General features: G+C 68.3%; 48 protein-coding genes and 1 pseudogene (2 of these 49 running past the window's edge). 13 read left to right on the forward strand and 36 right to left on the reverse strand.

What is annotated here, in order from left to right; translation table 11 throughout:
• The 4 genes from AC1DE0_RS10860 to AC1DE0_RS10875 all read right to left on the reverse strand — a co-directional run.
• A protein-coding gene (locus AC1DE0_RS10860) for a lipopolysaccharide biosynthesis protein (RefSeq protein ID WP_478100247.1) crosses the window boundary here: on the reverse strand, nucleotides 1-176 show its 5' portion. Its footprint begins 1,396 nt before the window's first position; 176 of the gene's 1,572 nt are visible here — the first part of the coding sequence; its start codon is at nucleotides 174-176; its stop codon lies beyond the left edge, outside the window.
• Nucleotides 163-1,116: a core-2/I-branching beta-1,6-N-acetylglucosaminyltransferase family protein gene (locus tag AC1DE0_RS10865; protein ID WP_478100251.1), complete on the reverse strand. Its 954-nt coding sequence runs from the start codon at nucleotides 1,114-1,116 to the stop codon at nucleotides 163-165. Before AC1DE0_RS10865 ends, AC1DE0_RS10860 begins: the two co-directional genes overlap by 14 nt.
• A 2-nt stretch (nucleotides 1,117-1,118) precedes the next feature.
• Nucleotides 1,119-2,093 (reverse strand): glycosyltransferase family 2 protein, encoded by a 975-nt coding sequence (locus AC1DE0_RS10870; protein ID WP_478100253.1) that lies wholly within the window; start codon nucleotides 2,091-2,093, stop codon nucleotides 1,119-1,121.
• 63 nt (nucleotides 2,094-2,156) lie between these two features.
• Nucleotides 2,157-3,257 carry a glycosyltransferase family 4 protein gene (locus AC1DE0_RS10875; protein WP_478100255.1) on the reverse strand — a complete coding sequence of 367 codons (1,101 nt, stop codon included), beginning with the start codon at nucleotides 3,255-3,257 and terminating at the stop codon, nucleotides 2,157-2,159.
• 40 nt (nucleotides 3,258-3,297) lie between these two features.
• Here AC1DE0_RS10875 and AC1DE0_RS10880 point away from each other — a divergent pair, with 40 nt between their 5' ends.
• Together AC1DE0_RS10880 and AC1DE0_RS10885 are read left to right on the forward strand one after the other, a co-directional pair.
• The gene (locus AC1DE0_RS10880; RefSeq protein WP_478100257.1) at nucleotides 3,298-4,407 is read left to right on the forward strand and encodes a glycosyltransferase; all 1,110 of its coding nucleotides are present in this window, start codon (nucleotides 3,298-3,300) and stop codon (nucleotides 4,405-4,407) included.
• Nucleotides 4,408-4,471: 64 nt separating this feature from the next.
• Nucleotides 4,472-5,677: an acyltransferase family protein gene (locus tag AC1DE0_RS10885; RefSeq protein ID WP_478100260.1), complete on the forward strand. Its 1,206-nt coding sequence runs from the start codon at nucleotides 4,472-4,474 to the stop codon at nucleotides 5,675-5,677.
• On the opposite strand, the gene AC1DE0_RS10890 is transcribed toward AC1DE0_RS10885, so the two are convergent.
• Nucleotides 5,661-6,248, reverse strand: coding sequence for a hypothetical protein (locus AC1DE0_RS10890; RefSeq protein ID WP_478100262.1), 588 nt, complete (start codon nucleotides 6,246-6,248; stop codon nucleotides 5,661-5,663). The genes AC1DE0_RS10885 and AC1DE0_RS10890 overlap by 17 nt on opposite strands.
• A gap of 54 nt (nucleotides 6,249-6,302) precedes the next feature.
• Between AC1DE0_RS10890 and AC1DE0_RS10895 the strand changes: the two genes are divergently transcribed.
• The gene (locus tag AC1DE0_RS10895) at nucleotides 6,303-7,409 is read left to right on the forward strand and encodes an LCP family protein (RefSeq protein WP_478100264.1); all 1,107 of its coding nucleotides are present in this window, start codon (nucleotides 6,303-6,305) and stop codon (nucleotides 7,407-7,409) included.
• 46 nt (nucleotides 7,410-7,455) lie between these two features.
• On the opposite strand, the gene AC1DE0_RS10900 is transcribed toward AC1DE0_RS10895, so the two are convergent.
• From AC1DE0_RS10900 to AC1DE0_RS10915, 4 genes are read right to left on the reverse strand one after another with little or no spacing between them, the layout of a single operon-like run.
• On the reverse strand, nucleotides 7,456-8,034 hold the full coding sequence (locus tag AC1DE0_RS10900; RefSeq protein WP_478100266.1) for an arsenate reductase/protein-tyrosine-phosphatase family protein: 579 nt from the start codon (nucleotides 8,032-8,034) through the stop codon (nucleotides 7,456-7,458).
• Nucleotides 8,031-8,639 (reverse strand): dTDP-4-dehydrorhamnose 3,5-epimerase family protein, encoded by a 609-nt coding sequence (locus AC1DE0_RS10905; protein ID WP_478100268.1) that lies wholly within the window; start codon nucleotides 8,637-8,639, stop codon nucleotides 8,031-8,033. Before AC1DE0_RS10905 ends, AC1DE0_RS10900 begins: the two co-directional genes overlap by 4 nt.
• Entirely contained in the window at nucleotides 8,639-9,517 is an 879-nt protein-coding gene (rfbA, locus tag AC1DE0_RS10910) for a glucose-1-phosphate thymidylyltransferase RfbA (RefSeq protein ID WP_478100270.1), read from the reverse strand. The genes AC1DE0_RS10905 and rfbA overlap by 1 nt, the downstream gene beginning before the upstream one ends.
• 50 nt (nucleotides 9,518-9,567) lie before the next feature.
• Complete coding sequence (locus AC1DE0_RS10915) at nucleotides 9,568-10,506, reverse strand: hypothetical protein (protein ID WP_478100272.1); 939 nt, start codon at nucleotides 10,504-10,506, stop codon at nucleotides 9,568-9,570.
• A 139-nt stretch (nucleotides 10,507-10,645) separates the two neighbouring features.
• Here AC1DE0_RS10915 and AC1DE0_RS10920 point away from each other — a divergent pair, with 139 nt between their 5' ends.
• Nucleotides 10,646-12,265 carry a tyrosine-protein kinase domain-containing protein gene (locus tag AC1DE0_RS10920; RefSeq protein WP_478100274.1) on the forward strand — a complete coding sequence of 540 codons (1,620 nt, stop codon included), beginning with the start codon at nucleotides 10,646-10,648 and terminating at the stop codon, nucleotides 12,263-12,265.
• A 91-nt stretch (nucleotides 12,266-12,356) separates the two neighbouring features.
• Here AC1DE0_RS10920 and AC1DE0_RS10925 read toward each other — a convergent pair whose 3' ends face one another.
• Complete coding sequence (locus tag AC1DE0_RS10925) at nucleotides 12,357-12,962, reverse strand: arsenate reductase/protein-tyrosine-phosphatase family protein (protein ID WP_478100276.1); 606 nt, start codon at nucleotides 12,960-12,962, stop codon at nucleotides 12,357-12,359.
• A gap of 167 nt (nucleotides 12,963-13,129) precedes the next feature.
• Complete coding sequence (locus AC1DE0_RS10930; RefSeq protein ID WP_478100279.1) at nucleotides 13,130-14,473, reverse strand: UDP-glucose dehydrogenase family protein; 1,344 nt, start codon at nucleotides 14,471-14,473, stop codon at nucleotides 13,130-13,132.
• Nucleotides 14,474-14,544: 71 nt separating this feature from the next.
• Between AC1DE0_RS10930 and rfbB the strand changes: the two genes are divergently transcribed.
• Complete coding sequence (rfbB, locus tag AC1DE0_RS10935; RefSeq protein ID WP_478100281.1) at nucleotides 14,545-15,558, forward strand: dTDP-glucose 4,6-dehydratase; 1,014 nt, start codon at nucleotides 14,545-14,547, stop codon at nucleotides 15,556-15,558.
• Nucleotides 15,555-16,418, forward strand: coding sequence for a dTDP-4-dehydrorhamnose reductase (gene rfbD / locus AC1DE0_RS10940; protein WP_478100283.1), 864 nt, complete (start codon nucleotides 15,555-15,557; stop codon nucleotides 16,416-16,418). Before rfbB ends, rfbD begins: the two co-directional genes overlap by 4 nt.
• A gap of 64 nt (nucleotides 16,419-16,482) precedes the next feature.
• Here the strand turns inward: rfbD and AC1DE0_RS10945 are convergent, their stop codons facing one another.
• The 14 genes and pseudogenes from AC1DE0_RS10945 to AC1DE0_RS11010 all read right to left on the reverse strand — a co-directional run bounded on the left by AC1DE0_RS10945 (nucleotide 16,483) and on the right by AC1DE0_RS11010 (nucleotide 30,386).
• A complete protein-coding gene (locus AC1DE0_RS10945; protein ID WP_478100285.1) occupies nucleotides 16,483-16,707 on the reverse strand; it encodes a transposase in 225 nt (74 codons plus the stop codon).
• Complete coding sequence (locus AC1DE0_RS10950; RefSeq protein ID WP_478100287.1) at nucleotides 16,704-17,186, reverse strand: ISL3 family transposase; 483 nt, start codon at nucleotides 17,184-17,186, stop codon at nucleotides 16,704-16,706. The genes AC1DE0_RS10945 and AC1DE0_RS10950 overlap by 4 nt, the downstream gene beginning before the upstream one ends.
• Before the next feature lie 62 nt (nucleotides 17,187-17,248).
• Complete coding sequence (locus AC1DE0_RS10955; protein WP_478100289.1) at nucleotides 17,249-17,389, reverse strand: hypothetical protein; 141 nt, start codon at nucleotides 17,387-17,389, stop codon at nucleotides 17,249-17,251.
• Nucleotides 17,390-18,001: 612 nt separating this feature from the next.
• Nucleotides 18,002-18,616: a CatB-related O-acetyltransferase gene (locus AC1DE0_RS10960; RefSeq protein ID WP_478100291.1), complete on the reverse strand. Its 615-nt coding sequence runs from the start codon at nucleotides 18,614-18,616 to the stop codon at nucleotides 18,002-18,004.
• Nucleotides 18,616-19,902, reverse strand: coding sequence for an O-antigen ligase family protein (locus tag AC1DE0_RS10965; protein WP_478100294.1), 1,287 nt, complete (start codon nucleotides 19,900-19,902; stop codon nucleotides 18,616-18,618). The genes AC1DE0_RS10960 and AC1DE0_RS10965 overlap by 1 nt, the downstream gene beginning before the upstream one ends.
• Before the next feature lie 10 nt (nucleotides 19,903-19,912).
• Nucleotides 19,913-21,262, reverse strand: a complete 1,350-nt coding sequence (locus AC1DE0_RS10970; protein WP_478100298.1) for an oligosaccharide flippase family protein — start codon at nucleotides 21,260-21,262, stop codon at nucleotides 19,913-19,915.
• Nucleotides 21,207-22,220, reverse strand: a complete 1,014-nt coding sequence (locus AC1DE0_RS10975) for a glycosyltransferase (RefSeq protein WP_478100300.1) — start codon at nucleotides 22,218-22,220, stop codon at nucleotides 21,207-21,209. Before AC1DE0_RS10975 ends, AC1DE0_RS10970 begins: the two co-directional genes overlap by 56 nt.
• Nucleotides 22,207-23,298: a hypothetical protein gene (locus AC1DE0_RS10980; RefSeq protein WP_478100302.1), complete on the reverse strand. Its 1,092-nt coding sequence runs from the start codon at nucleotides 23,296-23,298 to the stop codon at nucleotides 22,207-22,209. The genes AC1DE0_RS10975 and AC1DE0_RS10980 overlap by 14 nt, the downstream gene beginning before the upstream one ends.
• A 5-nt stretch (nucleotides 23,299-23,303) precedes the next feature.
• Nucleotides 23,304-24,803, reverse strand: a complete 1,500-nt coding sequence (locus AC1DE0_RS10985; RefSeq protein WP_478100304.1) for a glycosyltransferase — start codon at nucleotides 24,801-24,803, stop codon at nucleotides 23,304-23,306.
• Between the two features lie 383 nt (nucleotides 24,804-25,186).
• Nucleotides 25,187-26,173 (reverse strand): glycosyltransferase family 4 protein, encoded by a 987-nt coding sequence (locus tag AC1DE0_RS10990; RefSeq protein ID WP_478100306.1) that lies wholly within the window; start codon nucleotides 26,171-26,173, stop codon nucleotides 25,187-25,189.
• Nucleotides 26,173-27,120 (reverse strand): HAD family hydrolase, encoded by a 948-nt coding sequence (locus tag AC1DE0_RS10995; RefSeq protein WP_478100308.1) that lies wholly within the window; start codon nucleotides 27,118-27,120, stop codon nucleotides 26,173-26,175. The genes AC1DE0_RS10990 and AC1DE0_RS10995 overlap by 1 nt, the downstream gene beginning before the upstream one ends.
• Nucleotides 27,087-27,695, reverse strand: a complete 609-nt coding sequence (locus tag AC1DE0_RS11000; RefSeq protein WP_478100310.1) for a phosphoribosyltransferase family protein — start codon at nucleotides 27,693-27,695, stop codon at nucleotides 27,087-27,089. Before AC1DE0_RS11000 ends, AC1DE0_RS10995 begins: the two co-directional genes overlap by 34 nt.
• Nucleotides 27,696-27,793: 98 nt before the next feature.
• The gene (locus AC1DE0_RS11005) at nucleotides 27,794-29,245 is read right to left on the reverse strand and encodes a sugar transferase (RefSeq protein WP_478100312.1); all 1,452 of its coding nucleotides are present in this window, start codon (nucleotides 29,243-29,245) and stop codon (nucleotides 27,794-27,796) included.
• Nucleotides 29,246-29,518: 273 nt separating this feature from the next.
• Nucleotides 29,519-30,386 (reverse strand): annotated as a pseudogene (locus AC1DE0_RS11010) (integrase core domain-containing protein).
• A 175-nt stretch (nucleotides 30,387-30,561) separates the two neighbouring features.
• On the opposite strand from AC1DE0_RS11010, the gene aqpZ reads away from it, so the two are divergent.
• Nucleotides 30,562-31,374 carry an aquaporin Z gene (gene aqpZ / locus AC1DE0_RS11015; RefSeq protein WP_478100315.1) on the forward strand — a complete coding sequence of 271 codons (813 nt, stop codon included), beginning with the start codon at nucleotides 30,562-30,564 and terminating at the stop codon, nucleotides 31,372-31,374.
• An 8-nt stretch (nucleotides 31,375-31,382) separates the two neighbouring features.
• Here the strand turns inward: aqpZ and AC1DE0_RS11020 are convergent, their stop codons facing one another.
• The gene (locus AC1DE0_RS11020; RefSeq protein ID WP_478100317.1) at nucleotides 31,383-32,711 is read right to left on the reverse strand and encodes a DUF1501 domain-containing protein; all 1,329 of its coding nucleotides are present in this window, start codon (nucleotides 32,709-32,711) and stop codon (nucleotides 31,383-31,385) included.
• A gap of 8 nt (nucleotides 32,712-32,719) precedes the next feature.
• On the reverse strand, nucleotides 32,720-34,291 hold the full coding sequence (locus tag AC1DE0_RS11025) for a DUF1800 domain-containing protein (protein WP_478100319.1): 1,572 nt from the start codon (nucleotides 34,289-34,291) through the stop codon (nucleotides 32,720-32,722).
• A 117-nt stretch (nucleotides 34,292-34,408) separates the two neighbouring features.
• On the opposite strand from AC1DE0_RS11025, the gene AC1DE0_RS11030 reads away from it, so the two are divergent.
• The 4 genes from AC1DE0_RS11030 (at nucleotide 34,409) to AC1DE0_RS11045 (ending at nucleotide 41,860) form a co-directional block, all read left to right on the forward strand.
• Complete coding sequence (locus AC1DE0_RS11030) at nucleotides 34,409-35,059, forward strand: SatD family protein (RefSeq protein ID WP_478100321.1); 651 nt, start codon at nucleotides 34,409-34,411, stop codon at nucleotides 35,057-35,059.
• On the forward strand, nucleotides 35,056-35,904 hold the full coding sequence (locus AC1DE0_RS11035; protein WP_478100323.1) for a hypothetical protein: 849 nt from the start codon (nucleotides 35,056-35,058) through the stop codon (nucleotides 35,902-35,904). Before AC1DE0_RS11030 ends, AC1DE0_RS11035 begins: the two co-directional genes overlap by 4 nt.
• A 213-nt stretch (nucleotides 35,905-36,117) precedes the next feature.
• Nucleotides 36,118-40,668 carry a beta strand repeat-containing protein gene (locus AC1DE0_RS11040; protein ID WP_478100325.1) on the forward strand — a complete coding sequence of 1,517 codons (4,551 nt, stop codon included), beginning with the start codon at nucleotides 36,118-36,120 and terminating at the stop codon, nucleotides 40,666-40,668.
• A 202-nt stretch (nucleotides 40,669-40,870) separates the two neighbouring features.
• Nucleotides 40,871-41,860, forward strand: coding sequence for a malate dehydrogenase (locus AC1DE0_RS11045; protein ID WP_478100327.1), 990 nt, complete (start codon nucleotides 40,871-40,873; stop codon nucleotides 41,858-41,860).
• A gap of 133 nt (nucleotides 41,861-41,993) precedes the next feature.
• Here the strand turns inward: AC1DE0_RS11045 and AC1DE0_RS11050 are convergent, their stop codons facing one another.
• The 7 genes from AC1DE0_RS11050 to AC1DE0_RS11080 form a co-directional block, all read right to left on the reverse strand.
• Entirely contained in the window at nucleotides 41,994-42,314 is a 321-nt protein-coding gene (locus tag AC1DE0_RS11050; RefSeq protein WP_478100329.1) for a DUF3017 domain-containing protein, read from the reverse strand.
• Between the two features lie 14 nt (nucleotides 42,315-42,328).
• Nucleotides 42,329-43,183 carry a bifunctional methylenetetrahydrofolate dehydrogenase/methenyltetrahydrofolate cyclohydrolase gene (locus AC1DE0_RS11055; RefSeq protein WP_478100331.1) on the reverse strand — a complete coding sequence of 285 codons (855 nt, stop codon included), beginning with the start codon at nucleotides 43,181-43,183 and terminating at the stop codon, nucleotides 42,329-42,331.
• 79 nt (nucleotides 43,184-43,262) lie between these two features.
• Nucleotides 43,263-44,474, reverse strand: coding sequence for a glycosyltransferase family 4 protein (locus tag AC1DE0_RS11060; RefSeq protein WP_478100333.1), 1,212 nt, complete (start codon nucleotides 44,472-44,474; stop codon nucleotides 43,263-43,265).
• Between the two features lie 176 nt (nucleotides 44,475-44,650).
• Nucleotides 44,651-45,922 (reverse strand): NAD(P)/FAD-dependent oxidoreductase, encoded by a 1,272-nt coding sequence (locus AC1DE0_RS11065; protein WP_478100335.1) that lies wholly within the window; start codon nucleotides 45,920-45,922, stop codon nucleotides 44,651-44,653.
• A 257-nt stretch (nucleotides 45,923-46,179) separates the two neighbouring features.
• The gene (locus AC1DE0_RS11070) at nucleotides 46,180-48,243 is read right to left on the reverse strand and encodes an ABC transporter ATP-binding protein (protein ID WP_478100337.1); all 2,064 of its coding nucleotides are present in this window, start codon (nucleotides 48,241-48,243) and stop codon (nucleotides 46,180-46,182) included.
• Complete coding sequence (locus AC1DE0_RS11075) at nucleotides 48,240-50,135, reverse strand: ABC transporter ATP-binding protein (protein ID WP_478100340.1); 1,896 nt, start codon at nucleotides 50,133-50,135, stop codon at nucleotides 48,240-48,242. The genes AC1DE0_RS11070 and AC1DE0_RS11075 overlap by 4 nt, the downstream gene beginning before the upstream one ends.
• Before the next feature lie 94 nt (nucleotides 50,136-50,229).
• A complete protein-coding gene (locus AC1DE0_RS11080) occupies nucleotides 50,230-51,975 on the reverse strand; it encodes a sialidase family protein (protein ID WP_478100342.1) in 1,746 nt (581 codons plus the stop codon).
• A gap of 374 nt (nucleotides 51,976-52,349) precedes the next feature.
• Between AC1DE0_RS11080 and AC1DE0_RS11085 the strand changes: the two genes are divergently transcribed.
• Nucleotides 52,350-53,372 (forward strand): hypothetical protein, encoded by a 1,023-nt coding sequence (locus AC1DE0_RS11085; protein ID WP_478100344.1) that lies wholly within the window; start codon nucleotides 52,350-52,352, stop codon nucleotides 53,370-53,372.
• A 263-nt stretch (nucleotides 53,373-53,635) separates the two neighbouring features.
• Here AC1DE0_RS11085 and AC1DE0_RS11090 read toward each other — a convergent pair whose 3' ends face one another.
• Nucleotides 53,636-56,659: a bifunctional FdrA/YlbE family protein gene (locus AC1DE0_RS11090; RefSeq protein WP_478100346.1), complete on the reverse strand. Its 3,024-nt coding sequence runs from the start codon at nucleotides 56,657-56,659 to the stop codon at nucleotides 53,636-53,638.
• Nucleotides 56,652-57,572, reverse strand: a complete 921-nt coding sequence (locus AC1DE0_RS11095) for an oxamate carbamoyltransferase subunit AllH family protein (RefSeq protein WP_478100348.1) — start codon at nucleotides 57,570-57,572, stop codon at nucleotides 56,652-56,654. The genes AC1DE0_RS11090 and AC1DE0_RS11095 overlap by 8 nt, the downstream gene beginning before the upstream one ends.
• Before the next feature lie 18 nt (nucleotides 57,573-57,590).
• On the opposite strand from AC1DE0_RS11095, the gene AC1DE0_RS11100 reads away from it, so the two are divergent.
• A protein-coding gene (locus tag AC1DE0_RS11100) for a helix-turn-helix domain-containing protein (protein WP_478100350.1) crosses the window boundary here: on the forward strand, nucleotides 57,591-57,671 show its 5' end (the start). It continues 1,725 nt past the right edge of the window; the window shows 81 of its 1,806 coding nt (coding positions 1-81); it begins with the start codon at nucleotides 57,591-57,593; the stop codon falls past the right edge of the window.

A 57,671-nucleotide genomic window follows, 5' to 3' on the forward strand; every position in this document is an offset into this window, starting at 1 on the left:
AACGCGAGCCGGCCGTAGTCGGCGGCACCCAGCACGCGCGCCATGAGGAGGTTGACGAGGAACGCCACGGGGATGGCGATGAAGGTGTGCACGACGGTCCAGACCGCCCCGCGCACCGCACTGTCCTGCAGGCCCCCGCGGCTCAGCGCCCCGGTCGGCTGCTCACTCCCCTTCACGACACACCCCGTTCCCCCGGTCGAGCGCGTCCATCAAGGTCGCGCTGCGCTCCGAGTGGACCTTACGACAGAACGGCGAGCCGGATGCCCGGATCTCGTCGAGGTCGTCCAGCGTGAAGGTGCGCGTCGAGTCCGCCGCGGGCTCCCACACGGAGTACGACACGGGGATCGGGGCCACCGGCGACCCGGCGCCCGCCAGGACGGTCTGCAGAGCCGACTCGTCGGGGATGACGGACCGCTCGTAGACCTGTCGCAGTGCCGTGCCGGGGGCCAGGGCACGGAGCACGAGATCCAGGTGGTCCCTGTCGACGGCCAGCCACTGGGACCCGAGCTGGAAGCGCACGGCTGGTGCCGGCATACGCCGCCTGACTCCCACGTGGACGCCGCGCCCCCGGTCGACGAGGCGTAGTGCCAGGAGCGGTTCCGCCCGGTGCGCGAGCGCCCTCGCAGCTCGGGCTGACGCACCGCCGCGACGCAGGGACCGGGTCAGCCACCGGCTCGCGAACCAGCGGTAGGTGTAGCGCGTGAGCTCGTCGTCGCCGGCACCGTGCCGGCTGCCCCAGGCCGGGGCATAGTGCAACGGTCTGGCCGTGCCCTGCCAGCCCCCGCCGCGGGCCAGCAGGTCGCGCTCCCACGCCCCGAGAGGACTCACCGGGTAGCACTGACCCGACACCAGCACGACGAGATCTGGGTCGACCGTGTCGCGAGCGGTGCGCATCGCCTCGAGGGTCACCTCGACGAGCTCCCACGAACCCCAGTCGGTGGCCCGTCCGTGGGTGCGGACGCGGACCCGCTCGTCGTCGATGACGGGAGCCGGGTGGTGCCGGTCGTCGTGCGTGACGAACACCGATGCCTCGGGACTGGAGGTGAGGATGGCTCGGGCGAGGCGGGCGACCTGGTCGGGCTGCGTGTGGCTGAGGACGACGTACGCGGCTGGCACGGTCAGGGCCGTTTGGGTCGCCGGTCGCCGAGGCGGGTGCGGATGGCCGCAGTGGTGCCCACGGCGAGCCCACCGAACGCGGCCGACGCGTGGAGCGCCCTGCCGCCGACGGTTCTCACCCGCTGTCGCGGGGTGCGGCCGCCGGCGACGACCGCCTTCGCGCCGTCGACGAGGATGTCGCCCACCTGCCGCAGCGCCGTCCCGTAGTAGCGGCGCAGGATCGGCGCGTCCATGCCGAAGGCGTGGGACAGGAGCACGATGTGGTTGCGGTTGCCGTAGAAGGTGTAGCGCACGTCGAAGCGGCGCCCCCGGGTGTAGGGCGCCGCCACGTGCTCGACGAGGGCCGTCGGCGTGTAGACGACGCGATGACCGGCCCGGCCGAGCCGGAGCATGATGTCGCTCTCCTCGCGCAGGCAGGTGCCGGGGAAGAGGTCGACGATGCCACCGATCCCCTCGAGGGCCGACCGGCGCACCGACATGTTCGCGCCGAGCACGTGGTCGACGTCGAGGTCGCGGCCGGTGTCGGCGGCGAAGTTGCCGGTCAGCGTGCCGTCGGGCAGCAGCCGGCCGACGGCGTCGTGCCCCTCGTGCTCCTCGCCCGGCCGCCCGTTGCTGGCCCGGCCGCCGACGGCGCCGACCGACGGGTCGGCGTAGCGGGCCAGAATGTTCTCGAGCCAGTCGGGCTCGGCGTACGCGTCGTCGTCGATGAACGCCACGATGTCGGACCGCGTCTCGGCCACGCCGATGGCACGTGAGGTCGCGAGAGTGCCGGGGCCGGCGTCGTTGCGGATGTAGCGCACGCCCGGGAAGTCGGCGACGACGTCGGCCGTCAGGCGGTGAGGTGACGAGTCGACGACGACGATCTCGTCGGGTGTGTGCGACTGGCGAGCAAGGTGCTGCAAGCAGATTCGCACGTTGTCCGGGCGGTTGAAGGTCGCGACGACGACGTCGACCGACAGGGACGGGGCCTCAGGCATGGGCCGAGTATCGCAACCGGATCGGCCTCGCGGGGCGGGACCGGAGAATCCCGTTCGTCCCGGTCAGAGCTCCCAGCCCGCCTCGGCGAGCCCCTGCTCGAGCAGGTCGGCCGACCCGTCCCACGTGTAGCGCGCGGCGTTGCGCCGCCCGGCCTCGACGAGCGCAGAGCGACGAGCCGCGTCCGAGGCGATCTCGCGCACCGCCTCGACGACCTGCAGCGGCTCGGAGGCGTCGCACAGCACAGCGCCCTCGCCCGCCACCTCGGCCATCGGCCCGGCACGCAGCGCGACCACCGGGCACCCGAGCCGCTGCGCCTCGACGACCGGGATGCCGAAACCCTCGTAGAGGGAAGGGAACACGAGCACGGTCGCCGTGCCGTAGAGCCATGCCAGCTCGTCGTCGGACAGCCGACCGGCGAAGGTCGCATGGCTCCAGCGCGCCGGCCCAGCGTCCGCGAAGACCCGGTTGCCGCCCCTCGCGCCCACGACGACCGAGCGGATCCCGGCCTCGTCCAGAGCATCGAGCGCCGGCACGAGGTTCTTGTGGCGGGCAAACGTCCCGACGCACAGCACCCACGGAGTCCCGTCGGCGAGCTGGTCCTCGACGCCACCGAGGTCGGGCGACGACGCCGTGAAGCGGTCGACGTGGTCGCTGCCGTTCGGCACCACGCTGACGCGCTCCGGCGCCAGACCGAGAACGGCCTGCAGCTCACCGGCACTGAACGACGACACGGTCAGCACCCGCACGGCCCGCCGGGCCAGCACGCGGTACATCGTCCGGTACCAGGTGCGGAAGCCGCGGCTGTAGGTCTCGGGGTGTCGGAAGACCGAGACGTCGTGCAGCGTCGCGACCTGGCGCCGAGCGAGCACCGGGGCCGGTCCGCCGAGGCTGAGCAGCAGGTCGCGGCGCGCGAGCCAGGGCAGCACGACCTGCTCGAAGACCTGCCCGGTCGCGCGCGACTCGCGCACCCGGGCGGCACCCGCGATCGCGTCGGGCACGTGAGTTCCCTTGGGCACGTGGACGACCACGCGGTCGCCGTGCCGGGCGGCGAGACGCGTCACCAGCTCGAGGGCGTAGCGCTGGGTGCCGGTCGTGGCCTGGGACAGGAATCTGCCGTTCACCGCCAGCACGGCGCCACTCTGGCTCAGACTGAGGCTCGGCACCTGCCCGAATGTAGCGTCCGTCCTCACCGGATCGGAGACCATGACCGATCGACCGCGCGTCGCGATCGCGCACGACTACCTCACCCAGCGCGGCGGCGCCGAGCGGGTGGTCCTCGCGCTGCACCGCGCATTCCCCGACGCGCCGATCCACACGACGCTCTACGACCCCGACGGCACCTACCCCGAGTTCCGCGACGCCCACGTCGTGGTCTCCCCCATCGACCGGCTGCTTCCCCTGCGCCGCAGGCACCGCGCCGCGCTGCCCCTGCTGCCGTATGCCGTCTCGCGCCTTCCCGTCGACGCCGACGTCGTCGTCGCGTCGAGCTCCGGCTGGGCGCACGGCGTCCCGGCGACCGGCCGCAAGCTCGTCTACTGCCACGCGCCCGCGCGGTGGCTCTACCAGGCCGAGGCCTACCTCGGGGGGCCCGCGAACCGGTCGCTCCAGGGGCACGGCCTCACGCTGCTCAGTGGCTGGCTGCGCCGGTGGGACCGGCGGGCGGCCGCGTCGGCGGACCGCTACCTCGCGAACTCGACGGTGGTCGGCGAACGCATCACGGCGGCATACGGGATCGACGCGGAGGTCGTGCCGCCGCCCTACGGCATCGACGCCCACGACCCGCAGGCGCCGGTGGACCCACTCGCCGACTGGGCGGACGACGGCTTCCTGCTCGTCGTCTCGCGCCTGCTCCCCTACAAGAACGTCGATGTCGCGATCGATGCGGTGCGTGGCCTCGACGAGCGCCTCGTCGTGGTCGGCTCGGGGCCGCTCGCGGCACAGCTGCGGGCAGCAGCCCCCGACAACGTGCGGATCCTCAGCGACCTGACCGACGCTGAGCTGCGGTGGACCTACGCCCACGCGCGCACCCTGCTCGCCCCGAGCCTCGAGGACTTCGGCCTGACGCCGCTCGAGGCAGCGGCCTTCGGGGTGCCGACCCTGGCCCTGCACGGTGGTGGCTACCTCGACACGATCGACGAGGGCGTCAACGGCACCTTCTTCGAGGAGCCGACGGTGGCGTGCGTCGCGGCCGCGGTCGTCGCGAACCGCGAACGACGATGGGACGCCGCCGCCATCCGGGAGCACGCGGCCCACTTCTCGGAGGCGCGTTTTCACGAACGCATGCGCCGGGAGGTCGATCTGCTCCTACGATGACGCGAGCTGGACGCTGGGCCGGGACGCGGGGGCGTGGTCCACCCAGCGGGGTGAAGGGGGATCGATGGAGGGCACGAGTGCGCCGACACCGGCGCAGGCGGTCACGGCGGCGCCGGCCGTTCCTGTCGCCACGCGCCGGCTCGCGTACGTCGACACGCTGCGCGGCTTCGCAGCCCTCTGGGTCTTCCTGCTGCACATCCACGGCTACTGGCTCGACAACGTGCGGCCGCCGAAGCTCTCGGGCGACGGGTTGCTCGTGCGCGTCATGGGCTTCGGCGGTGCCGGCGTCGACATCTTCATCGTGCTCTCGGGCTTCTGCCTCACGCTGCCGCTGATCCGCGACGGCAGGGTGCGGCGGCTCGACCCCCGTCGGTTCTTCCGCCGTCGCGCCTACCGGCTGCTGCCGGCCTACTACGCCGCCGTCATTCTCGTCATGGGCCTGGAGCTCGTGCCCGCCCTGCGGGAGCGACTCGTCGCGCGGGACCTCACGCAGTTCGACGTGTGGACGCACCTGACCCTGACCTTTCCCTTCTTCGGCGACACTCTCGGGGCGGTCAACGGGTCGCTGTGGTCGATCTCGCTCGAGGCCACGCTCTACCTCGGCTTCCCGCTCCTCTTGCTGGTCCACCGGCGGTGGGGCCTGCGCGGCGTCATGGTGACCACCGGCGGCGTCGCGCTGGTGTGGGCGGTGTTCGGCCTGTGGTGGGCGGGGCAGGTCCACCCCGCCGGACTCGTCCCCTCGACCGACAAGCTCTTCCCGGCGCGCTGGTTCCAGTTCGCGCTCGGCCTGTGGGCGGCGACGCTCGTGCGCTCGCCGCGCCCCGAGCATCGCTTGCGTGCTGCGGTCGCGCTGCCCCTCGCGCTCGCAGTCGGCCTGATTGGGTATGCCGCCGGGTGGGGTCCGGCGAGCGCCTTGGGTTTCGGGGTGGTCGCGGTGTGCCTGCTCGTGCTGCTGGCGCACGTGCCTGCCCGGCGATTCGAGGCGGGCCCGTTGCGGTGGCTGACGGCGCTGGGCGTCATCTCCTACAGCTTCTACCTGCTGCACCAGCCGGTCCTGCTGCTGACGGCGGGCCTCGCGCAGTTCGGCGAGTGGGGCCTGGGCCTGACGACCCTGGTCGCGCTCGGCGTCGCGGGCACCACGACGGTGCTGGTCGCCGCCGTGTTCTACCACTTCATCGAGAAGCCGTTCCTGATCCGGGGCAGCATGCGCACCGTCGTGCGCGACTCGTCAGTCGACACGCCCGGCGGGTCGGCTAGCGGATCGCGTTGACGACGAGCACCCACGCCACGACCGGCGCCCCGACCGCGAGGATGATCGCCAGCACCCGCAGGGCGGCCGCGTGCGAGTACACCTTCGCGATGACCGCCGCGGCGATGCCCACGGCGAAGACGCCGAGCGAGTAGTTCGCGAACCGGGCGCTCAGCTCGACGATCTCGGGCGACTTCGTGATGTTGGCGATGGTGGCGGCCTTGCCGACCGGTCCCCATGGCGCGGGCAGCGGCACCTGGGCGAGCAGGAACACCGCCACGCCGATCACGTCGGTGCGCAGGAACGAGGTGCGGCGCGCCGAGGCCTGACTGCGGCTGCGCACCGACGGCACGACCACGGGGGCGGGCGGGGTCAGCGCGCGCGGCAGGGTCAGGAAGAGCCCCGGGAGGCCGGCGAGCACGGCGAGGAGGCCGGCATACAGCTTCGGGCGGCCGTCGGAGGCGAAGGCGAAGACCGTGACGAGCGGTTCGGTCGCCCGCATGAGGACCCAGACCCAGGCCACGAAGAGCACCGCGCCGCCGGTGACGAGGGGAACGTCCGAGTTGATCCGTCGTCTTCGTCCTCCAGTCACGGCCGTCAGTGTAAGCGGCAGTGGGGGCACGTCCTGACACCTACACTGGCCGCAATGGACGGCACCCGCGAACGAGACACCGACCTGTTCGAACGAGACCAGGTCGGCGCCAGCGACGGCTCCGGCTGGGGTGGCGGCGGACGCGGTGACGACGGCGGAGGCGGTGACGACGGCTCGGACGGCAGGCCGACCCGCCGCGAGAAGCGCCGCAACCGCAAGGTGCTCGTGGTCGCGCTCGTGCTGCTGCTCGTGCCGGTGCTCGCGGTCGGCGGCTACCTGGCGTGGCTCAACCACATCGTCACGAACAACGTGAAGCAGGAGCTGCTGCTGCCCGACTCCGCCGGCAGCGGCGCCCTGCCGACCGACAAGAACGGCGACGTCGTCACGCAGCCGGCGGGCAACGGCACCAACTACCTCATCATCGGCAACGATGCCGGGCCCGGGCGCGAGGGCGCCCGCTCCGACGTCATGGTGCTGGTCCACGTGCCCGACGACCACTCCAAGGTCACGCTCATCCACTTCCCGCGTGACCTCTACGTCTCGATCCCCGGCAAGGGCAAGAACAAGCTCAACGCGGCGTACGCGTTCGGCGGGTCGCCGCTGCTCGTGACCACCATGCAGAACATGCTCGGCATCCGCATCGACCACGTGGCGATGCTCGGCTTCGAGGGCTTCAAGGCGATGACCGACGCGGTCGGCGGTGTCGACGTCAACGTCGAGGAGGCGTCCACCGGCGACGGCAAGGTCTTCAAGAAGGGCGTCATGCACATGGACGGCGAGACCGCCCTCGTCTTCGTGCGGCAGCGCCACCAGCTGAGCGAGGGCGACATCTCCCGTGGCCAGCGCCAGCTGGCGTTCATCAAGGGCCTCATGCTCAAGACGCTGAGCAAGGACGTGCTGACCAACCCGATCCGGCTCAAGGACTTCGCCGATGCCGCGACGAGCAACCTCACGGTCGACCAGAAGCTCGACGTCGGCGTGATGCGCTCCGAGGCCTTCGCGATGCGGGGCCTGCGCGGCAGCGACATCCGCTTCATCACGGCGCCGTTCACCGGCTTCGGCACGAGCCCGGCGGGCGCCTCGATCGACATCGTCGACGAGGTGAAGATGGACGAGCTCGGCAAGGCCATCCGCGACAACGCGCTCGACTCCTACAAGTAGGCCCAAGAGCGAATCGCCTTGCGGGCAGGGGCTGTCCGAGGTCGAGTCAGACGGCTGGCGGTCGCAGCGCGTCGGCGACGACACCGACCTGCGACTCGATTTCGTGCGACATCCGGTCATATGCCTCAGGTCCGCGCCCGTATGGGTCGTGGATGTCCGATTCGTCGGCCGTCCGGGCGGGGTTGAGCCCTCGGCGTCCCCGGGCGAGGTCGGCGACGACCGCGGCCCACGGCATACCTGCTGGGGCGGTGCGGGCCTCGGCAGCGAGGTCGGCGTCACGCACGAGGTCGGCGAGCTCGCCGAGCGTGAAGGTCTTGCGCAGGGCGCCCGGGTGCAGTGCGACGGCGTCGCCGCGGTGCGCCTGGGTCGCGGTGACGACGATGTCGGCCTCGTCGAGCATCGCGGGCACGAGCTGGCGGGAGGCGAAGCCGGCTGTGTCGGCGCCGACGGCCGCGAGCGCGGCCGACGACCCGGGCTCGATGTCCGCCCCGACGAGGGCGCGGGTGCCGGCGCTCTCGACGACGGCGTCGGTGCCGGCGAGGAGCTGGCGCAGGCGTCGCTCGAGGTAGGGCGAGCGGCACACGTTTCCGGTGCAGATGACGAGGATGCGCCCGATTGGGGTCATCGCGCCATCTCGGCCAGACGGCCGGTAAAAGAAAGGCAGGCCTCGTACGTCGGCAGCAGTCCGGTCTCAATGGCCTCGGCGAGGGAGGGCGCGACGGTGTCCTTGGGCGAGAGCAGTGGCGACAGGCCGGCGGGCAGCACAAGTCCGATCTGGGGGTCGAGCGGGTCGATGCCGTGCTCGGCGGTGGGGTTGTAGACGCTCGAGCAGAGGTAGTGCGACGTGGTGCCGTCCTCCAGCGCAACGAACGCGTGACCGAGTCCCTCGGAGAGGTAGACGGCCCGACGGTCCACACTGTCCAGCAGGACCGAGTCCCACTCCCCGAAGGTCGGCGACCCGACGCGCAGGTCGATAGCGAAGTCGATGAGGCTGCCGGCGACGCAGGTGATGTATTTCGCCTGCCCAACGGGCACGTCGGCGAAGTGGATGCCGCGGAGCGTGCCGCGCGACGACACCGACACGTTCGTCTGGAGCACCTCCAGGGAATGACCGACGACCTCGGCCAGGTGGTCCGCGCGGAACGACTCGAGGAACACCCCCCGGTCGTCGCGGAACTGTCTCGGGGTCACCTCGAAGGCTCCCTCGATGCGCAGTGGTCGGATGTCCATCAGATTCTCTCCCGGGCTTCGGCGAGCAGGGTGTGCAGGTAGAGGCCGTAGCCGCTCTTGGCCTGCTCATCAGCGTGTTTGGTCAGGCCGGCGTCGTCGAGCCACCCGTTGCGCCAGGCGACCTCCTCGACACAGCCGATCTTGAGCCCCTGCCGCTCCTCGACTACGTGGACGTACTGGCTGGCCTCCATGAGGCCCGAGAACGTGCCGGTGTCGAACCAGGCGGTGCCGCGCGGGAGCGGCGTGACGGTGAGGTCGCCGCGCCGGAGGTAGGCGTCGTTGACGGAAGTGATCTCGAGCTCGCCCCGCTCGCTGGGCACGAGGTTGCGGGCGATGTCGACGACGTCGTTGTCGTAGAAGTAGAGGCCGGGCACGGCGTAGTTCGACTTGGGACGGGCGGGCTTCTCCTCGATCGAGAGCACCGTGCCGTCCTTGTCGAACTCCACGACGCCGTACGCGCGGGCGTCGGCGACGCGGTAGGCGAAAACGTGTCCGCCGACGACCTCGGTGTTGTTCTTGAGCGCGAGCCCGAGCCCGGGCCCGAAGAAGATGTTGTCGCCGAGCACGAGGGCAACGCTGTCGCCGCCGATGAAGTCGGCTCCGAGGATGAACGCTTGGGCGAGTCCGTCGGGACTCGGCTGGACGGCATACGTGATCGACATGCCCCACTGGGAGCCGTCACCGAGCAGCCGGCGGAACGCATCGGCGTCGTCGGGGGTGGTGATGACGAGGACCTCACGGATGCCGGCCATCATGAGCGTCGCCAGCGGGTAGTAGACCATCGGCTTGTCGTAGACGGGCATCAGCTGCTTGCTGATGCCACGGGTGATCGGATGCAGCCGCGTGCCGCTCCCCCCGGCCAGGATGATCCCCTTCATGGTGGGTCAGCCTAAGTGCATATTGAGAAGAGGATTGACAAGCGTCCAGATCAGCCGGTTTTGGCCCAAGATGCGAGGTTGGCACCCGCACGCCACGTCGTGCCTGCCACGCTGAGCCAGCCCGCTGACTCGACGACGCTGAGTGACACGCGTCCGCCGGTGGTGGCGGCATCGGTCGCGACGCACGCGACCTTCGACGCTGAGCGGCTCGAGACGCGGGCGACCTCGACGCCGGAGCACTCGCCGGTGACGCGGGCGACGTAGGCCGTAGGGCCGGCCTTCTCGGCGCGGACGCTGAGCGCGAGGGCGCCGTCGACGGCAGCCGCCTGGCTCCAGCCCGCGCCGCCGTTGGTCGAGCGCATCAGCTGGCCGCCTGCGCAGAGCGCGTAGGCGCTTGAGGCGCTGGCGCGCGCGACGTCGACGACCGCGGCGGTGCCACACGGTCGGGCGTCGGTGCGCTGCGGGGTGATGACGGTCTGGGGTGACGCGCCACCGGGCGTGCGGGACCAGCCGCCCTCGACCGCCCTCGGCCCGCGCCAGGTCTTGCCCTCGTCGTCCGTCGGGTACTCCCCCACGGCGCAGCCGGTTCGCGCGGCGATGACGAAGCCGCGGCCCGACTCGCCGACGGGCTGCACGCGGCCGAGAGCGCCGGTGGGGGCGGCCCGCTTGGTCCACGTCTTGCCGCCGTCGTCGGTCATCTGGATGGAGGCGCCGCCGCCGGCGCAGGTGCCGAGCACCGCACGCCACGCGCGCGTAGCGCTCGCCGCCACGATGACCTCGCTGACGGGCTGGACCGCCGCCTTCCTGGTCGGCTCGGCCGCCGGCGTCGGGGTGCCGATCGAGGTGGCTGCCGCACTGGTCGGGGGGACTGCGCCGGCCTTGTCGGGGCGGAAGGCGAGCACCACCAGGAGGGCGTCGACGACGAGCAGGGCGAGCAGGCCTCCCAAGGCCAGCCGCCCCACGGACTTGTCCGTCAGCCACCGAATCACGGGGGCCACTCTACGGACAGGTTGGACGAATGCGGCGCAACTGGGTGCCTCGGCATAGGATGCGCGGGAGGGGCCGTGTCGAAATGTCCGATGTCCATGCTAGAGGGCGGCCCCGATCGACAACGGAAAGACGGGGACCGTGGAACTGCAGGACTACCTCAACGTGATCAGGAAGCGATGGATGATCATCGCCGCCGTCACGCTCGTGACCCTCGGTCTCGCGGCGGCTTATACAACTCTGACCCCCCGCACGTATGCCGCCAACACGCAGTTCTTCGTCGCGACCTCAAGCACGGACAACGCACAGGCGCTCCAGCAGGGCAACATGTTCTCTCAGGCGCGAGTCAAGTCGTACTCTCAGCTCTTGGCCTCGCCCAAGGTGCTGAATCCCATCATCAAAGATCTGAACCTGGGCACGGACGCAAGGACGCTGGCCGAGCAGATCAAGACGACCATCCCTCTGGACACGGTCATCATCGATGTGACCGTGACGGCGAAGTCACCTGCCACCGCGCAAAGCGTCGCATCTGCCATTGGATCGACTTTTCCAGGGGTCGTCTCTGATTTGGAGCGTGTCAACGCGTCGCAAGACAGCCCCGTGAAGATCACCGTCTTCAAAGACGCGGAGGCTGATCTCAGCCCGGTGAGCCCCCGTCCCACGCGAAATCTCGCACTGGGCCTAGCGCTAGGTCTGCTGTTGGGTTTCGGCTTGGCTCTGCTGCGCGACCTGCTTGACAAGTCGGTGAAGTCCCAGCGTGACCTCGAGACGGTCACCGACCGCACCATCCTCGGTGGCATCGCCTTCGACGCGGAGGCGTCAACTCACCCGCTCATCGTGCAGGTCGACCCTCGCTCGCAGCGCGCTGAGGCCTTCCGGTCGCTGCGCACCAATCTGCAGTTCATCGACGTGGCCAACCCGCCCAAGTCGATCGTCGTCACCTCGTCACTTCCCGGTGAGGGCAAGTCGACTACTACCGCGAACTTGGCGCTGAGCCTGGCCGACACCGGGCTCAAGGTCGTCGTCATCGAGGGCGACCTCCGCCGCCCGCGCCTGCTCGACTACCTCGGTTTCGAGGGCTCCGTCGGCCTCACCGACGTGCTCGTCGGGCGTGTCGACGTCGAGGACGTGCTCCAGCCGTTTGGCCGCACAGGCCTGCGCCTGCTCGGCGCTGGCCCCATCCCGCCGAACCCGAGCGAGCTGCTCGGCTCAGCCAACATGGAGCAGCTGGTCGCCGATCTGGCCGAACGTTACGACTACGTGCTCATCGACGCTCCCCCGCTCCTACCCGTCACAGACGCCGCTGTGCTCAGCACCATCGTCGACGGCGCGCTCGTCGTCGTCGGGGCTGGCGTGGCCCAGCGTGAGCACGTGCGTCGTGCCCTCGAGTCGCTCGAGGCCGTCAACGGCTCGGTGCTCGGGCTCATCCTCAACCGAGTCAAGGTCAAGGACCTCGGCAGCGGCTACGGCACCTACGAGTACGACTACCGCCCCGAGAGCGAGCGCCAGCGCGCCAAGGACAAGAGTCCGCGCCGCCTGCGTCGGCCAGTTGCTGCCGACGACGAGGCGGCGCTCGTCGTGCCGCGCCCGAAGGGCCCTGCTGCTCGCTCGAACGCCGCACCGGAAGGCGGTCATCCGACCGCCCCGATCGCACGGCTCGGCGAGTTCGGGCCCGGCCCGAAAGCCCGCCCCGCGGCCTCGGACGAGCGCCCGAACGGCCCCGTGCCCAACGACCCGGCCGACATCGCCACCTATCGCTGAGCCCCGGCCAGACAGTTCAACCAAAACGTGGAGGACGCCTGCACCGCAGGCGTCCTCTTCGTGTCGCGGGGTCGTGCCGGCTCCGTTGTCGTCAGCGGCTGTGGCTGGCCCTCGCCGACCCTGCCACGGCCCCGAGGGCGAGCACGATCGTCCCGAGGAAGTCCTCGATGCGATCGAAGGCCTCCGCGTGGGTGCGTGCGGACCGGCCGTAGGGGTCCACGACGTCGATGAGATCGAGGTCGCGTGGGGCCACGGTTCCGCGCGCCGCTGCTGCCTCGGCCGCCACCTGGGGCAGCCAGGGCTGAGCAGGGTTGATGGGGCGCCAGGTGCCCGATGTACGGCACAGGTCGGCGAAGTCGCCGAGGGCGAAGGCTCTGCGCATCACGGCAGGGTTCAGACGCGAGACCTGGCCGCGGTGGGTACGCGTCATGGTCAGCACGAGTTCGGCTGAGCCGAGGATCTCCGGCGTGACGCTCCGGGCCGCGAAGCCGGTCACGTCGGCGCCCTGCTGGCGCAGCGAATCTCGTGTCTCGGTCTCGAAGTCCGAGCCGACAAGGGCTCCCGTGCCGGCGCTGACGATCTCCACGCCGGCGGCCGGAAGCAGCTGCCTCAACCTGCGTTCGGCGTAGGGCGACCGGCAGATGTTGCCGGTGCAGACGAACAAAATTCCCCGGTTGCGAGAGGCGTCCCCGAGCATTCACTTCCCCCTGATCAGCGGTCTTGCGACGTACCGGTTGATCGTAGGTGCCCGACTTGCGAAGTTCTTTCAAATCCACGATTTGAGCAAGAAGTTCTTAAAGCAAACGTAAAGTTCGCCATCCGTGCCGCGCCCGCGAGTGTTCTATCCACAGGAGCGCAGTCACGTCACGGCGACGAGCTCGACCGTCGCCCCATACCCCGGTACTCCCACCCCGAATCAGTCCACCGCTGCGGGTCCAGCACGTTGCGACCGTCGATGACGCGCGGCGAGGCCACGAGCGACTTCGCGTGGGCCGGGTCGATCGCGACGTACTCCTTCCACGCCGTGAGCAGCATGACGAGGTCTGCGCCGTCGAGGGCCTCGTCCGCAGTGTCGACGATCTGCAAGTCAGGGCGCAGCGCGCGGACGGCTTCCGCACCTGCCGGGTCGGTGGCCACAACGTTGGCCCCGCGTCCCCAGAGGCGGCCTGCGATGTCGAGTGCCGGCGAGTCTCGCACGTCGTCGCTGTCCGGCTTGAAAGTGAGCCCGAGCACCGCCACCTTGACGCCGACCAGGCGCCCCCCGGCCATGGTGCTGGCCAGCTCGACGGCGTGGTCGCGGCGCCGCATGTTGATCGAGTCGACCTCGCGCAGGAATGTCAGTGACTGGTCGACCCCCAGCTCGCCCGCGCGAGCCATGAAGGCGCGGATGTCCTTGGGCAGGCACCCACCGCCGAACCCGATGCCTGCCTGCAGGAACTTCGGCCCGATGCGGTCGTCGTGACCGATGGCCTCGGCCAGGCGTGACACGTCGGCGCCGGTGGCGTCGCACAGCTCGGCCATGGAGTTGATGAACGAGATCTTGGTTGCCAGGAACGAGTTCGCGGCAACCTTGACGAGCTCGGCCGTGGGGTAGTTGACGAGCAGCCGCGGGATGCCGGCGTCGAGGATCGGCGCGTAGACCTCGTCGAGCGCGGTGCGTGCGGTGTCGGCCGCCGCAGGGTCCTCCGGAAGGCCGTAGACCACCCGGTCCGGCGTGAGGGTGTCCTGGACGGCCAAGCCTTCGCGCAGGAACTCGGGGTTCCAGACAACGACGGCGTCGAGGCCGGCCTCCGCGATCCGCTCGGCGATGGCCTGCGCCGTGCCGACCGGCACTGTCGACTTGCCGACGATGATGAGCGGCCCGTCGGGTTGGGGTCGGGCGTGCGCGAGGATGTCATCGACCGCGCTCCAGACATAGCGGAGGTCGGCGGCATAGCTGCCGCCACGCTGGGGCGTGCCGACGGCGATGAAGTGTACTCGTGCTCGGGCCAGCTCGGATTTGTCGGTGGTGAAGGTGAGGTCGCCGCCGTCGACACCCTTGCGCAGCAGTGGCTCGAGCCCGGGCTCGTGGAACGACGGGATGCCTGCAGCGAGCTTGCGCACCTTCTCGGGGTCGACGTCGATGCCGATCACCTCATGACCGAAGTCAGCCATGCAGGCGGCGTGCACCGCTCCCAGATACCCACACCCGATGACTGACATCTTCACGCCGGGCAGCATATCGAGAGCCAGAGCAGTCGTCGTCGGCGAGACAACCCATAGTTCGTTACCCTCGGCCCATGCGCGTTCTTGTCACCGGCGGAGCCGGCTTCATCGGTTCGAACTTCATCCTGCGCACGCGCGAGACGCGGCCCGAATGGAGCCTGACTGCGCTCGACTCGATGACGTACGCCGCCAACCGGAACTCCCTCGGGCCCGTGCTCGGCGATCTGGGCGGCGACGGCTCCGTGCGGCTGGTTGAGGGCTCGGTCGCCGATGCGGGCCTCGTCGACCGGCTCGTGGCCGACCACGACGTCGTCGTCCACTTCGCCGCMGAGTCGCACAACGACAACAGCCTCGACAGCCCCTGGCCCTTCGTCGAGAGCAACGTCGTCGGCACGTTCACGCTGCTCGAGGCGGTCCGCCGCCACGAGAAGAGGCTGCACCACATCTCTACAGACGAGGTCTACGGGGACCTCGAGCTGGACGACCCTGAGCGCTTCACCGAGGCGACCCCGGTCAACCCTTCGAGCCCCTACTCCGCCACGAAGGCGGGCGCCGACCTGCTCGTGCGGGCGTGGATCCGGTCGTTCGGCATCCAGGCCACCGTGAGCAACTGCTCGAACAACTACGGCCCGCGCCAGCACGTCGAGAAGTTCATCCCCCGTCAGATCACCAACATCCTCCAGGACATCCGGCCCAAGCTCTACGGATCTGGACTCAACGTGCGCGACTGGATCCACGTCGATGACCACAACGACGCCGTGGTCGCCATCCTCGAGCAGGGCCGCCTCGGAGAGACCTACCTCATCGGCGCCGACGGTGAGCGCAACAACCTCGACGTCGTGAGCCTGCTGCTCGAGACCATGGGCAAGCCAGCCGACTGGTTCGACCACGTCGATGACCGCCCCGGCCATGACCTCCGTTACGCCATCGACTCCTCGAAGCTGCGCGACGAGACCGACTGGCGGCCTCGATATGGCGACCTGCGAGCCGGGCTTGCGGCCACCGTGGACTGGTATCGCGAGAACGAGGACTGGTGGTCGTCCGCGAAGGTCGAGGCCGAGCGCACCTACGCACGCCTGGGCCGATGACCGACGCCGGCGCCGGGCGTGCACTCGTGACCGGGGCCGGCGGCATGCTCGCCTACGACCTCGTGCCCGCGCTACGGGCAGCTGGCTGGGTCGTGACTGCCCTGGGCCGGCCGGACCTCGACATCACCGACCCGGCGCAGTGCGTCGCCGCGGTCGAGGGACACGACCTCGTCGTCAACACGGCCGCTTACACGGCAGTTGACGCCGCGGAGTCGGATGAAACGACTGCCTTCTCGGTCAACGCTGTGGGAGCCGCGAACGTGGCGCGAGCCTGCTCTTGGGCCCGGGCGCGACTCATGCACATCTCGACCGACTACGTTTTTGACGGCACAGCTACCGACCCGTATGCCGTCGACCAGCCTGTCGTGCCACGCTCGGCTTACGGCCGCACGAAGGCCTCCGGTGAGTGGGCCGTCCGCGCGTTGTGTCGCGAGTCGTGGGTGCTGCGCACGGCGTGGCTCTATGGTGCGGGCGGTCCAAACTTCGTCTCCACGATCCTCAAGCTCGCCGCTGACCGCGAGAGCCTGGCGGTCGTGGCCGATCAGTTTGGCCAGCCGACCTGGACCGCTGATCTCGCCGCACTGCTAACGCGGCTGATCGCCGCGGGTGCCCCTCCTGGTACCTACCATGGCACCTCATCGGGTAGTACGAGCTGGCACGAGCTCGCCCAAGCCGTGTTGCAGGAAAGAGGACTGGACCCGGGGCGCGTGCAGAAAACCACGACCTCCGAATATCGCAGACCGGCAGCCCGGCCCGCTTGGAGCGTCCTGGCACACGAACCTCTGGCGACGGTCGGCGTTGCGCCCATTGGCGACTGGCGCGATGGTCTCCACAGATATTTGGCGCAGACGAAGGTCTAAGGCTCCAGAGCGCCCTCGAGTCATCCAATACAGCCCGATTCGCCGGCAAAGCCAAAGCGGCTCATCACAGACGAGGGTGTAGTTGGGGTCTGAATCCGCCGGTCTCGAGCAGTGATCGGGCGATGTAGTTGGTGAGGTTGCGGAAGCCGAGGGCGGAGCCGCGGAGGTGCTCTAGGCGGCCATTGATCGCTTCCGTGGGCCGTTCGAGGTGGCGGGCCGGTCGAAGTAGGCGCGCTCGTCCCCCGGCGCGTTGCTTCAGGGTCCGTCCGAGCCGGCACAGCTCGGTCAACGCCGCCGGGACGCCGCGCTGACCGACGCGATCACGCCCTGCATCAAGTCGCGACCGCGGCAGCGGTCGCGTTCGCGGTAGGCGGCGATCATCCGCTTGTAAATGCCCCAGGTCGCCTCGACCTCGGCGTGCTCGGGGGCCGTGAACAGCGTCTTGAGCCGGTCGACCTGCCGGTCGGTGAGCAGCCCGTCACCGGTGTGCAGGGTCCGCCTCGCGGCGTAGTGCGGGTCCCCGGCGCGGCCGCGGTGTCCGTGGAGGTCTTGCTGGAACCAGCGGCGACACCGGTCCAGTGCGTCGCCGGCCAACCGGATGACATGAAACGGATCTATGACGGTGACGGCGTCGGGCAGCTCCTCGGTGGTGGCGGCCTTGAACCCGGTGAACCCGTCCATCGCGACCACTTCCACGGCGTCGCGCCACGCCTGGGGACGGCCGTTCAGCCACGTCTTGAACGCCGCCCTGGAACGGCCTTCGAGCATGTCCAGCAGCCGAGCAGGACCGGTTGCCCGACGGATTGGGGTGAGGTCGATGATACGGTGACTCACTTGTCGCCGCGTCTGGTGTGCCGCCACACGTCCTCATCGACCCCGACGGTGGTGATGCCGTCGAACCGGGCCGGGTCGGCGATGAGGACCCGCGGCCCTTCCGCGAGGACCGCGTCGTTCGCGGTGTTCCAGGCCACCCGAGCGCCTCGGGGACGCGGGCGACGGTCAGGAGCTGGCACGCGATCGCCTCGAGCGCCGACCGCAGTCCCCGACGTGACAGCTGCGCCGCGCGGGTAGTGTCCTGACGCCACACGTGCCCACACCCGGTGCACCGAACCGGCGGACCGTGACGAGCAGCGTCATTGGTCGCCACCCGAACGGTTCGTGCGCCAGCGCCCGGGTGGTCGTGTCCCGCGATGCGCCTTCGCAGCCGCAACGGCGACACCACTGGTCAGGCTCGACGACGCGGCACGCCAGCGCGGCCCGGTCGGGCTCGAGGCGTTGGCCGGTCACTTCGAGACCGAGCTTGCCGAGGTGGGTGAACGTCGTCAGGTCGGACAGGAAAAGGTAGTCGTCAGGCACGTCGAGGTCTTCCCGATGGGCAGCGTTAGAACTCCCATCATCGGAAGACCTCGACGCCTACCCATTGACCGACGCGCCGCCGGCTCCTACACCGTCATCTGTATAAGCCGCTAACACTCCGACGCCGATTGCCGTTGTGTCTGTCCCAGCCTACGCACGACCCATGGCTCAGCAGGACGTCCATCACCATGGAGGTAGAACTGCGGGCAAGAATCGTCGCGACTCGGTCAACTCCTGGTCTCGACATGAGCGCCAATAAACGCGTCCACATCAGTGGAGGCAAGGCGCATCGCCTCGCGCTTTACGAGCTTCTCAGGCCAATCCCACCAGGCGATTCTCAGCAAACTATCGCACTGATCATCGGTGAACCGGCGGCGCACTTCTCGCGCTGGATTCCCAGCTACAACAGCAAAGGGCCTGACATCGCGTGTAACAACGCTCCCCGCAGCAACTACTGCACCATGACCAATTGTGACTCCGCTGACAACGACAGCTCGCGCTCCGATCCATACGTCCGAGCCGACCGAAATATCTCCCCTGCTCCAGGGCTGCCCATCCGACCCGGCAGACTCAAGCCCGAAACTGATGGCCAACGGGAACGTCGTGACGGTATCCATCCTGTGATTTCCGCCTAGAACGAACAGGGCTGTGCGAGCGATAGAGGAATAGTTGCCGATAATCAGGCGTGTAGCGTCATGGGCGAAGATTAGGATTTCGGGTTCCCCGTACGAGCGACTCCCCAGAACTACGCGACCTTGAGAGACCATCTCGTTCAGATCAGAAGCCCCCGAGAATCGGTTGAGCCGCCACAAGGCATGATGGAGTCGGTTCCGCCAGCGCATCAGAGGTTCCTCCACAACGGTTCCGGCCTCAGGGCCAATCCACCCTCTAAGGGTCTGTTTGAGAACTCCGCTGAGAGCCAATAAGAAGACGACATTCCCACCGCGACCATCGCGGCTAGCATCACCGTGTTGTGATTGTCCACAAAGAAGCCCTCGACCAGCATCCCACCAAAGAACGAGAGCAGCGGAATCCATGGCCCATGGGGCTCCCTGCTGCATAGTCGCAACAGCATCCTGATAATGCCGCCGCACAGTGCAATGAAGGCCAAAACGCCGACGACTCCCGCGTACAGAAAATATGCCAGATACACATTGTCGACTACAAAGTAGTCGCTCGACAGGAACGAATGATAGGCCGAATTTCCTGTGCCCAAGAGGGTGTCAATCACCCCCGCAGAATTAAACTTGTCGAACAGCTCGTCCCAGTGACCCTGTCGCGCCGTGAACGATGCCGTGTCACTCACAGAGGAATCAAGAGGAACGGCTCCAGATAAGGCCACGGCTGCGAGGAGGCACAATAAAGCCAATACAATCAAAATTTTCAACGAGCCAACTCGCCGAGCGAGAGTTCCGCTCACAGCTACGCAAATCACTTGGATGACAGATAGGACTATCCAAAGAATATATCCCGATCGGCTGAAGGTATTGAACAATACAAACAAAACCACGAGATACCCGGCGATCTTCACGAGGAGGCGCCGCTCACCGGTGAAGATCCAGAACTGGAGGAACCCGGCAAGGATTGCTAATAGCTCAGCAAATCGAGGAGGCGATGCGAAGAAGGAACTTGAACGCACCTGTCCATTTACGAAATGGTCCCAAACGATTCCGTACTGCTCCCTGTACCCCTCAGGAACAAGCAGATCCTGAGCGAGCACCTGGGCTAGCCCAAATGCCACGGCGGAGGCGGCGATCAACTTGAATGTCAACCCCGGCCGCACGATGATCGGCAGGAGAAGCGACAGGGCCAAGAATGCGCCAATGCCATTCATAAATTGGAATGAGTTGTATACCTCAGAAGATGGCTGCCCACGCACCAGAGAGAGAGCGGCCTCGCCAAACATGGCAACGCAGAAGAGGGAGATTGCAAGCCGCGGAACGCCTGGTAGGGGGGAACGATGATGTGACAGGGCCGCCACCAGGGCGATCCCGATTAAGGCGAACCGCCCCGCCAACTGCACTGGAACCTGACTGACGCCTGTGAACTCTTGGACTATGACGATGGCCCCACCGGCGAGGATCATCATGATGAACCAGGTGGCCGACACGCTCTTGGGCCAGTTCATGCTCGACATCCTACCCAGCCACCGAGGCCAAGCGGCCGCGGCCAGTGGGGAAGGAGAAGAAACCGAATTCACGTAACACAAAGATCGTGGCCACCAAATGCCCTGCAACAACGGCCACCGACATTGCCACTGCCGCGCCTGTCGCGCCGAAGGTAGGTATGAGAATGGGCAGAAGCACCGCCAAGCAGGCTAGCGCGCTCACGGAGCAGAATTGCGCCATTCGGTAGCGGGCCGACATCACAAGAACCATACCGGAGTGCCCAATCCACGCAGCCACTAACTGGCCAACCAGAAGTATGCGAAGCAGGTTGGCACTTGACTCGTAACCCGGCCCGAAGAGGTGGATCACGTCAGGCGCTCTCCAGAACATCAGGATAAGCGCGGGCGCGGTCAAAAGGCCGATCGTGAGGCCAGCCTGTTTCGTAACGCGCCGAAGCGAGAGCAAATCATTAGCTGCGGTGGCGCGCGCCATCTGAGGGCCGACGACGCTGTGGATCGCCGAGTGGACAATACTTACCGTGATGGATATTCGAATCGCAACGCTGTAGCCGGCGGCATCCTGGGCCGGAACCAGGAACCCCAGCGCAGTCGCACCCAGCCATTGCATCACAGTCGGCGCAAGGGTCACGGTGACCAATGGGAGTGACGCCATGAAGATTTTTCTCCTGCCATCGAACGCCCCGGGCTGGAGAAATCTTCCTCCGAACCGTCTACTGAATTCCCAACGCCACGCCATCAGGGCCAGGAACATAGAAAGCCAGGCCGAGGCACATACAAAGGCGGCCACGACTGTTGCGTTCGGTCTCAGGCCCGAACCTGTCACTGCTACTCCCGCGATGACCAGGACGGGGATTAGAACATTCTGGAAAAGCAACGCCAAATTTGGCCGGAACGCCCCCTTCAGCATTTCGGCCAGCAAAGTAAGCGCAGAAAAGGCCGGGATCGCCATCGCGCTATACACCAGCGCCCACACAGCATCATCGCCGTAACTAGCCCCTGCGATCAAAGGAAGAAGTGCGAGGAGAGCCGCACACAGAGCGCCAGAAACGAGACACACAAGCGACAACCTGGCTAAGATGGCATTTGCGAAGCCGCGGCCGTCTGCACCCTCGATACGTGTCGCTATTTCTCGAAGGCCCGACAGGTCGCAGCCGACACGTCCCACGGCCGAAGCAATCATAAGGATCGAGTACGCAAAAAAGAAGATGCCCGCTTGGTACGCTCCCAATTGGCGGGCGATGATGACACTCATGGCCAGCTGCAAGCCCGCCCCAGACAAACGGACGAAACCTGCCCCGAAGAGTTTAGTCGACATCAGGAACTCTACGTTGTCCCGTGCTGACCAAGCCTGCCACGACATAGCTGGCGGTTTCGTTCAGTATGGCTCGACCCCCAATTTCTGAAGCGGCGAGCCGCCAGATCGTTCTACCGAACTTGGGCCCCGAGGATAGCCTGCCCCAGCCGGAGCGGTCGTACAAACGTGCCACTGGTGCGAGCTCCGGAATAACCGAGGCCTGAGCCATCACGGACAGCCTTCGGGCTCTGTCGCGGTTCACCAACAAACGATTCTTGGTCTTGGTCCGAGACGCCCTCCCAAAACCTTTCGGCGCCGCAGCCCCTACCGCATTGGAAGCATGCTGTCGGTAGTCGCCTAGTTGCGCGTCTACGTAAGTAATGCCCCGCCCAACGCAGGCGCATGCCGCGATCCAAGCCTCGTGGAAGGCCAAGTCCGAAGGTACGGGAACCGCTGCGGCCGCAACCTCCACGCGGCCTACCATGGTGTGCCCTATAGCTGGGTTGCGTAGGGCAAACGGAAGCGCATTATGGCCCGTGACCGGTCGAATGCCATTACTCTTAAGATAGTCCGCTTCAACAAGTTTGCCGCTCCCATCGCAAATACGTACGTTGCTGTAGGCCAAATCAGCGCCAGCGTTTTGCAGTTGTCGTAGAGAACGGCCCAGCTTATCAGGAGCCCAGATGTCATCCTGATCGGACAGAGCAAAAAACGGGGTGCGCACCGCGCCCAAGAGCACGGTTAGAGCGCTCATGAGCCCGCAATTGTCGGCCCGACGACGGACATAGACGCGTTGGTCGCGGGCAGCATATGTCTGCAGAATCTCCCAGGACTCGTCGGTCGACCCGTCGTCCAAGGCATAGAGGAGAAGGCTCGAGTGGTCCTGCGACAGGATACTGTCTATCTGCTCTTTGAGATACCTCGCTCCGTTGAAAACCGGCAAGAGTACCGTGACTTCCCCGTCCGTTTCGCGCATAGCGCTGGGGAAGCGGGAATTCAAGGCTGCGCTCTCAGTTCTGCTCATAGACCCCGCCTCGAACTGACCGTCTCCAGAGAATCTTCACGACGTCTGCGAAGAAGATTGGATTGAGCATGTGAGCTGCCTGCGTGAATGAAGACCGCAAAGAGGTCCGATCGCGGTTCTTCGAGACAAAGGCCTGCCAGTAAATCCGGTTCGGGAACTCGAAGGGATACTTGCCGTTTGGATCAAAGCCCTTCACCCAGAGCTCATCGTGTCCAAGTGCCGCCATGATGTAGTCAACACGCTCATCTCGGATGCCGAAGACTCCCATGTCAATGTCTCGGACGAGGGAGAGGTTCGCACAGATGGCATACTCCATCTTTTGATCTTTGCAGACCTCAACGAATTGTCCGGTCGACTCGGCCCTCTCCATTTGATCGAGATACGACTTGACCAAATAGTAGCTCTCATGTGAGAACGAGCGTTCTGGAAAGACGTTGTGGAACAGGATCGAGGCGAGTTCAGCCTCCGGCGCCAGCACCGGAACGGGGTACCCGTCGACGTCAGTGCTTCTTACATAGCGTCGCAACCGGGTCGTGTCAAAGTACACGAAGTAGTCAGTGGAGGGGATCACATAGCAATCGACGTAGTAGATGCCTCCACGCTTGGTCGTGTCTGCAAACCCTTCACCCGCAGTTTCGATGAGCGTGGTCTGCCGCGGCGCGGTCTCTAGCAACTTGAAGTCGCCAGTTGCCAAGAGATGATCGCAAAGCTGCTTGTGCTGCCCGGGATCCAACGGGAACCAGTCCGTGTCGTTCGGTGTGGATGCGAACGGCTTGATGGACTTGAAGAGGACCCACTCGCCCCGAGCCACCTCATCCAGGCGCTGAGCCAGCTTCTTCACTACACGGTCGGTCTCCGTGCGACGGTGCAGAAGAGTACGATGCAGTTCCAGCGCCTCGGCACCCAACTGGACGCCCTTCTTTACACACTCATCAAGGAACAGCAGGCCTACTCGGCTCTTGAACGCGTAGTCCGTCATGTCCTCGACATCCTGCTGCGACAGGGTCAGCACGCCCGAGCCGATGGGCATGCCGATTACGTCGAACAAGATTCGCGACTTATCTCTCGCTGAAAGCATGAGTCCTACTCCTTGACCATCATTCTTGCTGCATCGGGGACTGCATCAGCATCAGACAAGTGCTGATACACCGCAGCTATTTGGGCATCGATCAACATGGGATCCACCAAGTCGAGTGCGTGATTGCGGGCTCGGGCGCCAAACTCATCCAGCCGCTCCTTTGGTTCAGCCAAAAGGCTTTCGATGGCGGCAGCTAGGCCGGTCACGTCACCCGGGATGTACATGAGGCCCGTCACATCATCGATGATCATTTCCGGGACTCCCCCTACACCTGTGGCGACAGTGGGCGTTGCAGCCAACAGACTTTCCACCACTACGCCTGGGAAGGGGTCTGGTTCTGTTGCGCAATGAACCGAGACGTCCGCGTTGACGAGGATTCGCGGCACGTCACCACGCTCGCCAAGAAACAGCACACCGAGGGACTCAGCGCGCTCTTTGACCTGCTCGAAGTAGGCGTGCTTTCCAGGAACGCTCCCGCCCACTATGACAAAGGTGTTCGAGTGCCGCAGCGATGCCGGTAGGAGTGCGACCGCCTCCAGGAACGCCATCTGACCCTTCCACGGCTCGACTCGGCCAATGGCCACAACGCATCGACCGCGAGTCTCGAAGGGCAGCCGCTGCGCCGCCAGCACCGTGATATTGCTGTCTGCCATCAATTCGGGCCTCGCTAAGTCGTGGATGACCAGGTGCCTGGGCGCCGGATCAGCGCCAAAGTAGTGGGTGCGCACGGCCTTGGAAACAGAAATAGACCTGCTGCTCACGACGGCGACGAGCCCCGCGAGCAACCCTGCGCTACGCCCGTTCTTGAACATCCGGATGTGGTAAACCACGTCAATTCCCATTGCGCGAGCGCAGATGGCGGGAATGAAGTCGTAGAGGTCGTTGACGTGCACGACCTGAGGCCGTTCGCGCCGGAAAAGACGAAGGAAGTACAGGCTGGTCGGGAGGGCACTCGCCCCTGTTCTCAACACACCTGATAGGCCATCGCTCACATTCGGTCGGCAGAAGGGATGCATGATCACCGGCGTGCCTTGGTCTCGGTGCAGTTGAGCTGCGGTCGTCTCGTGTCGCAAACTTACCGAAACACGTACGGCTCGGATCTGGGGCTCTTGGGGACTGGCGGCGTGCGAGGCCATCGTGACCAGCACCCGATCCGCGCCACCGACATCGTCGTTGTTGGAGTGAACGTAATGGACATAAGGACGGGCGATTTCACGATCCACGAGCTCGCAAATGGCGTCTGCGTTCTGGGCAACAGGTTCGGTTCCGTCCACGATGGTGAAGCCAAACGCTGAAGCAATTGCATCGTAGTAGCGTAGGCGCATATCCAGATACGAACGATCCGGAATATCATCTTTCCTGGCTAGGGAAATCTCCGGCGTGACGCGCACGAATACTCTGACGGCGGGAAGGGGCACGTGCCCCAACTTGGACCCAGCAAATCTGACCACTTCGTCAGGAGACCAGCCCAAAGTCAAGCCGATGTTGATGGCGACGTCGAACATGTACCTATCGGCAATGATCAATGCGTCGCTTCGTGACCGGAACAGCTTCCACCCTAGTTGCATTCTGTAGTCAGCCCAAGCAAGCCGCACGTACGCTTTCGCAATCCCAGGGTGCCTATTGACAAAACTGTTCTTCTGCCTGACTTCTTGCGAGTAGCCAAAGCTTTCCGGCGTGGCGGCAGCGTCCGTAGCGGTGACGGCTCTTCGCGGCTTGCCCCAGCGGCCCCGAGCCACTCTCCGCAGAGGGGACATGAGGATGCTCTCGGCCCCCAACCACACGTGAGACGCCCGCCAGCCCCTTGTGGCAAGCCTTGCGACCACCAAGCCGCTCAGTGTTGTCTTGCCACTTCCGTCCGTGCCGATGATGCTGATGATCCGAGACTTCATGGGACCGCAATCACCTCCGACACCCTTTGCGCCAAGGCGTCGATGTGCAACTGACTCGGCAGACCTGCGGGCCGAATCGACAGCGCATCGGGATCCGTCAGCACCTGCGCCAGCAGATCAACGAAGCCGTCCGTCGGAGCCACGTGAACGCCAGGGAGCTCGGCGAGAGCGGCCGAGATCGAGCCAAAGTCTGTCGTCACCACCGGTACACAACAGGCCACGGCCTCGAGAATGCTGAGTGGCAGGTCAATCGCTCCACCATCGGTCGGACGGGTCGGGAACACGTACACGTCGGCGGACTCGTAGAGCCGTCGCAAGTCGCTCACAGCCCCTGTCAAAACGTGCACCCCCGCGTTCGCTAATAGATCAAGAACCTCGGGGTCGCTGGGAAAGTTGGGGCTGCTCTGGACGAAGACCTCGGCCCGTTCACCGAGTCGAACTTTTGCCTCCGCGAGCTGGTGTAGTCCACGGTTCGGGCGCAGGTGACCGACGTGGAGTGCGATCTTCTTACCCTGCGCACGAGCCGCAGCGATAAGGTCTCCGCCACCACCGGCTGAGGAGCCGTCAAGGCGTTCTGGATCGATGCCGATGTACTGCTGAATCGTCTCGGCCCCGCTGGCGGCATCCAGAACTTCTTTCCGAGGGACATTGCAGATGACGGAGTGGGCTGTTCTCCTCCCCCTGAGCCAGCGCGGCAACGCGACGAGGTCGGGCCGGGTAGCGATCCACGTGATCTTCGACTTCGTCAAGTGGCGCAGAAGAAGCGAAGCCGAGACAACACCCTTGCCTGGGCCGTGGGTGAAGATGACGTGGTCAGCGGGGCGAGCGAGCGCTCGAGGTAGCCATGACGCGAGTCGCGACGGCTCGGCCACTTTGACCACGTGACTGGTGGCCAGCCTTGCCACGAGTGCCGTGGTGACAACTTGCGCGCCTTCCGTAGGCGCGTCACGAAGCTCTCCGACCACTAGTACGTTTTTCTTCATCAATGGAATATCCCCAGCTTGTCTCGAACTACGCGTCTCTTCATCAGGAGAAGAACCCTCTGTGCGGTGGCGGGTGGGGGCGGGCACTCGACACGACGGACGGCCCTGCCCAAGCTCTCACCGGGGCTGAGCCTCGTCCAGTGCGAGGCGCCCTCATACACCAGGCAATATCTGTGTTTGCTCAAGACAATGCGCACTTCGTAGACACTTAATGGCCCTAGTGGCTTATCGTCGAACCATAACCAGATCCCGCCTTCCGGTTGCGGGCCCTCTGTGTCGATGTGATTCCTGCTCAAGTGAGCGGGCAGCTGTCCCTCGATGCGTTGGAGAGCGGCCTTCGACGACTGTATGTGGACTTCGTCCGCTGACTTCATCAGGGGAAGGTCATCGGCGCTGTCTGACACAATCACCAACCTCGCGCCTGATCGGTCCAGTCGTTTCGAGACCAGCCATTTTTCCAACGCACGCTGCTTATTTTCACCCATCAACTCGCAGAACTGTCCGCCGACCGGCAAGAGGGTGCCCAGACAATCCGATATGCCCAGGCGCTCGGCGAGAACCGATGCATAAACTTCCGGTGCAGCGGTGGCGAGGACTATTGGGTCGGAAGTCAACTGCCATTCGCGAACCAACTTAACCACGGGCGCAGACATGACAGGCATGACCATCTCCACGGTAGCGTCGATGATCACCTGTCGGCGAGATTCCGGAAGGTTTCCAAAAGTCCCTAGGATTCGGCGCTTCATCTCCACTCTGCCGGACCTGCCGACCGCGCGCGAGAAGGATGCGCGCAGGATTGAGAGTCGTAAAGCCCCCCCGCCCCATTTCCACCCGGAGCGGAGGAAAGCGTGAAACGAGTTGTCGAGGACCAAAGTTCCATCTAGATCTACGACAAGAATCCGCGGTGGAACACTCACGGCTTGGCGCCCGCATAGTCGGTGGACCATGGAAATCTGAGGAGAACGTTCCTGTAAATCGCGAAGTCCGGTCTTATGAGGCTTCGCTCCGAGTGCCGCGTCGCTACGAGAGCCGCAGTCGTGATTGAGACGTCGCCCCCGAGTTCGGCAGTCAGGACTCTCAGAACACACTGCATCGTGTGCCCGCTGTCCACCGCGTCGTCGATCACTACCACTTTCCGCAAGCGTCGCGACCGGATGTCCTCGGCGATCTCCCTAAGCTGCGTCGTGAGCTCCGGTGAGGGCACCGGAGCCGACGGACGCCTCCGTTCACCAAGCAGATCCTCGAGCCTCCTCAGCGTGTTGAGCGCAACAAGGGGCAGCCGACGCAACGCGCGGCCCCGTCGTTCCCCTTGTTTCCTCGCCGTGCCAGGTCTTTGTTGGTTGCACTGATAACGGATGACTGAGGTATCAAACGGGATCTCATCAGCTACCCACACGCCGCCTCGAGCGATGGCGACCGCGGCATCCGGCGCGAAGCCGGCCGCAGCCATCTCGTGCTGCAGGCGTTCTCCAAGTTCGCGTAGGCGGGAGGGAGTGATGGTTAGGACGGGCTTGTAGTGCAACAAACTATCTCAATCACGTGTCGACCGGGCTTAAGCGCCCGAGAAGCAGCGACTCGCCGAGCTTCTCTCGGCGCGTCATGGTCCTCAGTCAGGTTCTCTCAATAGGCACCTTTGCCTTGGAGCACCGTGAAGACAGTTCGCCAGATAAGAACCATGTCAAGCGAAAGTGACCAATTCTCGACGTAGTAGAGGTCCATGCGCACGGCCTCATCCCACTCAACGTCATTGCGTCCACTGACCTGCCAAAGGCCGGTCATCCCCGGCTTGGTCTTGAGGCGGCGTGCGTGCATGGCTGTGTATGTGCTGACCTCTTGCGGGCGCTGGGGGCGCGGCCCAACCAAACTCATGGTGCCTTGAAGCACATTGAGCAACTGCGGCAACTCGTCCAGGGACCAGTTGCGTAGGAACTGTCCAATGGAGGTGACCCGCATGTCATTCTTGATCTTGACCAGAGGCGGCAAGAAGCCGTTCTCTTCGGCCATCCGAACCAGGTGAGCGTCCGCGCCGTCAGCCATAGAGCGGAACTTCCAGATCTCGAACTCCTGCCCATTCAGGCCCACGCGGGTTTGGCGGAAGAACACCGGGCCTGGGCTGGTGACCTTGACTGCGAGTGCGATGACTGCGAAGAGCGGAGCCAGAGCTACGAGCGCACAGGAGGCCATCACCTTGTCGAAGACGTCCTTAACGGTTCGCATTGCGCCGGCATAGCGGGGACCCTCCACATACAGCAGAGGCAGCCCCTCGATGGGTCTCGTATGGACCCGAGGCCCAGCAATGCCGCTCAGCGACGGCGCCAAGATCAGGTCAGCGCCAACTGACTCCAGCGCCCACATAAGCTGGCTTAGGTGAGCGGGGGACAGATGGGCGGACGCTGAAACCACAACTGCGTCGATGTCGAGTTGGCGGGCGAGGCGAACAACATCCTCGGCGAGAGTGTCTTTGTCCTGCACTGAAACCTGACCCACGACACTGAGACCCGCTCTGGGTGACCCGCCAATGTGGGCAGCCACGCCGCCAATGTCATCGACCGCCTCAATGGTGAGCACCCTTGACGTCGAGGCTCCCCTGGCGCGCATGGCCAGAAGGCGCTTGCGCCAGAACCAGCGGCTCGACAGCAGCGCCATGGCTCCAAGGGGGAGGGCGATCACGACGTAATTTCGGCTTACGGCATACTGCAGAAAGTAGGCGGTGAACCCCAGTCCGCCAAGCATCCACACGAGGGCGGAAAAGATTCGCCGATACTCCTCGGCGCCGGACCCCAAAACTCTCTTGTCCCTCGACCCGTTCAGGCCGAGCACGACTGTCCATGCCACGGCAATGATGCCGCTGAGCAGCCAGTACGACGGAGCAACCATGGAGGTGGCGGGCCGTGCAGCCACGTCCATGCCTACGTCCGGCAGGCTAACGACTTGGGCGACAGCGGCCGCGGTGAAGGCGGTGACGAGGTCCGAGACCGTGAGCTTGATCCGCTCCTCGGTGGCCCATCGATGACGTGTTGTGGGCAACACGAGGGTCGAGTGATCGATGGTGCGGCTGCTCAACTGCGTCATTCCCCTGGCTCCCTGTTGCGTGGCCCCGTCTCTTGGACCGCAGACCAAAACCACCCTGTCTTGCGCTGCAGCACGCCTCTGAACTGTGGCATTAGGGGGGTAGTGAGGCAAGTCTCCCATAGATTCTGTTACGCCCGTGTTGCGTGTCTGCCGACATGCCGAAGTCTGGTCCACCGCGGCCTGCGCCGTCTTGGGAATGGGGTTCATTCGGGCAAATCGGACGGACATGTTCCTGGAACCGTTCGGCCACCGACCACAACCACGTTCGGACCTCTATTTGTACTGACCGGGCACATTGGTCAACGGGGTGAAGGGTGGCTGCTTCCCTCAGGCTGAGTGGGGCGGTGGTGATTGTAGGCGTGGAGCCAGGCCGGTAGGGCTCTCGGCGTTCCCTTCGCTGGCATAGTGCCGGGCGTAGGCCCACCCGTCGGCCAGGGTGCGGTGGAAGCGTTCGATCTTGCCGTTGGTCTGGGGCCGGATGGTCCCGCCGCGCTGGTTGAACCAGGCGACCGCGCGGGTCAGGACGGCGACTGCGCGCGGGTCAGGACGGCGACTGCGGTGGCGGCGGTCTCGTCGTCGTGGACCTCGGCGTAGCCGACGCGGGAGTGGTCATCGACGACGGTGTGGACGAAGGCGTGCCCCATCTTGGGTTGGTAGGGGGCGTTCTTGGTCTTGTCCGGGGTCGCGACGCGGTTCCTGTCTCCTTGCTGGCGCCCGACGTAGCGCCAGCCGCCGCCGTCGGGGATGTTGCCGAGCTTTTTGACGTCCACGTGGATCATCGAGCCCGGGTGGGGGTGTTCGTAGCGGCGGACCGGCTCGCCGGTGGCCCGGTCGACGTGGGCCAGCCGGTTGAGCCGGCAGCGCACCAGGATCCGGTGCGCGGTCGAGGGCGCGATCTGACACCGCGCGGCCAGCTGGACCGGCCCCTCCCGTAGCCGCACCGCAGGCTGACCAGCCGCTTGGTCACCGCCGGCCGGGTCTTTGCCGGCATCGTGTGGGGGCGTGAGGAGTGGTCCGGCATGGTGCGGTCGCCGGCGCGGTACCGCTCGACCCAGCGCTTCACGGTGGGCCAGGAGCACTGGAACCGGGCCGCGACCTCGGCCGCGTCCCCGCCGCGACCAACCAAGAAGAGAACCGACATGCAGGGGGTCAGTTTTCACCTGCCGTCAGGGGTCACATTTCGAGTGCCGTTGACAGCACGCCCTCGATATGTCGATGACATGTCGCCTCCCCGCGAGAGAGGCATGGTTCTACTACGCTGCGAGCACCGGGAGACCTCCCGATGGAACTACGTCGACATCCTGGTGAGGAGCCCGATGTACACCCCCAAGATGAGCTCACGACTCGCAGTCGAGGCCCTCGGGACCTTCTGGCTGGTCTTCATAGGCTGCGGCTCCGCGATCTTCAACGCCAAGTTCGCGGTGCAGGCCCTCGACGGCCAGCCGGTGCAGCTGGGCATCGGCCACCTCGGCGTCGCCGTCGCATTCGGACTCGCTGTGACGACCATGGCCTACGCCGTGGGTCACGTCTCTGGGGCCCACTTCAACCCCGCCGTGACCATAGGCATCGCCATCGCCAAGCGCTTCGAGTGGCGCGAGGTGCCGGCCTACGTCGGAGCCCAACTCGTCGGCGGCCTTCTCGCCGGCGGCGCGCTCGCGGGACTCGTCTCCTCGAAAGGACTTCCCACCACCGGAAACCTCGCCGCCAACGGCTACGGCGCGCACTCCCCCGGCGGCTTCGGCCTCGGTGGCGTGCTCGTCGTCGAGGCGCTCGTCACCGCGTTCTTCGTCTACATCATCCTTGGTGCGACGAAGGACGACGCCCCCAAGGGCTTCGCCCCTCTCGCGATCGGCTTCGGTCTGCTGTTGGCGCACCTCGTCGCCATCCCCATTAGCAACGCGTCGATCAACCCCGCCCGCTCCACCGCGGTGGCCTTCTTCAACGGCAACGGGGCGGTCGGGCAGCTGTGGGTCTTTTGGGTCGCGCCAGTCGTAGGTGGCCTGATCGCCGGCACGACGTATGCCTGGATCACCGGCGAGCAGCGGGAGCACCTCGACATCAGCGGTTCAACCGACACCGTTTCGAACGCGGCAGTCGACGAGCAGGGGCGCCCGATCCTCGACGACTGAGCTCGTCTTTAGACTCTCGCCGCGAACATGCCCAACCGGCCAGTGGCGAGCCCGGGGAAGACGGTCGTGGACGAGAGCTTGGCGCGCTGCTCTAGGGCTTCGGCCAAGATGGTGCGGTAATCGGTGGTCCCTGGCAGGTCTCCCTCAAGGAGGGTTTCTGAGGCCAAGCCGGGCCAGCGTCCGTAAACCTTCCCGCCGCGCACGCCGCCGCCCATGACCAGCGAGACGTTCCCGTGACCGTGGTCCAAGCCACCGGAGGCATTCTCTGCGACACGGCGACCGAACTCGCTGAGGGTCACCAGCGTGACGTCTGACATTTTCGGTCCGAGGTCTCGGTTGAAGGCAGCTAATGCCTGACCAAGTTCGGTGAGTTGGCGGAACATCCAGCCCGCGTCGCTGGCGCCGAGCCCAGAATGCATGTCCCAGTTGCCCACGTCCACTGTGGCTGCTCGCAAGCCGATGCCTGCTTTGATCAGGCGCGCGAGGTCCCTAAGGGCGTCGCCAACGGCCCCTTTGGGGTAAGCCGCCCCATTCGCAGGCATGTATCCGGCGGCCCTGATGGGTGACATTGTCGAAAGCGCACCCAGCGTTGCCTTCGCGGGCTCCGCCAGCGCTGCAGGGGCGCCAATGTACAACGCGTCGAGTGCGGTAGCCCAGCGGGCGAACTCTTCCGGGGTACTGGTCGCGCTCAAGCTGAAACTGTCTACGGTGTTTATGGCGACCTCTGTGTTCGGCCCGATCATTGACGGTGGCGTTGTGGTCGAACCAACTGAAGCGGATGCGAATGTCGCGGCAGTTCCGCTGAGTCCGATCATTCGGTCGAGCCACCCAGTGCGCAAAGTCGAACCGGGCGCGGCGTTCTCCATGGTTGTCATGGCCTGGAAGTGCGATCGGGTCCGGACGGGCTGCCCCACTGCGTGTACAGCTGCGAGACCCCCGGCGTCCCAGATCGGCTTGAGCGGGGAGAGAGCCGGGTGCAGCCCGAACATCGTGTCGAGCTTGATCGCGCGCGAGGCGGGGACCGCGATGGAGGGCCGGGCGGCGAAGTATGCAGGGTCGCCGACGGGGACGACCGCGGAAAGCCCGTCAAAACCACCCCGAAGGCTCAACACGACGATCGTATCGCCGGTATAAGACGTGCCAGCAAAGGCGAGTTGGGTCGCGGCCTCGCTCGGTCCGGCGGCACCAACCACGGCTTCGAGAGCGCCGAGTGCCCCAACGCCGGCGAGAAGGGTGCGACGGGTCACATGGGACGTCGCCGCCTGTCCTTGGGTGCACGCGCACTCGTCCGGGGGCGGCTCGGGCGCCAGTCTGGCGGGTGTGAAGGCAGTGGTCATGATGGTCCTCAGCGAGTCGAGAAATTCGGGGAGTCGAGGAGCAGCGCGACAATCAGCGGGAGTCGAGCCGTGACGGCTGCTGCCCCTGCCTTGAGCGCGTCGCCCTCCGCGTGATCCGCAAAGCGACAAACCGCATCGCGCTGCGTGGGGGTCAGAGAAATAAGCACCTTAGCGGCGAGCGCATCAGCGAGTGCCCCATACGTGGGAGGTAAGGGTGAGGGCACGAATGTTGCGAGGTCGGGCCGTTTCATTGCCTGAAGGGTCCAGTTCCCGGCAAGGTTCAAGTGGAAATTCCAGCGGTTAAGCGTACTAGACGCACCATTCCACGCTGCAGCGTTGTCGGGATATCCATTTGGAGCAGGCCAGCCCATAGGAGCCTGGCCGAAACTCCCGAGCTGCCAGACGAGCTTGCGCAGCTCGCTGGTTGACCCACTGGCGGGAACCGGTTCTGGGGTCAACCCGAAAATGCGGCAGGATGCGAGGGCATCTTCATAGGGCGTCCGAACCTTCTGGCCGACCGATGCGGCAAACTCTTGGGAAAGAAAGAGCACGCGAAGGACTGGCGCGATGGCGCTGCCATTTGTGATGTACGCCTGAGCAAGCTTAGCCACCAAAGTTGCAGGTGGTGTATCGGACACGAAGCGGACAGCCAACTTTGTTGCGATGCGGTTCGCAGTGGCCGGATGCAAGGCAAGATAGTTAAGGTACGAGCTAGCAACTACCTCACCGGCTTCAGCAGAGGTATTGGAATGGCTCCATCCCATAACTTTCACAGGGCCGACAAACCGGCGTTGAGGCTTGTAGGAGTAGAGGCCCGACTCATAATCAACGCTGAGTCCAGTCAGTGCAAGGGCTGACATCTTCACATCGGCTTCTGTGTAGTTGCCGATCCCCACCGTATGTAGCTCGAGCAGTTCGCGGCCATAGTTCTCGTTAGGAGCTTTTTTCGCACTATCCGCATTGTCCAACACGTTGAGCAGCGCTGGGTGCCTTGCCGCCGCGTAGAGCATCTCCGAGTATTTGCCGAGCGCATGTTTGCGGATTACATCTCGCTGGAAGAGGTGCGCACTGTCATAGACATCGTTGCTGGGGACGGGAACCACCAGATGGTTCGTCCAAAAATCGACGACAGTCTCGAGAAGTTGGCGGCGCGAGAATAGCGCCCGAGCCACATGAGCCTCTAAGAGATCTGACATAACAAGTCCTCGATCGGCCACAGAGAGGCGCTCGCGGACCTCCCAGGTCTTCCAGCTCAGGCGAGGCCAGCGCGTGACCATCGCATCCATAGCGGCGTCCGGGACGGTGGACGGCGAGAGCTGGGCATCGAGCCACGCGGTCGTTCCCGTGGTCCGAACTTCAGCAACGAGCGCAGGCGTGGGGCCGAAGGTGGCACGCCGCAGCAGGTGAAGTACCGGATCGGTCACTGTCGTTGCCGCGGCCAGGGTCGAGCTCGCAGCGGTGGGGGCAGCACTGGCGGCCCCGGTCCCGGCCACCGCCTGCGACACCGCAAGAGCGGTGCCTCCAGCGAGGCCTGAGAGCACGCGGCGCCGGCCAGGCGAAGCAGCAGGGTGAGTGGTCATGACGAAAACGGTACGTATCAGATCGGTCGATGACTGTGTTTTCGGACATTTCAGTCACCATAGGCAGATTCTGAAGTCGAAGGCTGCATTTATCAACCTTGAAGGTAAGATCTTCATATGTTCGAAGTGAAGCCTGTCGCTACCTCGGTTGCGCTCATCGGGGACATCGTCGACTCACGAAGGCACCGTGACCGGCAGGGACTGCACGACGCCGTGGAGGCGGCGCTTGCGCGGGCCAACGCCGACGTGCCCGTCGACGACCCTGCCGTCATCACGCTAGGCGACGAGTTCCAGGGGGTCTACCCCACTCTCGGGGACGCGCTGCGGGCGAGCTTCCTCATCCGTGCCGAGCTGCACGGCACCGCTGATGTGCGCTTCGGCGTCGGGCGTGGCGCCGTCTCGACGCTCGACCCGGTGCGCGGCATCCACGACGGGCCGGCCTACTGGGCCGCGCGCGATGCCATCCTGCTGGCCGAGGAGAAGGCTGGCCGCGCGCAGACGCGCACGTCGCGGACGGCATACCTGGCGCCTGACGAACCGCCGGCTCAGGTCGCGGCCGTGCAGGCTGCCCTGGATTGTCTGGACTTCATGGTTGGCTCGCTCTCGACCCCCTCTCGCCAGATCCTCGGAGGACTCATGCACGGCCGGGCCCAGCACGACCTCGCCGCCGCCGTCGGCATCAGCCCCTCGGCCGTGTCGCAGCGGGTGCGCCGCGACGGCATCGGGGTCGCGCTCGAGGCGATGACGACGCTCGGCGGTCTGCCGTGACCTGGCTGTCGATCGCGCTGATCGGCATCGGGGTCGGCGACGTGATCCGGTCGACGTCGTGGCGACCCGGGCGTGTCGTCGCGCACGTGGTCGCGCCGGTTGTGATCGTGGCCATCGGCCTGCTCGCCGGCATGCGCACGTGGGCTGACTGGGTCGCGCTGGTGCTCGCGGCGGCGGCCGGCGCCGGCTGGGCGGAGCTGTCCCGGCACACCCAGATGACCGGCCGGCGGGCCCTCGCCGGTCTCGCCACCTTCGCCGGCATCGTCGTCGGCCTGCTCGCCTTCTCCGGCGCCGTGAGCGCTGCCGGTGGGCCGCTCGCGACCTGGCTGCACTGGGCCGACCTGCCCGGTCATGGCCGCCTGGCACCCGGTCGCGTCCTGCTGCTCGTGGGGCTCGCGATCTTCAACGTCGCCACTGCCAACACCATCGTGCGGCTCGTGCTGCTCGCCATCGGGGCACTGCGCCCCTCCGACGTCACCAACGCCAACGCTGCCGCCGCGGCGGCCGCCTCGCAGGCCGGCAACCCCGCTCCCCCGACCACCGGTCAGCCCGCCGACCGACTCAAGGGCGGGCGGCTGCTCGGCCCGATGGAGCGCTTCGTCATCCTCGGGCTCGGCCTCGCGGGCGAGTTCGGCGCCGCCGGTCTCGTCATCGCCGCCAAGGGGCTGCTCCGCTTCCCCGAGATCCAGGCCGCCGCCCGCAGCTCGTCCGGCAACCCGGCCGACCCCGGCGGCGCCTCCTACCCGGGCGGCCCGGCCGGCATCGACGACGTCACCGAGTACTTCCTCGTCGGCAGCTTCGTCAGCTGGCTCATCGCCCTCGGCTCACTCGCCCTCACGGCCTGACCCGCAGGGATCGTCCGTCGTCGCTCGTGTGCGACGTCGATCACCTGACGGGTTCATGACCGGTACGTGACGGGCCTCTGACGTCCCGGCACCGGCCGCCCGCTCAACGACGCGCACCTTTGCTGGGAATTTGCTGTTCCGCCGATGTACGGCGCATGTGCTGGCTACCTTCAAAGCAGTACCACTGTCACGCCTGGGGGGATTCCAGTGACCATGTCGCTGCGCGCGCTGCCGTCTGACCGCTCACCGGTCCGGCACCGCATTCTTGTTCTGCTTGCCGTCGTCGCACTGCTCGTCGGGCAGGGACTGACCGGCTCGGCCTCGGCCTTGGCGGCCGGCACCGCGACCGCCGCCGGCACCATCCAGCCGACCGCGACCACCGGGCCTGCGACCGCCTCGGGCCAGGTCACCGCGGCCGACGGCAGCGGCCCCGTGACGGGCGTCGTCGTCAAGGCGATCCCGCACGGCTCCGCCGACTTCACGCCGGTCACGACCGCGACCACCGGCTCCACCGGCTCGTGGACGATGAGCGACCTGCCCCCCGGCAGCTACGACCTCCAGTTCGACGCGTCCGACACGGCATACCTCTCGCAGTGGTGGTCAGCGGCAGCGACCCGCGAAGGCGCCGGCATCGTCAGCGCGAGCGCTGGCGGCACGCTCCCCGGCCTCAACGCCTCGCTAACCCGCGGCGCCACGGTCTCCGGTCGGGTCACCGACGGGGCCGGCTCGGCACTGTCCGGCGTGCTCGTCACCCCGCGCGAGAAGGCAACCGGCGCCGTCACGAGCAGCGCGGTGGCGACCGCCGCCGACGGCAGCTTCACCGTGCGCGGCCTCACCGCCGGCAGCTACACCCTCGACTTCAGCGCCGCCGGCCGCGTCTCGTGGTCGTACGGCATGAAGACCGTGACCGACTCCCCGACGTTCTTCGCCGTGGCCGAGGGCACCGTCCTGACCGGCCGCACGATGGTGCTCCCGGCCGGCAGCGCCCCGAGCAGCCGCAGCCTCCAGGCCGCGGCGGTCGCAACGCCCGTCACGATGAGCGGCCACGTCTATGCCGGCTCGACGTCGAGCCCGCTCCCGGGCGCGCTCGTCGTGGCCGTCGCCGCCGACTCCGACATCTTCTCGAGCGGCGTCCTCAACACGACCACCGACGCCGCCGGCGCCTGGGCCCTCGCCGGTCTGCCCGCCGACGTCTACACCGTGCATGTCCTGCCGCCGAGCGGGAGCACCTACACCGAGCAGTGGTGGAACGGCGCCCAGACACGGTCCCGCGCCGCCTACGCGGTGCTGGCCGCCGGCGGCTCGCGCACCGCGATGGACGCCACCCTCGTGCTCGCCGGCACCATCACCGGGCGCGCCACCACCTCCGACGGCTCGACCGGCGTCGAGGGCGTCGTCGTGCAGGCCGCGCCGGTCGGCAGCGACACCTGGTCGTCGGTGACGACCGACGTGGACGGCAACTACTCGCTCAGCGGCCTCGCCCCCGCGGCATACGTGCTGCAGTTCGACGGCCAGTTCCTCGGCTTCCAGACCCCGTGGTGGTCGAGCACCTCAGCCTCCGGCGTCGCCACCCGCGACGCGGCTACGCCGATCACCGTCGGCGCCGGCGCCACGATCAGCGGCCGCGACATCAGGATGGCGCAGGCGGGTTCGATCGTCGGCACCGTGCTCGACCAGAGCAGCGTCCCCGTGCCCGACGCACAGGTCGACATCTGGTCCGCCGACCCCGGCGTCACCGACACCGCCCTCGCCATGACCGACATCGGCGGCAACTTCGACTCCATGGGCCTGCCCGCCGGCCACTACATCGTGCGCGTGACGCCGCCCGCCGCCTCCGGTCTCGCCGTCCAGTACTTCGACAGCACGTCCTCGCCGGCGACCGCCACCCCGGTCGACGTCGTCGACGGTGTCGCCGGACGCGCCGACTTCACGCTCGTGCCCGGCGGCACGCTCTCGGGCCGTGTGCTGCGGCCCGACGGCACCCCGGTGCCCGGGACCGGCAACCTCATGGTGGCGCCGGCCTCGGCCCGCAGCGTGCGGGACTTCTACCCCATCGCCGCCGACGGCACGTTCAGCGTCAGCGGCCTCGGGCCCGGCAGCTATGTCGTGTCTGCCGTCGACGACGGCACCGTCGTCACCTACTACGGCACCGCCGGCTCGACGACCGACGTCTCCTCGGCCACAGCCGTGTCGCTGGCCGCCGGCGGCACCGTCTCCGGCGTCAACATCCGGCTCGCAGCCGGGGCCAGCGTCTCGGGCCGCGTCACCGAGGGAAGCGCCGCCGCCTCCTCGGGCCAGGTCTCCGTCATCGACGTCAGCAGCGGCGCCCAGCTCGGCAGCGCCGTCCTCGGCGGGGGGGCCAGCTACACCGTGACCGGCCTGCCGAGCGGCACGTATGCCGTGCTGGCCACCGGCTCCACCGGAGCGACCCGCTGGTTCGGCAACACCACGACGTGGGCCGACTCGACCTTCGTGGTGCTCTCGGCCGGAGCGGTGCGCACCGGCGTCGACGTCGCACTCCCCGCGGCCGGGCCCGGGGCCGTGCCGACGAGCACCGTGTCGGGACACATCACCCTTCCGACCGGCGCGGCGACGACCGACTACAGCAACCTCAGCGTGAGCCTCCAGGACACCGGGGGGCAGTCCTACTCGACGTTCAGCATCAACCCCGACGGCACCTTCGACATCTTCGACGTGCCGAACGGGACGCTGAACGTGCAGCTGATCGACCTCGCCGGCGAGCTCGTCCTCGCGCCGCAGACCGTCACGGCGCCCACCACCACCCTCGAGGTGGCGCCGGCCGTCGGTGCCTCCGTCGTCGGCTCGCTCGTCAACGAGGCGGGCAAGCCGCTCGCCAACGTCGACGTCACCGCGATGTACTCCCCCACCGACATCGTCTCCACCCTGTCCGGCACCGACGGCACCTTCCGCCTCGGCGGGCTCGCCGCCGGGCAGGTGCGCCTGCGCCTCGGCCCCGCCAGCCCGTATGCCGGCACGTGGGTCGGCGGCACCCAGGCCCCGGGCACGGGCACCGTCTACGACCTGACGCTCGGCTCGGCCACGGACGCGGGCTCGGTCACCGTGCCGCTCGGCGGCACCATCGCCGGCAGCGTCACGGCGCCCGCGAACGCCCAGGGCACCGAGATCGTCGTCCAGGCGCTCGACGCGAGCAACAACATCGTGGGCGCCACCAGCGTCATCGGCACCCACGCGTACGAGCTCGGCGGCGTGCTGCCCGGCAGCGTCAAGGTGCGCTTCTCCGGCCACGGGCTCGCCACGCAGGACTGGTCGGCCACCGCCGGCGGCTCGCCCTCGAACGTCACGGTCACCGCCGGGCAGACGAGGACCGGCATCGACGCCACCCTCGCTGCCCCGCCCAGCGGGACTGCGTCCATCGCGGGGACCGTTACGGCGCAAGGGAACTCGGTCGCTCAGGCGACCGTGACCGTCGTCCGCACCAGCGACGGCCAGCCGGCCGGGTCGGCCACGACCGACGCCTCCGGCGGCTACACCGTCTCCGGCCTGCCGGCCGGCGCCTACCGCATCGAGGTGGACGCCTGCCTCACCAACGGTGGCGGCGGCGCCCCCACCGCGAGCCCGCTCTGCGTGGCATCGACGCCGCTGCCGGTCACGCTCGCCGACGGCCAGGCGCTCACCGCACAGGACGTGGAGCTCTCGAGCTTCAAGCTCTTCACCGCCACGCCGCAGCCCACCATCACTGGCACCGCCCGCGTCGGTGAGGCTCTGACCGTCACCGACGGCACGTGGACCCCCACCCCGACCACGCTGTCGCACCGCTGGCTCGTCGGCGGGGTCGCGGTCTCGACCGGGGCGTCGTACACGCCGGGTGTGGCCGACCAGGGCAAGACCGTGACGGTGGAGACGACCGCCACCCTCACCGGCTACGCTCCGCGCACGACGTCGCGCACGACCGCACCCGTCGGTCCCGGTGTGCTCACCCCGGCGACGCCGACGGTCAGCGGCACGGCCAAAGTCGGCATGACGCTCACGGCCAATCCCGGCGCCTGGGCACCGACGCCGATCTCGTTCAAGTACCAGTGGCTGCGCAACGGCACCGCCGTCACCGGTGCCACCGCGTCGACCTACGTGGTCACCCCGAGCGACCGCACGGGCACGATGACCGTGACCGTCACCGGCGCCAAGACCGGCTACACCGCGGTCGCCCGCACCTCGGCGCCGACGGCGGCCGTCGCGACCGGAACCCTCACTGCCACGCCGGTTCCCAAGATCACGGGCACCGTCAAGGTCGGCTACCGCCTCACCGCGACGGCCGGCACGTGGGGTCCGCTGCCGGTGACACTGAAGTACCAGTGGCTCCGCAACGGAGTAGCGATCAGCGGGGCCACGGCGTCCACCTACCTGCTCGGCGCCGCCGACCGAACCGCGAAGATGTCCGTCACCGTGACCGGCGCCAAGACCGGCTACACCACGGTCGCCAAGACCTCCGCCGTGACGCTCGCCGTCGCGACCGGAACCCTCACGGCGACACCGGTGCCCAGGATCACCGGCACCACCCGGGTCGGCTCACGCCTCACCGCCACGGCCGGCACCTGGTCGCCCGCGCCGGTCACCCTCAAGTACCAGTGGCGCCGCAACGGTGTCGCCATCACCGGAGCCACCGGCTCGACCTACGTGCTGCCGAGCTCCGTCAGGGGCGCCCGGATCACGGTGACGGTGACCGGCGCCAAGACCGGCTACACGAGCGTGGCCCGCACCTCGACGGCGACCGCCGCCATCAGCTGAGGCGCAGGACTCGCGAAGGACTCGCAAGAACTAACAAGGACTACGGAGCGGCGGTGCTGGGGGCGGCACCGTCGCTCCGTGCCGTGCCGTGCCGTGCCGTGCCGTGCCGTGCCGTCCCGTGCCGTGCGGAAGTGGGCACTCGACCGGCCTTCCGTCGAGCGTCGGAGCGTCCAGCGCCACACCGATGTGAAGGGTCCATCCCGTGAGCACTACCCCCGTCAAGGTCGCCGTCACCGGCGCAGCCGGCCAGATCGGCTACAGCCTCCTGTTCCGCATCGCGAGCGGTGCCCTGCTCGGGCCCGACACCCCCGTTGAGCTGCGCCTCCTCGAGATCACCCCGGCGCTCAAGGCGCTCGAGGGCGTCGTCATGGAGCTCGACGACTGCGCGTTCCCGACCCTCGCCGGCGTCCAGATCGGCGACGACGCCAACAAGGTCTTCGACGGCGTCAACCACGCCCTGCTCGTCGGCGCCCGCCCCCGCGGCCCCGGCATGGAGCGCGGCGACCTGCTCGAGGCCAACGGCGGCATCTTCGCCCCGCAGGGCAAGGCCCTCAACTCGGTCGCGGCCGACGACATCCGCATCACCGTCACCGGCAACCCGGCCAACACCAACGCCCTCATCGCGATGAGCAACGCCCCCGACATCCCGACCGAGCGCTTCTCGGCCCTCACGCGCCTCGACCACAACCGCGCGATCAGCCAGCTCGCCGCCAAGCTCGGCGTGCCGGTCACCGAGATCAAGAAGATGACGATCTGGGGCAACCACTCCGCGACGCAGTACCCCGACCTCTTCCACGCCGAGGTGGGCGGCAAGAACGCCGCCGAGGCCGTGGGCGACCAGGACTGGCTCGCCGGCACCTTCATCCCGACCGTCGCCAAGCGTGGCGCGGCGATCATCGAGGCCCGTGGCGCTTCGTCGGCCGCGTCTGCTGCGTCGGCCACCATCGACCACGCCCGCACCTGGGTCGAGGGCACCGCCGACGGCGACTGGGTCTCGATGGCCGTGCGCTCCGACGGCTCCTACGGCGTCGAGGAGGGTCTCATCTCCTCGTTCCCGGTCACGATCAAGGACGGCGCCTGGAGCATCGTCCAGGGCCTCGACATCGACGAGTTCTCCCGCGGCAAGATCGACGCCTCGGTCGCCGAGCTCGCCGAGGAGCGCGACGCCGTCAAGGGTCTGGGACTCATCTGAGGCTCATCTGAGCCCACCCCGCACACGCCGAAGGGCGCCGGTCACCACGAGGTGACCGGCGCCCTTCGCGCGACCGGGGCGACCCGGCATACGCAATCGAGAGGTGAACGACCTTGGGGCGTATGCCGCCGCGTCAGTTGGCGGTGCGGGTGACGGCCGTGCGCGCGGGGACGTCGGCGTCGAGCTTGACGGTCGCGGAGGCGATGAGCACCCCGAGGCCCAGCGCGAGCAGGATCGCGATGTCGAGGCTGCGCGAGCGCACGTTGAGGCCGCCGGCCTTGCGTGACGGCCGTGCGATGAGGCGGATCACCGCCCCGATGAAGAACGCCGCCGCGACGATGCGCCCGCCCCACCGCACGTCGAGGAACGAGATGACGAGCACCCCCACCGCGGCGAGCCCCGCGACGAGGTACCACCAGCTGAGGACGACGAACCCGCTCCCTCGCCACTGCACAGGCGGTCAGGCCCTCAGACGCCGGCGGCGACCGAGGCTTCGGCGGCCTCGACGATGTTGGTGAGCAGCAGCGCGCGCGTCATCGGGCCGACGCCGCCCGGGTTGGGGCTGACCCAGCCGGCGACCTCGGCGACGTCGAGCGCGACGTCGCCGGCGATCTTGCCGTCGACCCGGCTGACGCCGACGTCGAGCACGGCGGCGCCGGGCTTGACCATCTCCTTGGTGACGATGCTCGGCACGCCGGCCGCGGCGATGACGATGTCGGCCTGGCGCACCTCGGCGGCGAGGTCCTTGGTGCCGGTGTGGCAGAGCGTCACTGTGGCGTTCTCGCTCTTGCGGGTGAGGATGAGGCCGAGCGGGCGGCCCACGGTGAGGCCGCGGCCGATGACGACGACCTTGGCGCCTGCGATCGGCACGTCGTGGCGACGGAGCAGCTCGATGCAGCCCATCGGGGTGCACGGCAGCGGGGCCGGCTTGCCGAGCGCGAGCCAGCCGAGGTTCATCGGGTGCAGTCCGTCGACGTCCTTGGTCGGGTCGACGCGGGAGAGCAGCGCCATCTCGTCGAGGCCGGTCGGCTGCTGCACGAGGAAGCCGGTGCACTCGGGGTCGGCGTTGAGCTCGTCGATGACGGCCTCGACCTCGGCCTGGGTGGCGGTGGCGGGCAGGTCGCGGCGGAGGCTCGTGATACCGATCTCGGCGCAGTCCTTGTGCTTGGCGTTGACGTACCAGTGGCTGCCGGGGTCATCGCCCACCAGCACGGTGCCGAGCCCCGGGACGATGCCCTGCTCGCGCAGCCGAGCGACCCGCTGGGTCAGCTCGACCTTGATCGCCTTGAGGGTGGCCTTGCCGTCGAGGATCTGTGCCGTCACGGTGCACATCCTGCCACCCCGGCACATGACGGGTCCCGGGCCGGTCCCGGGGTGGTCGCGCCCCGGGGGGCTGCCGTGCTCAGTCCGCGATGAGCCGCATCAGCTCGTGGACGTTGCGCTCCCACGTCATCGACTCAGCGCGCTGCCGCAGGGCCTGGCCCCGCCTCGCCCGCTCACGCGGGTCGGTGACGAGGTCGTGCAGCGCCTCGGCGAGCCGGTCGGGGTTGCGCGTGTCGACGTAGACCCCGTCGGGGCCGAGGTACTCCGGTATGCCGCCACTGCGCGCCGACACGACCGGCAGTCCCGCCGCCATGGCCTCCGTGACGACCTGCCCGGCCGGCTCCTGCCAGTCGACGGGCATCACGAACACGTCGGCGTCGGCGACGACGGCCGGCAGCGCGTGCCGGTCGACGAACGGCGTGAACTCCACGAGCTCGCCGAGCGGCGCGGCCGCACGGCGCAGCTCGCGCTCGTAATCGGACAGCCCCGCTGCCGGGCGCAGGCCCGACGACCCGACGATGCGCACCCGGAAGTCCCGCGTCGTCCGCGCCATCACGTGGGCGGCAGCGATGAGGTTGTGAGCGCCCTTGTGCGGCAGGACGTTTCCCACGAAAAGGATGGTGGGCGGCATACCTCCTCGGGCTTCGCGCTGGGGCCCGGGACGGAAGGTGGCGGTGTCGACGCCGTTGCGGAGGACGTGGAGGTTGTCGGGGCGGAACCCGATCCGGTCGACGACCGTGCCCGCCAGGTAGTCGCTCACCGCCACCGTGACGTGGGTGCGGGCGATGACGCGGCGGACTTCGGCGGGCCGCCACGAGCGGAAGACGTCGTTGCCGAGGTGCAGCACGATCTTGCCGTCGAAGCTGCGGGCCAGCCGGTCGGTGACCGCGCCGGCGTAGTTGTAGATCACGAGCGCCTTCGCATCGGCGGGCACGGCGTCGAGGGCGTCGCGGTGGAAGCGGGCGACGAAGGGCCGGTGGCCGAGGGCGAGGCCGCAGGCCGCGTCGACACGACGCTCGAGGTCGGTGAACCACTCGCGCGTGGCGGCGCGACTGGACGCGTAGCGCACGAGCGTGCCCGCGGGGTAGTCGTGCTCGCGGCGGTCGCTGACGACGACGTAGGTGCGCCCGCCCATCGCCTCGTGCGCCCGGGCCTGTGCGTGGATCTTCGTCGACATGGCGTTGCCCGTGGCGGCGGAGTACTCGGAGAAGACGTAGGCGAGCTGCGCGATGGGGGTGACGACGGGAACCGTCATGCGTGCGGCGGGCTTCCCCTGCCTGGCGTACTCCATCGCACTCCGTCCTGCGCCTCGCCGACCCCCGGGAAACGGTGGCGCATCGGCCACGCTCCGAGGGTAGGAGACGACAGGGGCCGGCGGGTGCAGAACGGACAAGCCGGCCACGCCCGCGGAGGGCGGGCGTGGCCGGCTGGCGTCAGGTCACGTCAGGTCACGTCAGGTCACTCAGGTCACTTCAGGTCGCTGAGCGGCACCTCGGGGTCGGTCAGGCGGGCGCGGTCGACGACCGTCTTGTCGCGGACCAGGCGCTGGACGTCGTCGATGGTGTCCCAGACGTTGACGTGCATGCCCGCGAGCACCCGCACGCCGTCGCCGTTGCCGTCGCCCTCGGGCAGCACCCAGAACGCCATGAACTCGTTGCTCTTCGGGTCGCCGCGCAGCACCACCTCCGCGTTGCTGCCGCGCGGGACGTAGCCGGCGTACTCGAGGCCGATGTCGTACTGGTCGGAGTAGAAGAACGGGATGGGGTCGTAGGTGACGTCCTGGCCGGCCATCGACCGGCCGGCGGCGAGACCGCCGTCGTGGGCGTTGGCCCAGTGCTCGACGCGCACGTTGGTGTCGAGCGTGGTGCTGCGCCAGTTCGCGACGTCACCGGCCGCCCAGACACCGTCGGCCGAGGTGCGCAGCCCCGGGTCGGTGACGATGCCGTTGTCGGTGGTGATGCCGGCGTCGTCGGCGAGCCCGGTGTTCGGCGTGATGCCGACCCCGACGACGACCACGTCGGCCGGCACGGTGTCGCCCTTCTTCGTGACGACGCCGGTCGCAGCGGTCTCGCCCTCGATGCGCTCCACGCCTTCGCCAAAGCGGAACTCGACGCCGTGCCCGCGGTGCAGGTCGGCGAACCAGCCGCCGATCTGCTCGCCCATGACGCCGAGCAGCGGCGCCGCCTGCGGCTCGATGACCGTGACGCTCGCCCCTGCCTCGGCCGCCGCGGCGGCGACCTCGAGGCCGATCCAGCCGGCGCCGACGATGACGACCTTGGCGTCCTTGGTCAGGTGCTTCTTCAGCTCCTGCGACTCCTGCAGCTCGCGCAGGTAGAGCACGCCGTCGAGGTCGGCACCGGGCACGTCGAGCGCGCGGGCCGACGAGCCGGTGGCGAGCAGCAGCTTGTCGTAGGACAGGGTGCCGCCGCCGCCGAGGGTGAGCGTGTGGTTCTCGGTGTCGAGCGAGGTCGCGGCGCTGCCAAGCCGCAGCTCGACGCCGTTCTGGTCGTACCAGTCCCGGTCGTGGGTGAAGGCGCTGTCGGGCTCGTCGTCGCCCTTGAGCACCCCCTTCGACAGTGGTGGCCGCTCGTAGGGCAGCTGGTCCTCCTCGGCGACGAGGGCGATGCTGCCCTTCGGGTCGCTCTCGCGGATTCCCTCGATCGCCTTCGCCGCGGCCAGCCCGCCGCCGACGAGGACGTATGCCGTGCGCTCCTGCTCTCCGGACGTGTCAGTCGTCATGTCCACACCTTCACATGCCTTCCGCCCTTCGTGACGGAAACACACCCACCAACCTTCCCTCCCCATCGAGTGCCCACTTCCCGACGCCGTAGGCCCCGTCGACAACTGAGCACTCGACCTCCCTCCCCCTTAGTCGAGTGCCCACTTCCCGACGCTCAACCGTGTCGGGAACTGGGCACTCGACTAGACCAAGGCCGTCGGGAAATGGGCACTCGACTTCGTCAGGGCCGTCGGGAAGTGAGCACTCGACTGGAAGGTCAGGAGGTCCAGGCGCGCCAGAGGGCGGCGTACTCGCCGTCGCGAGCGACGAGCTCGTCGTGGCTGCCGAGCTCCGCGACCCGGCCGTCGATGACGACGGCGATGCGGTCGGCGTCGTGGGCGGTGTGCAGCCGGTGCGCGATCGCGACGACGGTGCGCCCGGTGAGCAGCGCGTTCATCGACCCCTCGAGATGGCGGGCCGTGCGCGGGTCGATGAGCGAGGTCGCCTCGTCGAGCACGATCGTGTGCGGGTCGGCCAGGATCAGGCGCGCCAGCGCGATCTGCTGGGCCCGGCCCGGCGTCAGTGCGTGGTGACCCGAGCCGAGCTTGGTGTCGAGTCCCTCGGGCAGGCGCTCGACCCAGCCGAGGGCGTCGACGGCTCGCAGCGCCTCACGCGCCTGGTCGTCGGTGGAGCCCTCGCGGGCCAGGACGACGTTGTCGCGGACCGACCCGATGAAGACGTGGTGCTCCTGGGTGACGAGGGCGACCTCGGTGCGCAGCTGGTCGAGCGGCAGCGATGTCAGCTCGACGCCGCCCACCCTGACAGAACCCGTGCGCGGGCCGTGGATGCCGGAGAGCAGACGCCCGAGCGTCGACTTGCCCGAGCCGCTCGGCCCGACGATCGCGAGTCGCTCGCCCGTCGAGAGCGACAGGTCGATGCCGTGCAGCACGTCGTGGTCTGCGCGGTAGGCGTAGCGCAGGTCGGAGCCGACGAGCTCTGCGCCCGAAGGCTGCCCGTCACCGGCCTCGCGGTCGGGCGGCACCGTGGCGATGCCGAGCAGGCGGGTCGTCGACGCGATGCCGACCTGCACGCGGTCGACCGTGTGGACCAGCATGTCGAACGGGCCCCAGAGCGCCTCGGTGTAGAGGATCGCCGTCGTGATCTGCCCGAGCGTGGCCCAGCCCTGCGCGTAGCCGACAGCGCCGAAGAGCAGCACGAGCACGCGCGGCAGGCTGAACGCGACGTCCATGACGGCGAAGAGCAGGTTGCGCAGCGTCATCGTGTAGCGCTCGGCCTGGCCCGACACCTCGATGTCGTCGTCGCCGCGGCGCAGCCGATGGCCGGCCAGACCGAGGGCCTCGACGGTGCGGGCGCCCTCGACCGTCTCGGTGAGCGTCGTGTTGATGCGGGAGTAGGTGCCGCTCTCGGTGAGGTAGCCCTTCGGAGCGCGCCTCAGGTAGCGGCGCACCTGGATCAGCGCCAGCGACATGAGGATGATCGACGGCAGCGACAGCATCACCGAGTTGCTCATCATCGCGACCAGCGTCAGCACGACGGTGATGGTGGCGACGATCGACTCGGGCAGCGCCCAGCGCACGCTCTCGCTCATCGTGCCGACGTCGCGGGTCACGCGCGTCACGAGGTCGCCCGAGCTCGCGCTCTCGACCCGCGAGAGCGGCAGGCGCAGGATCGCGCGGACGACGTACTCGCGGGCGGCGGCGAGCACGCTCTGACCGAGCACGGCCGACGACGTCTTGGCCGCGAGCGTGAACAGTCCCTGCACCAGGACCAGACCGGCGACGATGAGTGCGGCCGTGTTCGCGCCAGCAAGTGCCGCGTCGACGCGTCCGGCGCGCACGTCGTTGACCGTGGAGTCGACGAGCTCGCCGAGCAGGCGCGGCACGAGCAGCCCGGCCGTGGCCGCCAGCGCGTTGGCGACGACGACGGCGATGACGAGCACGCGCTCCTGCCCGAGCAGCTGGCCGATGAAGCGCACGACGCTGCGGTTGTCGGCGATGGGCAGGCCCTTGCGGGCGTTCATGGTGTCGGCGACGAACTCCTGGGCGCGCCGCTCACGCAGCAGGTGCCGGCGGCGGAGCGCGGCGAGCCGCTCGCTGACGCCGACCGACTCGACGGACGACGGGGCCGACTCAGCGGTCTCGGCCTGCGCGCGAGACCCGGGCAGACGCAGTTCGTCGGGCACCGCCGGCACGTGCGCGCCACCCTCCCAGGTGCGCGCCGACTCGGCGGCGAGCTCGGGCGGCAGGAGCGAGACGTGCGTGGGCGACGGGCCGGTCGACACGGCATACGTGCTCGTGGCCGTGCCGTCGGGGCGGCTCATCGGGACTCCTCGGAGTGGTGGGCGAGCACCGACACGTCGCCCTCGCCGCGCACGACCACCGAGCGGTATGCCGGTGAGTCGGCGAGCAGGTCGGCGTGCCGTCCGCGCGCGGTGGCCACGCCCTGCTCGAGCAGGACGATCTCGTCGGCGTGGTGGAGCAGCAGCGGCGAGGCGGTCATGACGACGGTGGTGCGGCCCTCGCGGTGGGCGCCGAGCCGCTCGGCGATGCGCGCCTCGGTGTGGGCGTCGACGGCCGACGTGGGCTCGACGAGCACGAGCACGTCGGGGTCGGCGGCGAGGGCGCGCATGAGGACGAGCCTCTGGCGCTGCCCGCCGGACAGTCCGCGCCCGCGCTCCTCGAGCTCGCCCTGCCAGCCACCCGGCAGCGCGTCGAAGACGTCGTCGGCGGCGGCCGTGAACAGGGCGCGCTCGGCCTGCTCGAGGGTGAGCCGGTCGAGCGGGTCGACCGCGGAACGCAGCGTGCCGGCGAAGACCTGGGGTGAGGTGTCGCTCACGAGGATGTGGCGGCGTACGTCGTCGAGCGCGACCTGCGACAGGTCGACCCCGCCGACGGTGACGCCCCACGGCTGTCGTGCGCGCTCCTCGTCGCGGCGCGCCTGCTCCTCGCGGGCCACGGCGCGGGCCGAGCGCTCGCGTCGGGCCGCGCGACCCTTGAGCTCCTCGGGGATCTCGTCGCTGACGAGGGCCCCCTCGTCGCTGGGCAGGTAGCGGCCGAGCCGGTCGGCGAGCGCCGCGGAGTCGTCGGGCACGGCCGAGACGACCATCGTGAGGATGCCGGGGCGGATCGTCAGCCCGGAGGCCTCGTCGACGATGTCGCCGTCGGTGCGCAGCGGGGCCGGGTCGTCGGGGTGCACCCACGGGGGCCGCTGCCCGAGCACGGCGACCGCCTTGCGCGCCGACACCACCGAGCGGGTCCACTTCTGGGCGAACTCGACGAAGGTGCGCATCGGCTGGATGAGGAACAGGCCGTAGCCGAGGAAGCTGACGAGCTGGCCGACCGTGAGGCGTCCCTGGGCGACCTCGCGGGTGCCGAGCCACATCAGGGCGACGACGAAGCCACCCGAGAGCAGCACGCCGACGGACTCGACGGCGGCCAGCCAACGACCGGCCGAGACACCCGACTGGCGGACGCGCTGGGACTGGCCGGCGTAGTTGCCGCCGAAGGTGTCCTCGCCGCCGATGCCGCGCAGGATGCGCAGGCCGCCGACGATGTCGGTCGACATCGAGGTGAGCTCGGAGTTGCGCGAGCGCTCGACGCCCTGCCAGCGCTGCATGGGACGCAGCAGCGGCATACCGAGCACGACGAGCAGCGGCGCGGACACGAGCACGAGGACGCCCATGCGCACGGACGTGGTGAGCACGATGCCGGCCACGACGAGGTAGGCGACGAGCTGCGAGATGGCGCGGGTCGTGATCTCCATGAGCGCGCCGAACTGGTCGCCGTCGCTGCCGCTCACCGAGAGCACCTCGCCGGTGGGCGTGCGGCGCGTGAGCACGTGGCCGAGCTGGAGCGCCTTGCGGGTGACGAGCTTCGTCGTGCCGTAGAGGGCGATGAGCCACTCGCGCACGATCACGGTGTGGAACGCGATGCCGCTGCACGCGCCGAAGAGGGTCACGGCGGCGAGGGCGAGCACCCAGCGCGTCGTCACCGCGGAGTCGCCCGCGACGATGCCGGTGTCGATGGCGCGACCCACCATCCACGGCCCGACCGTCTGCGGCACCATCCAGATGAGGGCGACGGCGAGGCCGGCGACGAAGAGGCCGCCGTTCTGCCGCACCATCCACCAGAGGAAGGCCCGCGGCGTGCGGGTGTCAGGCGTCTCGGCGCCTCGGTCGGTGTAGGCCCGGGTCTGGGGCGGGAAGTCTCGCATGGCCTGTCCACCCTAGGTCGCAGCACCGACACCGACCCACCGGTTTTTGCGCGGTGGGTCGGTGTCGGTCGGTGCGGGCCGGTGTTGCTCGGCGTTACGGAGTCGGGTCGGGCACCGCGGCCGAGCGGATGTCGCTGTTGCCGAACGTGACAGACGGTCCGGTGCACTGTGCCGGAACGTTGGGCGCCGCTGCGGCCGGGTTCGTGTAGAGCGCGGCACGGTACGCGTCGACCGCCGGGCAGTCTGCGGCGTCACGGGTGTCGTTCCACACGGCCACGACCCCGGTGCGCGACGCCGCGGCATACACGTAGTCACCGAGGAACTCGTCGGTCAGGGAGTTGGCTGACGATCCGCGTGGATCGCCCACGACCCCGCGCGTCAGCTCGGTGAACCCGGTCAGCACGCCGCCGACCACGTCGCTGTGCAGCACCGTGCCGACGAGGCCACGGGGCGACGTCGTGTCGTTGCGGTAGGGCGTCGTGAAGGCGTTGACGACGATGTACGCGTCGGTGCCGTTCGGGGAGATCGCCGGCGCCGTGTAGACGGGCCGGTCGCCTGGCCGCAGCGGAACGGCCGTCGGACCGGTCCACGTCGAGCCGCCGTTGCCCGACGTCGCGAGCATCAGCTGCTCGTTGTTGAGACCGTTCCTTCCGTCGGCCCACGTCATGACGATCTGGTTCGTCGCGCCGGCTCCGGTCGGGGCCCCGTTCGCGATGTCGACGCTCGGCGCCGCCGCGAGGTCGACGCGGGCGCCGCCGAGTCCGTCCATGACGGGACGGCCCTGGACGGGGTCGAAGACGCCGGGGCGGACGACGGACGTGATGAGCGTCGGGCCGGCGAAGTGCACACCGGCGTCGGTCGAGCGGTACATCGTCTCGAAGCTGGTGCCGTTCCTCGTCGCGATGCCGAAGACGTAGACGTTGCCCGCACTGTCGGTGCGGACCGTGCAGCCGTCCGGCTGGGAGTTGATGCCGTTGTTCGTGGCCGGCCCAACCTGACGCGTCGTCCACGTGAGGCCGCCGTCACGCGACGCCGACACGATGAGCGGCGTCGGGAGGGCGTTGCCCTTCTCCTGGCCGCGGAACGAGGACCAGCACACGTAGGTCGTGCCGAAGAACGGGCTGCTCGACGCGTTGTCCGACCAGACCTGCTCCTTGTCGGAGAAGGTGGTCGACGACTGCTTGGAGATGATCACGGGGGCCGACCAGGCGTTGTTGGTCCCGGCCGTCGCGGCCGCGAGGTCGTCGGCGTGGGACACCGCGATGGCCTCGAAGCCCTTGAAGGTGGCGGTCTGCTTGGGCCCTGGGAGGTTCGAGGTGAGGTTCGCGTAGTAGAGGCGCGACCCGTTGGTCCAGGAGAAGTGGCCTGAGGCGTCGGGACGCGGGCCGAAGGCAACCGCCGGGTCGCCGTCCGACTGGAGACCGGCCTCGAAGTAGCGCGGCAGCGTGCCGATGTTGCCGACCACTGGCTGGCAGGCGGCGGGGCCGAGGCAGCCGCGGGCGGTCAAGCCCTGGTAGGTGGGCTGCGTCCACGACTGGCCGCCCGTGGACGAGAGGTAGATGCCGGAGACGCCGATGCCCGCGGTGAACGGGCACGTGGTCGGGTCGCCAGCAGCGCAACCCTCCTCGTCGATCTCGTCGTTCGAGCCTGCGGCCACGACAGAGGTCTGGTGGGCATCGATCGCCACCGTGGGTTCGTTCTGCTTGTTCTGCGAGAAGGGTGTCACCGGGCTGGCGTTCGTCACGAGGACGTCCGACGGCGCAGCGACCGCCACGGCAGCACCCGCGAGGGCGGTGGCCAGGGATGCCAAGGCGGCGGTGATGATTCGAGGTCGACGCATGGTGTTGTCCGATCATCGATGGATGGTTGATGTCGGTCGTCTGCGTCGGCGCCCGCGGCGGCCACCTACCAGAGTGCTCCCGCCCGGACGCCGACGACAAGACGTCCCGCCGGGAAGGTAGGCAGACGCGCGCACCCCATCGAGTGCCCACTTCCCCACGCCCTCCCTCCCATCGAGTGCCCACTTCCCACCACGCGTACGCCCATCGAGTGCCCACTTCCCGACGCCACCCCTTGGGTCGAGTGCCCACTTCCCGACGCGCGTATGCCGGCCGACTCCGCGAGTTGCCCACACCCACCCGCGCGGAATCGTCGCTGTCCACAGCACGACGTGCGACCGTCGCGTGAATCCGCCTTGCGGTCCAGCGTCGACCCATGAACCTGTTCCTCCCAACCGTCCCCTTCACCGTCGCGCAGGGGCGAGAACTCGGCTTCACGGAACGCCAGCTCGCGTCGGCGCAGCTGGACCGCCCGTTCCGGGGTGTCCGGACGATCACCCCGCCTGCGGGCCTCATCGAGAGGGGGCGGGCGCTGCTCTGCGTGCTGCCCGAGGGAGCCGCGTTCTCTCACACCACATCCGCGCTGCTTCAAGGCCTCCCGCTCTCGTATGCGCTGGAGGTCGATGAGCGCCTTCACGTGATCAGACGGATCGATGAGCCGCACATCCGCCGTGATGACGTCGTGGGGCACCGCGCCGTCCACGCCCGTCGGAGCACCAAGGTCCATGGGTTGCCGGTCGTCGGGCTGGCCGACACGTGGGTCGACCTCGGCGAGCTGGTGGGTAGAGGCAAGCCGATGGGTCTCGACGATGCCATCGTCATCGGCGATGCCTGCGCGACCGCTCTGAAGAGTGTGGCTCCGCTCCGGGCGGCGTTGGCGCGACGCGTTCGACCCCGCGGCAAGGCGCTGCTGACCGAGGCCCTCGACCTGATTCGCGTGGATTCGTGGTCTCCGCGGGAAACACAGGCGCGAATCATGTTCGCGCGGGCCGGGCTTCCCGAGCCAACGCCCAACCAGCCGATCTACGCCTCATGGAACCCCAAGGTGCTCCTCGGTTACGGCGACCTGGTGTGGGAGCTGGATCTGCCCGACGGCCGCAAGGTGCGCGTGATCGGCGAGTACCAAGGAGAGCAGTTCCATTCCGGTCGCGAGCAAAGGGCGCACGACAAGACGCGAGCCCTGCGCTTCACTCGCGACGGATGGACGGTCATCGAGATCTGGGCCGCCAACATGGCCGGGTCCGAGGCGCGGTGGGCCATCATCCGCGAGTTCGCTGAGGAGCTGGGCGTCCCGGAGTCAGGCCTCTCACTTGAGGACACCGATCCACAGTTCTTCTCCCGCCATGCGATCGACGCGGCCATCGCACGCGAGGACCGTTGGCGTGCGCGCATGGCCTGAGCCGTGGACCGCCCCCTCCACCAGTCATGGGCGTCGGAAAGTGGGCACTCGACCAGACTGGGCCGTAGGAAAGTGAGCACTCGACGGCATACGCGCGTTGGAAAGTGGGCACTCGACCGGACTGGCCCGTAGGGAAGTGAGCACTCGATGAGGAGGGCCCGTAGGGAAGTGAAGACTCGACCAGGGGGGGTGGGGGCGTCGGGGAGTGGGCACTCGACCTGGAGGGTGCGCGTGCGTCGGGAAGTGGGCACTCGACTTTGGGGTCAGGCCTCCGTGCTGTCCGCTGCGTTGGCGAGGGCGGTGAGGGCCTGGGTGAAGCACTGCTCGGGCGGCGTGACCAGTCCGGCGCCGACCTGGCCGACGCCAGCGACGCGACCCGCCATGCCCGTGTTGATCTGCGGCAGGATGCCGGTGCGCGCCACGGACGTCACGTCGATGCCGGTCGGAGTCCCCCGGAACTCGAGGATCGGCACCTGGTAGGCCGTGTGCTCCCCCGTCGTGATCTCGTACATCGTCTGCGTGGCCCGCAGCGCGAACGGCACGTCGCCGCCGACGAACTTCACGATCGCCGGGGCCGCGGCCATGGCGAAGCCGCCGATGCCAGCCGTCTCGGTGATCGCCGAGTCGCCGATGTCGGGGTTGGCGTCCTCGGGGCCGTAGGACCCGAGGAACAGACCCTCCGGCGTGTTGGCTGGCCCGGTGAACCACGCGTCGCCGGTGCCCGAGACACGGATGCCGAAGTCGGTGCCGTTGCGGGCCATCGTCGTCACCACGGAGGAGCCCGGGATGCCATGAGCTGCAAGGGTGCTCAGCTTGCACGCCGGCATGCCGAGGTTGAGGAAGAAGTGCTCGTTTGCGCCCGAGAACCGCACGGCCTCGGCGATGTCGCTCGACGGCGCATCGGCGGTGATCATCGTCGGCAGCAGCTCACGCAAGAGCATCAGCGAGCCGGCGCGGTTGCGGTTGTGGCCCTCGTCGCCCATCTGGAGCATCTGGGCGATGATCGCCTTGATGTCGATGCTGCCCTCACGCTCGACGCGGGTGCGCACGGCCTGCTGCAGGATCGGGCCGAGCACGGTGTTCATCCACCGAAGCCGGCCGATGACCTCGGGCCCGTACGCGCCGTAGCGCAGCACCTTGCCGAGGCCCTCGTTGAGCGAGCACCACGACGTGTTGTCGTGCACCTCGTCGCGCAGCTCGTAGACCCACATCGAGGGGCTGATCACGCCCGCCATGGGGCCGACCGCGTCACGGTGGTGGCACGGCTCGAGAGTGATGCCGTCGCCCTTCTCGAGCTTTGACTCGGCCTCCTCGGCCGTGTCGGCGAGACCCTCGAAGAGCATCGCGCCGATGAGCGCACCCTTGAGCGGGCCTGAGGCGCGGGCGAACTCGATCGGCGGACCGGCGTGCAGGAAGGTGCCGCGCTCGAGCCCCAGCGCGTCCTTCGCCGGCCGCACGTCGACGAGGTCGGCGCCGGCTGCGAGCATGCGGCTCAGCGCCTCGGCGTTCGCCGCGTCACGCCGCGGGTCGGCGAGCACGCGCGCGAGGGCACCCGAGGTGCCTGCGAGCGGCGGCTGCCAGGCCGCCTCACTGACCCGAACGGCCTGTGCGCGAAGGGCATCCGCGAACAGCGACACACCCACGGCCGCCACGGAGACCTCCTGCGTGAGCAGGCCGCCGAGCGGTTCGCCGCCACCCTCGGCGCCGGCGACCCCAACGCTTGCGTATGCCGTGTCGCCCGTTGCGCCGGCAGGCGTGGTCACGTCGTGGCCGAGGAGGCGGAGCGCCTCCCGTGTCGCTTCGGCGTTCGAGAGCCGGACGACTGCCCCGGCCTCGACAAGCTGGGCGGCGCTGGCCTGGAGCCCCTGCGGGTCGCCCTCGGCACCGGTCAGCGAGACGACGACGTCGAGGTGCCTGCCATCGGCGGAGGCCGTGGCACGCGCTGCGCTGATTGCCTCGGCCAGCTCGGGCGCCGGGTCCGGGTGCGCGCCGTGGCCGAGCACGAGGTCGAGCAGCAGCACGCCGCAGGTCGGGTCGGCGGCCTCGACGGCGATGCGCTCGAGCCGCAGCGAGGGGTCGATCATCGGGTGCGCCCGGCCCTGGGTCATGGAGTCGTCGCCGAAGTCGATGACGACGTGACCGGCGTCGCGCAGGTCGTGACCGAGCGCGAGCTCCGGCCGCAGCGGGATGTTCGACCGGACGTCGCCGACGACCTCGCCCGCGACAAGCATGGCCTCGTCGGCGAGGGTGCCGCCGCAGAAGAGCCCGCGCAGCGAGTCGCCTTGCGACGCCGTCCCGCTGGCACCCGCGGCCCCGGCAGCCCCTGCGGCCCCGGCCTCAGCGCCGGCCGCCCAGGAGGGCCACTCCCCCGGCACCTGGTGGCCGGTGGCGCGCAGCGCGGACTCGACCGCGGCGGTGAGGTCGGGACGGCCCGCGCCGAGCGTGGCCCAGTGGACCGGCTTGCCCAGCCCGGCGGCAAACGCCTCCAGGTCGGCGAGCACCTCGGGAGCGGGCGGTTTGGACACGACGACGATCGAGTCGGTGGCGGGGTCGACCGCCAGCGCGGCGAGCGCCTGCTTCGTCGAGCGCGCCGCGACGGCGGAGGAGAGGTCACGGCCGCCGACGCCGAGGCAGTGGCTGATGCCGACGCCGGCCGCATCGAGCAGGCACATGACCTGCTGGGCACCCGTGCCCGACGCCGCGACGAGGCCGACGGACCCCTGACGCACGACGTTGGCGAAGCCGAGGGCGACTCCGCCGACCACGGCGGTGCCGCAGTCGGGACCCATGACGAGCACGCCCGCGCGGGCCGCGGCGTCCTTGAGGAGCACCTCGCCCTCGACCGGCACGTTGTCGGAGAAGACAAGCACGGAGACCCCGGCGCGCACGGCGTCGAGGGCCTCCGCGACCGCGTGCTCCCCCGGCACCGAGACGAGGGCGAGGTCGGCGCCCGAGAGCCGGATCGCACCGCCCAGCGTTCGCGGCTGGGGCGCGTCACCGAAGCCCGAACCGCCTGCGGCAGAGCGCTTCTGGCTGAGCGCGCCCTCGAGAACCGACAGTCCCGCGGCCACGCCGTCGTCGTCGCCGCGAATCGCCACGACGAGGTCGTTCGGTGCCGAGTCGGGCACGTCGAAGCCCATGCCGCGGATGACCTCGAGGTTGAGCTCGGTCGCCATCGCGACCTGGGCCGCCTCGACGCCGGACGCAGAAGCGACGGTCCGGGAGACCTGCATCAGGGTCACCGAGTCGAAGTAGGCACCGGTTCTCAGCTCGACGTGGTCAGCCACGGCAGGCTCCTTCCTGGGGGGTGTTTTCGAGGGAGGCGTCGAGGGCACGCAGGGTGCCGGTGACGCCCGAAAGCAGGTCGCGGCCGGACGAGTGCCCGATGGCGAGCACGCGGTCGACGAGCTCGGGCGAGGCCTCGCCCGAGACGAGCCCGGTCACGAGGCGCACGACGTCGGGGACGGCATACCCGGCGCCCGCTGCGAGGAGGAGCGCCGCCGATAGGCTCGTCGTGCGGGCCAGACCCGCGCGAACCTCGGCGAGGACGCTGGCGTGTGCCCGCCGGGCACGGGCAGCGTCGACGGCCCCGAGAGCCAGGAGCAGGCCGCACACGGCGTCGTCGCCGCTCGGCGTCAGGCCGCGGCCGGCCCCGAGCAGCCCGCGCACGCCGGCGTCGACCGAGCGACCGGCGAGGGCCGCTGTGGCCAGCTCGAGAGCCAGGTCGCCGAGGACGCCTGGCTCACGCAGGCCCGTCGGCGCGCCCGGCCGACGCTGCGCCGGGCGCACCCTCGACGGGTGCTGCAGGCGCGCCGCGACGACGTCGGCCCGTGGAAGGCGGACGCGGCCCTGCCCCACGACGACGTGGGCGCCCGCCTCGAGTCCCCAGTCCACCTGCGTGGACGGCAGCGCGAGACGCACGCCGATCGGCAGCGCCAGCGCGTCGGACGCGAGCACCGCGAGGACTCGCTCGTGCGCGCCCAGGTCGACGTAGAGACAGGTCGGGAAGACAGCCACCACGCGGCGGCGACGAGGTGCGCCGGCCACGTCGGCGGCCACCAGGGGCGACACCGAGGCGGGCAGCAGGGTCACGTCGAGGCCGTCGTCCATGGGTGCGTGCACCTCCCGCCATCCCCGCGCGTATGCCCGCACGTATGCCGCCGGCCGCCGGGCGCGGTCCGCTGACGTGACGCTATCCACGCGGCGTAGGGTGCGCTCATGGTGAAAGTTGCCAACGATCCGGGCCCTGCAGAGGGTGACTTGCCAGCGGCACGTCCACTCGTCGACGGTGTCGGCTCC

Source organism: Terrabacter sp. 05T424, from assembly GCF_056396225.1.

Bases quoted from the DNA above. Each gene is read 5' to 3' on its own strand.
- AC1DE0_RS10990 (WP_478100306.1), bottom strand. From the start codon at position 26,173: ATGAAGAAAAACGTACTAGTGGTCGGAGAGCTTCGTGACGCGCCTACG.
- AC1DE0_RS10925 (WP_478100276.1), bottom strand. From the start codon at position 12,962: ATGCTCGGGGACGCCTCTCGCAACCGGGGAATTTTGTTCGTCTGCACC.
- rfbA (WP_478100270.1), bottom strand. From the start codon at position 9,517: ATGAAGGGGATCATCCTGGCCGGGGGGAGCGGCACGCGGCTGCATCCG.
- AC1DE0_RS10950 (WP_478100287.1), bottom strand. From the start codon at position 17,186: ATGCTCGAAGGCCGTTCCAGGGCGGCGTTCAAGACGTGGCTGAACGGC.
- AC1DE0_RS11020 (WP_478100317.1), bottom strand. From the start codon at position 32,711: ATGACCACTGCCTTCACACCCGCCAGACTGGCGCCCGAGCCGCCCCCG.
- AC1DE0_RS10870 (WP_478100253.1), bottom strand. From the start codon at position 2,093: ATGCCTGAGGCCCCGTCCCTGTCGGTCGACGTCGTCGTCGCGACCTTC.
- AC1DE0_RS10980 (WP_478100302.1), bottom strand. From the start codon at position 23,298: ATGCTTTCAGCGAGAGATAAGTCGCGAATCTTGTTCGACGTAATCGGC.
- AC1DE0_RS11005 (WP_478100312.1), bottom strand. From the start codon at position 29,245: ATGACGCAGTTGAGCAGCCGCACCATCGATCACTCGACCCTCGTGTTG.
- AC1DE0_RS10960 (WP_478100291.1), bottom strand. From the start codon at position 18,616: ATGCGCTGGCGGAACCGACTCCATCATGCCTTGTGGCGGCTCAACCGA.
- AC1DE0_RS11060 (WP_478100333.1), bottom strand. From the start codon at position 44,474: ATGGAGTACGCCAGGCAGGGGAAGCCCGCCGCACGCATGACGGTTCCC.
- AC1DE0_RS10975 (WP_478100300.1), bottom strand. From the start codon at position 22,220: ATGAGCAGAACTGAGAGCGCAGCCTTGAATTCCCGCTTCCCCAGCGCT.
- AC1DE0_RS10995 (WP_478100308.1), bottom strand. From the start codon at position 27,120: ATGGTCCACCGACTATGCGGGCGCCAAGCCGTGAGTGTTCCACCGCGG.
- AC1DE0_RS10905 (WP_478100268.1), bottom strand. From the start codon at position 8,639: ATGGACATCCGACCACTGCGCATCGAGGGAGCCTTCGAGGTGACCCCG.
- AC1DE0_RS11080 (WP_478100342.1), bottom strand. From the start codon at position 51,975: ATGCGTCGACCTCGAATCATCACCGCCGCCTTGGCATCCCTGGCCACC.
- AC1DE0_RS11070 (WP_478100337.1), bottom strand. From the start codon at position 48,243: ATGAGCCGCCCCGACGGCACGGCCACGAGCACGTATGCCGTGTCGACC.
- AC1DE0_RS10965 (WP_478100294.1), bottom strand. From the start codon at position 19,902: ATGAACTGGCCCAAGAGCGTGTCGGCCACCTGGTTCATCATGATGATC.
- AC1DE0_RS11065 (WP_478100335.1), bottom strand. From the start codon at position 45,922: ATGACGACTGACACGTCCGGAGAGCAGGAGCGCACGGCATACGTCCTC.
- AC1DE0_RS10895 (WP_478100264.1), top strand. From the start codon at position 6,303: ATGGACGGCACCCGCGAACGAGACACCGACCTGTTCGAACGAGACCAG.
- AC1DE0_RS10985 (WP_478100304.1), bottom strand. From the start codon at position 24,803: ATGTTCGACGTCGCCATCAACATCGGCTTGACTTTGGGCTGGTCTCCT.
- AC1DE0_RS11085 (WP_478100344.1), top strand. From the start codon at position 52,350: ATGAACCTGTTCCTCCCAACCGTCCCCTTCACCGTCGCGCAGGGGCGA.
- AC1DE0_RS11030 (WP_478100321.1), top strand. From the start codon at position 34,409: ATGTTCGAAGTGAAGCCTGTCGCTACCTCGGTTGCGCTCATCGGGGAC.
- AC1DE0_RS10885 (WP_478100260.1), top strand. From the start codon at position 4,472: ATGGAGGGCACGAGTGCGCCGACACCGGCGCAGGCGGTCACGGCGGCG.
- aqpZ (WP_478100315.1), top strand. From the start codon at position 30,562: ATGTACACCCCCAAGATGAGCTCACGACTCGCAGTCGAGGCCCTCGGG.
- AC1DE0_RS11075 (WP_478100340.1), bottom strand. From the start codon at position 50,135: ATGCGAGACTTCCCGCCCCAGACCCGGGCCTACACCGACCGAGGCGCC.
- AC1DE0_RS10970 (WP_478100298.1), bottom strand. From the start codon at position 21,262: ATGTCGTGGCAGGCTTGGTCAGCACGGGACAACGTAGAGTTCCTGATG.
- AC1DE0_RS10880 (WP_478100257.1), top strand. From the start codon at position 3,298: ATGACCGATCGACCGCGCGTCGCGATCGCGCACGACTACCTCACCCAG.
- AC1DE0_RS11040 (WP_478100325.1), top strand. From the start codon at position 36,118: ATGTCGCTGCGCGCGCTGCCGTCTGACCGCTCACCGGTCCGGCACCGC.
- rfbD (WP_478100283.1), top strand. From the start codon at position 15,555: ATGACCGACGCCGGCGCCGGGCGTGCACTCGTGACCGGGGCCGGCGGC.
- AC1DE0_RS11025 (WP_478100319.1), bottom strand. From the start codon at position 34,291: ATGACCACTCACCCTGCTGCTTCGCCTGGCCGGCGCCGCGTGCTCTCA.
- AC1DE0_RS10900 (WP_478100266.1), bottom strand. From the start codon at position 8,034: ATGACCCCAATCGGGCGCATCCTCGTCATCTGCACCGGAAACGTGTGC.